The 57671-nt window shown below is 40.9% G+C and carries 58 protein-coding genes, 1 other RNA gene and 1 pseudogene (2 of these 60 only partly in view); 22 read left to right on the forward strand and 38 right to left on the reverse strand.

The genetic code is table 11. The features are described from left to right. A protein-coding gene (gene rlmN, locus AFM12_RS02270) for a dual-specificity RNA methyltransferase RlmN (protein WP_055143652.1) crosses the window boundary here: on the reverse strand, window positions 1-800 show its 5' portion. Its footprint begins 241 nt before the window's first position; the window shows 800 of its 1041 coding nt (coding positions 1-800); it begins with the start codon at window positions 798-800; its stop codon lies off the left edge, out of view. A 107-nt stretch (window positions 801-907) separates the two neighbouring features. On the opposite strand from rlmN, the gene AFM12_RS02275 reads away from it, so the two are divergent. Then, entirely contained in the window at window positions 908-2194 is a 1287-nt protein-coding gene (locus AFM12_RS02275; protein WP_055143653.1) for an aspartyl protease family protein, read from the forward strand. Here AFM12_RS02275 and AFM12_RS02280 read toward each other — a convergent pair. Continuing rightward, window positions 2191-2919 carry a hypothetical protein gene (locus AFM12_RS02280; protein ID WP_055143654.1) on the reverse strand — a complete coding sequence of 243 codons (729 nt, stop codon included), beginning with the start codon at window positions 2917-2919 and terminating at the stop codon, window positions 2191-2193. The genes AFM12_RS02275 and AFM12_RS02280 overlap by 4 nt on opposite strands. Before the next feature lie 116 nt (window positions 2920-3035). Between AFM12_RS02280 and AFM12_RS02285 the strand changes: the two genes are divergently transcribed. Genes AFM12_RS02285 through AFM12_RS02295 form a run of 3 tightly spaced genes read left to right on the forward strand, consistent with a single transcriptional unit; the run spans window position 3036 to window position 5822 of the window. Beyond that, a complete protein-coding gene (locus tag AFM12_RS02285) occupies window positions 3036-3905 on the forward strand; it encodes a DNA/RNA non-specific endonuclease (RefSeq protein WP_055143655.1) in 870 nt (289 codons plus the stop codon). Then, entirely contained in the window at window positions 3874-4554 is a 681-nt protein-coding gene (locus tag AFM12_RS02290; protein ID WP_157687263.1) for a class I SAM-dependent methyltransferase, read from the forward strand. Before AFM12_RS02285 ends, AFM12_RS02290 begins: the two co-directional genes overlap by 32 nt. Before the next feature lie 53 nt (window positions 4555-4607). Continuing rightward, on the forward strand, window positions 4608-5822 hold the full coding sequence (locus tag AFM12_RS02295) for a cation:proton antiporter domain-containing protein (RefSeq protein WP_082391159.1): 1215 nt from the start codon (window positions 4608-4610) through the stop codon (window positions 5820-5822). Here AFM12_RS02295 and AFM12_RS02300 read toward each other — a convergent pair. Both AFM12_RS02300 and AFM12_RS02305 read right to left on the reverse strand, forming a co-directional pair. Further along, the gene (locus AFM12_RS02300) at window positions 5819-7126 is read right to left on the reverse strand and encodes a Gfo/Idh/MocA family protein (RefSeq protein WP_055143658.1); all 1308 of its coding nucleotides are present in this window, start codon (window positions 7124-7126) and stop codon (window positions 5819-5821) included. The genes AFM12_RS02295 and AFM12_RS02300 overlap by 4 nt on opposite strands. Window positions 7127-7137: 11 nt before the next feature. Continuing rightward, complete coding sequence (locus AFM12_RS02305; RefSeq protein WP_055145068.1) at window positions 7138-7956, reverse strand: SGNH/GDSL hydrolase family protein; 819 nt, start codon at window positions 7954-7956, stop codon at window positions 7138-7140. 384 nt (window positions 7957-8340) lie between these two features. On the opposite strand from AFM12_RS02305, the gene ispF reads away from it, so the two are divergent. The 5 genes from ispF to AFM12_RS02330 all read left to right on the forward strand — a co-directional run bounded on the left by ispF (window position 8341) and on the right by AFM12_RS02330 (window position 13392). Further along, window positions 8341-8823 (forward strand): 2-C-methyl-D-erythritol 2,4-cyclodiphosphate synthase, encoded by a 483-nt coding sequence (ispF, locus tag AFM12_RS02310; RefSeq protein WP_055143659.1) that lies wholly within the window; start codon window positions 8341-8343, stop codon window positions 8821-8823. A 120-nt stretch (window positions 8824-8943) separates the two neighbouring features. Continuing rightward, window positions 8944-10092 carry an amidohydrolase family protein gene (locus tag AFM12_RS02315; RefSeq protein WP_055143660.1) on the forward strand — a complete coding sequence of 383 codons (1149 nt, stop codon included), beginning with the start codon at window positions 8944-8946 and terminating at the stop codon, window positions 10090-10092. 181 nt (window positions 10093-10273) lie between these two features. Beyond that, the gene (locus AFM12_RS02320) at window positions 10274-11758 is read left to right on the forward strand and encodes a xylulokinase (protein ID WP_055143661.1); all 1485 of its coding nucleotides are present in this window, start codon (window positions 10274-10276) and stop codon (window positions 11756-11758) included. Between the two features lie 9 nt (window positions 11759-11767). Further along, window positions 11768-13024: a DEAD/DEAH box helicase gene (locus AFM12_RS02325; protein ID WP_055143662.1), complete on the forward strand. Its 1257-nt coding sequence runs from the start codon at window positions 11768-11770 to the stop codon at window positions 13022-13024. Window positions 13025-13053: 29 nt separating this feature from the next. Further along, window positions 13054-13392 (forward strand): HopJ type III effector protein, encoded by a 339-nt coding sequence (locus AFM12_RS02330; RefSeq protein WP_055143663.1) that lies wholly within the window; start codon window positions 13054-13056, stop codon window positions 13390-13392. On the opposite strand, the gene AFM12_RS02335 is transcribed toward AFM12_RS02330, so the two are convergent. The 3 genes from AFM12_RS02335 to ung are packed head-to-tail and all read right to left on the reverse strand — an operon-like array spanning window position 13389 to window position 17140. Then, window positions 13389-15560 carry an FdhF/YdeP family oxidoreductase gene (locus tag AFM12_RS02335; RefSeq protein ID WP_055143664.1) on the reverse strand — a complete coding sequence of 724 codons (2172 nt, stop codon included), beginning with the start codon at window positions 15558-15560 and terminating at the stop codon, window positions 13389-13391. The genes AFM12_RS02330 and AFM12_RS02335 overlap by 4 nt on opposite strands. Before the next feature lie 49 nt (window positions 15561-15609). Continuing rightward, window positions 15610-16473 (reverse strand): DMT family transporter, encoded by an 864-nt coding sequence (locus AFM12_RS02340; RefSeq protein ID WP_055143665.1) that lies wholly within the window; start codon window positions 16471-16473, stop codon window positions 15610-15612. Window position 16474: 1 nt separating this feature from the next. Beyond that, window positions 16475-17140, reverse strand: a complete 666-nt coding sequence (ung, locus tag AFM12_RS02345; protein WP_055143666.1) for a uracil-DNA glycosylase — start codon at window positions 17138-17140, stop codon at window positions 16475-16477. 71 nt (window positions 17141-17211) lie between these two features. On the opposite strand from ung, the gene apaG reads away from it, so the two are divergent. Together apaG and AFM12_RS02355 are read left to right on the forward strand one after the other, a co-directional pair. Then, window positions 17212-17598, forward strand: a complete 387-nt coding sequence (gene apaG, locus AFM12_RS02350; RefSeq protein WP_055143667.1) for a Co2+/Mg2+ efflux facilitator ApaG/CorD — start codon at window positions 17212-17214, stop codon at window positions 17596-17598. Next, window positions 17598-18368: an O-methyltransferase gene (locus tag AFM12_RS02355; RefSeq protein ID WP_055143668.1), complete on the forward strand. Its 771-nt coding sequence runs from the start codon at window positions 17598-17600 to the stop codon at window positions 18366-18368. Before apaG ends, AFM12_RS02355 begins: the two co-directional genes overlap by 1 nt. A gap of 9 nt (window positions 18369-18377) precedes the next feature. On the opposite strand, the gene AFM12_RS02360 is transcribed toward AFM12_RS02355, so the two are convergent. The 4 genes from AFM12_RS02360 to AFM12_RS02375 form a co-directional block, all read right to left on the reverse strand. After that, window positions 18378-19682, reverse strand: coding sequence for a hypothetical protein (locus tag AFM12_RS02360; RefSeq protein ID WP_055145070.1), 1305 nt, complete (start codon window positions 19680-19682; stop codon window positions 18378-18380). Between the two features lie 90 nt (window positions 19683-19772). Continuing rightward, on the reverse strand, window positions 19773-20582 hold the full coding sequence (locus AFM12_RS02365; protein WP_055143669.1) for a carbonic anhydrase: 810 nt from the start codon (window positions 20580-20582) through the stop codon (window positions 19773-19775). A gap of 86 nt (window positions 20583-20668) precedes the next feature. Next, window positions 20669-21016, reverse strand: coding sequence for a hypothetical protein (locus tag AFM12_RS02370; protein ID WP_055143670.1), 348 nt, complete (start codon window positions 21014-21016; stop codon window positions 20669-20671). A gap of 6 nt (window positions 21017-21022) precedes the next feature. Beyond that, window positions 21023-21433, reverse strand: coding sequence for a DUF2141 domain-containing protein (locus AFM12_RS02375; RefSeq protein WP_055143671.1), 411 nt, complete (start codon window positions 21431-21433; stop codon window positions 21023-21025). A gap of 152 nt (window positions 21434-21585) precedes the next feature. On the opposite strand from AFM12_RS02375, the gene AFM12_RS02380 reads away from it, so the two are divergent. Further along, the gene (locus tag AFM12_RS02380; protein WP_055143672.1) at window positions 21586-21780 is read left to right on the forward strand and encodes a CsbD family protein; all 195 of its coding nucleotides are present in this window, start codon (window positions 21586-21588) and stop codon (window positions 21778-21780) included. A 108-nt stretch (window positions 21781-21888) separates the two neighbouring features. On the opposite strand, the gene AFM12_RS02385 is transcribed toward AFM12_RS02380, so the two are convergent. From AFM12_RS02385 to AFM12_RS02445, 13 genes are all read right to left on the reverse strand, one after another. Next, the gene (locus AFM12_RS02385; RefSeq protein ID WP_055143673.1) at window positions 21889-23301 is read right to left on the reverse strand and encodes an MBL fold metallo-hydrolase; all 1413 of its coding nucleotides are present in this window, start codon (window positions 23299-23301) and stop codon (window positions 21889-21891) included. Window positions 23302-23417: 116 nt separating this feature from the next. Further along, entirely contained in the window at window positions 23418-24215 is a 798-nt protein-coding gene (locus AFM12_RS02390) for a sulfite exporter TauE/SafE family protein (protein WP_055143674.1), read from the reverse strand. A 90-nt stretch (window positions 24216-24305) separates the two neighbouring features. Further along, window positions 24306-24788: a DUF6691 family protein gene (locus AFM12_RS02395; RefSeq protein ID WP_055143675.1), complete on the reverse strand. Its 483-nt coding sequence runs from the start codon at window positions 24786-24788 to the stop codon at window positions 24306-24308. A gap of 2 nt (window positions 24789-24790) precedes the next feature. Beyond that, on the reverse strand, window positions 24791-25357 hold the full coding sequence (locus AFM12_RS02400) for a YeeE/YedE family protein (protein ID WP_055143676.1): 567 nt from the start codon (window positions 25355-25357) through the stop codon (window positions 24791-24793). Window positions 25358-25368: 11 nt separating this feature from the next. Next, window positions 25369-26715 (reverse strand): hypothetical protein, encoded by a 1347-nt coding sequence (locus AFM12_RS02405; protein ID WP_055143677.1) that lies wholly within the window; start codon window positions 26713-26715, stop codon window positions 25369-25371. Window positions 26716-26796: 81 nt separating this feature from the next. After that, entirely contained in the window at window positions 26797-27798 is a 1002-nt protein-coding gene (locus AFM12_RS02410; protein WP_229308446.1) for a glycoside hydrolase family 43 protein, read from the reverse strand. Window positions 27799-27913: 115 nt separating this feature from the next. After that, window positions 27914-29584: a bifunctional metallophosphatase/5'-nucleotidase gene (locus AFM12_RS02415; RefSeq protein WP_055143678.1), complete on the reverse strand. Its 1671-nt coding sequence runs from the start codon at window positions 29582-29584 to the stop codon at window positions 27914-27916. Between the two features lie 30 nt (window positions 29585-29614). Further along, complete coding sequence (locus AFM12_RS02420; RefSeq protein ID WP_055143679.1) at window positions 29615-30028, reverse strand: DsrE family protein; 414 nt, start codon at window positions 30026-30028, stop codon at window positions 29615-29617. Between the two features lie 138 nt (window positions 30029-30166). After that, window positions 30167-31201: a c-type cytochrome gene (locus AFM12_RS02425; RefSeq protein ID WP_055145076.1), complete on the reverse strand. Its 1035-nt coding sequence runs from the start codon at window positions 31199-31201 to the stop codon at window positions 30167-30169. 110 nt (window positions 31202-31311) lie between these two features. Continuing rightward, entirely contained in the window at window positions 31312-32397 is a 1086-nt protein-coding gene (locus AFM12_RS02430; RefSeq protein ID WP_055143680.1) for a hypothetical protein, read from the reverse strand. A 3-nt stretch (window positions 32398-32400) separates the two neighbouring features. Continuing rightward, complete coding sequence (locus AFM12_RS02435) at window positions 32401-33831, reverse strand: MBOAT family O-acyltransferase (protein ID WP_055143681.1); 1431 nt, start codon at window positions 33829-33831, stop codon at window positions 32401-32403. Between the two features lie 6 nt (window positions 33832-33837). Next, window positions 33838-35082 (reverse strand): dihydrolipoamide acetyltransferase family protein, encoded by a 1245-nt coding sequence (locus AFM12_RS02440; RefSeq protein WP_055143682.1) that lies wholly within the window; start codon window positions 35080-35082, stop codon window positions 33838-33840. A gap of 19 nt (window positions 35083-35101) precedes the next feature. Next, the gene (locus AFM12_RS02445) at window positions 35102-36355 is read right to left on the reverse strand and encodes a competence/damage-inducible protein A (RefSeq protein ID WP_055143683.1); all 1254 of its coding nucleotides are present in this window, start codon (window positions 36353-36355) and stop codon (window positions 35102-35104) included. Between the two features lie 122 nt (window positions 36356-36477). Here AFM12_RS02445 and AFM12_RS02450 point away from each other — a divergent pair, with 122 nt between their 5' ends. The 5 genes from AFM12_RS02450 to gldC all read left to right on the forward strand — a co-directional run bounded on the left by AFM12_RS02450 (window position 36478) and on the right by gldC (window position 42215). After that, complete coding sequence (locus AFM12_RS02450) at window positions 36478-37194, forward strand: DUF4197 domain-containing protein (RefSeq protein WP_055145079.1); 717 nt, start codon at window positions 36478-36480, stop codon at window positions 37192-37194. A gap of 93 nt (window positions 37195-37287) precedes the next feature. Continuing rightward, a complete protein-coding gene (locus AFM12_RS02455) occupies window positions 37288-40179 on the forward strand; it encodes a ligand-binding sensor domain-containing protein (RefSeq protein ID WP_055143684.1) in 2892 nt (963 codons plus the stop codon). Continuing rightward, window positions 40179-40823 carry a response regulator transcription factor gene (locus AFM12_RS02460; RefSeq protein ID WP_055143685.1) on the forward strand — a complete coding sequence of 215 codons (645 nt, stop codon included), beginning with the start codon at window positions 40179-40181 and terminating at the stop codon, window positions 40821-40823. Before AFM12_RS02455 ends, AFM12_RS02460 begins: the two co-directional genes overlap by 1 nt. A gap of 63 nt (window positions 40824-40886) precedes the next feature. Next, window positions 40887-41789, forward strand: coding sequence for a tetratricopeptide repeat protein (locus AFM12_RS02465; protein ID WP_055143686.1), 903 nt, complete (start codon window positions 40887-40889; stop codon window positions 41787-41789). Between the two features lie 69 nt (window positions 41790-41858). After that, a complete protein-coding gene (gldC, locus tag AFM12_RS02470) occupies window positions 41859-42215 on the forward strand; it encodes a gliding motility protein GldC (RefSeq protein WP_055143687.1) in 357 nt (118 codons plus the stop codon). An 8-nt stretch (window positions 42216-42223) separates the two neighbouring features. On the opposite strand, the gene AFM12_RS02475 is transcribed toward gldC, so the two are convergent. Genes AFM12_RS02475 through ispG form a run of 5 tightly spaced genes read right to left on the reverse strand, consistent with a single transcriptional unit; the run spans window position 42224 to window position 45719 of the window. Next, entirely contained in the window at window positions 42224-42616 is a 393-nt protein-coding gene (locus tag AFM12_RS02475) for a gamma-glutamylcyclotransferase family protein (RefSeq protein ID WP_055143688.1), read from the reverse strand. Window positions 42617-42621: 5 nt separating this feature from the next. Continuing rightward, window positions 42622-43197: a hypothetical protein gene (locus AFM12_RS02480; RefSeq protein WP_055143689.1), complete on the reverse strand. Its 576-nt coding sequence runs from the start codon at window positions 43195-43197 to the stop codon at window positions 42622-42624. 10 nt (window positions 43198-43207) lie between these two features. After that, window positions 43208-43564: an MmcQ/YjbR family DNA-binding protein gene (locus AFM12_RS02485; RefSeq protein ID WP_055143690.1), complete on the reverse strand. Its 357-nt coding sequence runs from the start codon at window positions 43562-43564 to the stop codon at window positions 43208-43210. Then, entirely contained in the window at window positions 43564-43758 is a 195-nt protein-coding gene (locus tag AFM12_RS02490; RefSeq protein ID WP_055143691.1) for a DUF6728 family protein, read from the reverse strand. Before AFM12_RS02490 ends, AFM12_RS02485 begins: the two co-directional genes overlap by 1 nt. After that, on the reverse strand, window positions 43755-45719 hold the full coding sequence (gene ispG, locus AFM12_RS02495) for a (E)-4-hydroxy-3-methylbut-2-enyl-diphosphate synthase (RefSeq protein WP_229308447.1): 1965 nt from the start codon (window positions 45717-45719) through the stop codon (window positions 43755-43757). Before ispG ends, AFM12_RS02490 begins: the two co-directional genes overlap by 4 nt. Window positions 45720-45811: 92 nt before the next feature. On the opposite strand from ispG, the gene AFM12_RS02500 reads away from it, so the two are divergent. Continuing rightward, entirely contained in the window at window positions 45812-46432 is a 621-nt protein-coding gene (locus AFM12_RS02500) for a 7-carboxy-7-deazaguanine synthase QueE (RefSeq protein WP_055143693.1), read from the forward strand. A 105-nt stretch (window positions 46433-46537) separates the two neighbouring features. Further along, the gene (locus tag AFM12_RS02505; RefSeq protein WP_055143694.1) at window positions 46538-47407 is read left to right on the forward strand and encodes a hypothetical protein; all 870 of its coding nucleotides are present in this window, start codon (window positions 46538-46540) and stop codon (window positions 47405-47407) included. A 109-nt stretch (window positions 47408-47516) separates the two neighbouring features. Here AFM12_RS02505 and ssrA read toward each other — a convergent pair. From ssrA to AFM12_RS02520, 5 genes and pseudogenes are all read right to left on the reverse strand, one after another. Then, window positions 47517-47890: a transfer-messenger RNA gene (ssrA, locus tag AFM12_RS19435) on the reverse strand. Window positions 47891-47934: 44 nt separating this feature from the next. After that, the gene (locus tag AFM12_RS19890; RefSeq protein ID WP_229308448.1) at window positions 47935-48255 is read right to left on the reverse strand and encodes a hypothetical protein; all 321 of its coding nucleotides are present in this window, start codon (window positions 48253-48255) and stop codon (window positions 47935-47937) included. Between the two features lie 36 nt (window positions 48256-48291). Further along, window positions 48292-48516 (reverse strand): annotated as a pseudogene (locus tag AFM12_RS20030) (DUF3307 domain-containing protein); the annotation flags it as partial. A 110-nt stretch (window positions 48517-48626) separates the two neighbouring features. Beyond that, window positions 48627-49544 carry a citrulline utilization hydrolase CtlX gene (ctlX, locus tag AFM12_RS02515; RefSeq protein ID WP_229308449.1) on the reverse strand — a complete coding sequence of 306 codons (918 nt, stop codon included), beginning with the start codon at window positions 49542-49544 and terminating at the stop codon, window positions 48627-48629. Then, entirely contained in the window at window positions 49541-50971 is a 1431-nt protein-coding gene (locus tag AFM12_RS02520) for an arginine deiminase family protein (protein WP_055143696.1), read from the reverse strand. The genes ctlX and AFM12_RS02520 overlap by 4 nt, the downstream gene beginning before the upstream one ends. 268 nt (window positions 50972-51239) lie before the next feature. On the opposite strand from AFM12_RS02520, the gene sufC reads away from it, so the two are divergent. Together sufC and sufD are read left to right on the forward strand one after the other, a co-directional pair. Continuing rightward, entirely contained in the window at window positions 51240-52007 is a 768-nt protein-coding gene (gene sufC, locus AFM12_RS02525; RefSeq protein WP_055143697.1) for a Fe-S cluster assembly ATPase SufC, read from the forward strand. A gap of 18 nt (window positions 52008-52025) precedes the next feature. Further along, window positions 52026-53333 carry a Fe-S cluster assembly protein SufD gene (gene sufD, locus AFM12_RS02530; RefSeq protein WP_055143698.1) on the forward strand — a complete coding sequence of 436 codons (1308 nt, stop codon included), beginning with the start codon at window positions 52026-52028 and terminating at the stop codon, window positions 53331-53333. A 53-nt stretch (window positions 53334-53386) separates the two neighbouring features. Here sufD and AFM12_RS02535 read toward each other — a convergent pair whose 3' ends face one another. From AFM12_RS02535 to AFM12_RS02550, 4 genes are all read right to left on the reverse strand, one after another. After that, window positions 53387-53875 carry a GNAT family N-acetyltransferase gene (locus tag AFM12_RS02535; RefSeq protein WP_055143699.1) on the reverse strand — a complete coding sequence of 163 codons (489 nt, stop codon included), beginning with the start codon at window positions 53873-53875 and terminating at the stop codon, window positions 53387-53389. Next, window positions 53847-55187 carry a high affinity choline transporter 1 gene (locus AFM12_RS02540; protein WP_157687265.1) on the reverse strand — a complete coding sequence of 447 codons (1341 nt, stop codon included), beginning with the start codon at window positions 55185-55187 and terminating at the stop codon, window positions 53847-53849. The genes AFM12_RS02535 and AFM12_RS02540 overlap by 29 nt, the downstream gene beginning before the upstream one ends. Window positions 55188-55277: 90 nt before the next feature. After that, a complete protein-coding gene (locus tag AFM12_RS02545) occupies window positions 55278-55940 on the reverse strand; it encodes a DUF8737 domain-containing protein (protein WP_055143701.1) in 663 nt (220 codons plus the stop codon). Next, on the reverse strand, window positions 55937-56446 hold the full coding sequence (locus tag AFM12_RS02550; RefSeq protein ID WP_055143702.1) for a DinB family protein: 510 nt from the start codon (window positions 56444-56446) through the stop codon (window positions 55937-55939). Before AFM12_RS02550 ends, AFM12_RS02545 begins: the two co-directional genes overlap by 4 nt. 141 nt (window positions 56447-56587) lie before the next feature. Between AFM12_RS02550 and AFM12_RS02555 the strand changes: the two genes are divergently transcribed. Continuing rightward, window positions 56588-57671, forward strand: the 5' portion of a protein-coding gene (locus tag AFM12_RS02555) for a SufS family cysteine desulfurase (protein WP_082391162.1). It continues 140 nt past the right edge of the window; the window shows 1084 of its 1224 coding nt (coding positions 1-1084); the start codon lies at window positions 56588-56590; its stop codon lies beyond the right edge, outside the window.

The raw sequence follows: 57671 nt of genomic DNA on the forward strand, positions 1-57671 counted from the left end.
CCATAAAAAACGATATACTCAAAGGTAATTTTATTTCCTGTTTTGCGATAAAAATAGTTTAATGCCTCCTCCAGATTTTTAAGAGTGTTACTCTCATTTATCGGCATTATTTGGTTTCTCTTCTCATCATTCGCTGCATGAAGAGAAAGAGCGAGATTGAACTTGACTTCATCATCACCAAGTTTTTTGATCATTTTGGCGATTCCTGCGGTGGATACGGTAATTCTTTTCGGCGACCAGTTGAGTCCTTCTTCGCTGGTGATTTTTTCAACCGACTCCAATACCGCGGCATAATTGAGCAATGGCTCGCCCATTCCCATGTAAACGATATTCGTAAGCGGCTGATTGTAATTGTCTTCTGCCTGGTTTTTTATCAAAACCACCTGATCGTAAATCTCTGCCGCCGTTAGGTTTCGCTCCCGGTTCATATAGCCTGTGGCACAAAATTTACAACTCAAAGAACACCCGACCTGTGAAGAAACACAGGCGGTCATTCGGTCGGTTGTCGGAATCAATACGCCTTCAACCAGGTGACCGTCATGAAGTTTGAAGCCAGATTTGATGGTTCTGTCTGAACTTACCTGAGAACTGGATACTTGAACAGGAAGTATTGAAAAAGCACTTTTGAGTTTTTCTCTCAAAGGCTTTGAGAGGTTAGACATTTCATCAAAACTGGTGGCTGATTTTTGCCAAAGCCACTCCCAGACCTGCTTGGCCCTGAACTTCTTCTCTCCATTTTCAAGAAACCAATTGAGTAATTTCTCGAAGCTGAGTGTCCGTATGTCCTGTTTCTTCTCCATTTATCACGCAAAATTCAGTATTTACTTCATCATAACCTAAATTGAGCAACGATGAATGCGGAATTGGGACATTTAAGTACTAATTTTCGTTATGTCAATAGATTGACATGAGTCTGATAAAATCACATATCAACACATTATTATCCCTGTGCTTTTTGTTCTTATCCACGAATGCCAACGGCCAATTCAGGAAAAAGAAGGAGGTGCCTGAGCAGGCTTTTGGCTTTTTAATGAACACCAGAAGTGCTTCGGTATCGATTCCGTTTAAAGTCTATTCAAACCTTGTGGTGGTTCAGGCAAAACTTGACGATAGAGATTCACTAAATTTTATTATTGATACGGGAGTAAGTTCCATTTTTATAACAGACCCCGAATTAGCTGAAGAACTTGATTTTGATTACGTGAGAGAGGTTTCTATTGCAGGAGCGGGTGAAGAAACCGAGTTATTGGCTAAGGTTTCAGTAAATCACAAGTTTGTTCTGGATGAAATCACAGGCTATCAACAAAATGTTGTGGTTCTAAGTCGCGATATTCTTCAGCTCTCTGAGTTTATGGGGATTCCGATTCACGGTATTTTCGGACATTCACTTTTTGAGAGTTATGTGGTAAGCATAGATTTTAATACTATGTATCTAACTGTAACCAAACCTGACCGCTTTAAACTTCGAAGAAGACACGGAACGGCTTATCCCATCGTGGTTACACAAAATAAACCCTATACAGATGCCTTTGCTCTGGTTGATCAGGAAAACGGTACTCAAAAGCCGCTACGTCTGGTAATTGATACCGGAGCTGGTCATGCCTTGCTTTTGAACTCTGAGAACAGCCACATTGATCTGCCTGAAAAAACGATTCGAGCTAATTTGGGCAGAGGCCTCAATGGTGAAATCTATGGCGAGATAGGGCGGGTTTCAAAGATATCTGTTGGTGATGTAGAAGTCAATGACATTCTGGCTTCTTTTCCTGACTCGCTCTCCTTTAGTATGAAATTCCCTCCCACTGACGCTAACAGGCAGGGAAGTATTGGTGGCGAATTCCTCAGAAGATTTAAAGTAACCTTGAATTATCAGGAAGGTTATATGGCCCTAAAGGCCAATAAGCGAAAGATAAATCAGCCTTTTGAGCATGATATGAGCGGGCTTGATATCAGAGCTTATCGTGATAATCTTAACCGGTATTATATCAAAAACATCACCCCTGATTCTCCGGCCGATAAAGCCGGATTACAAGTGGATGATGAAATTGTCTTTTTTAACTCAAAGAATTCCAGCGAAATCTCATTGACTGAAATCTATAATTTACTCTCAAAAAAAGAGGGTAAAATGATCGATATCATTTACCGAAGAAACGGCAAGCTGGGCGTAACCGCATTTGAGCTGAAGAGAATTATTTAGAGGCGTAGCCCAAAGGTTATTCCTCCCGTAGGCTGAACTCCTTCCTTCAAAACAAAATTGGTAATGGCATTATCATAATTATAGTAGGAGTAGGTTGACTCCGTTTTTTGCTGTTCCAGGATGTTTTTTGACTGAAAGCGAATACCGCCACCTACATGAAGATCAAGGTATGCATATTGAAAGATGGTAAACTGTACGCCAAAATTTAACGCCGGCATTATGGATGCGTAATTCACTTTGCCGGTATCTGTAATAAGCGTGTAGTCGGCTTCGGTGGCTTCTGGTTTATACTGATATTCATAACGTGACTGATCATACTTGTTTTGGTTGAAGTCAAAACGAACTGATGGAGCGAAATAGACACCACTTTGACTGAATTCCTGATTAAAAATATTCGGGCCTCGATCTTTAAATTGAGGAACGTAAAAACGTCTTTCAACGCTGACCATAGCTCCTTTCCAATCGGCAAATGGTTCTAATTCTTCAGTCCCCAGAGGGCGTTCGTAATAAAAATCATCATCTGTTTTATACCGAAGGCCTAAGTGAAATTCCCAGCTTCGGCTGCGGTCAGTATTGAAAGTTTCATAGCCGAATGAAAGAGCTGATGTAGCCAGAGGAAGCGGGTCAAACTTAAATATTTTGAGGTTTTTGTTCTCCTTCTGCTGGGCAAATACAGCTAAAGAGCTTATCAATAGTAATGCGATAATTAGACCTATCTTTTTCATTTCTGTCTCAATTGTAGTTTTGAATTGTCTTAGTTGAATGATTTTTTACTCAATTCGGTTGCATATTGTAGTTTTAGGCCTCAGTCACCAAAACGAAGATTACAACTCCTTAGTTTATGGCCATCAGGAAATACTTCTGGCGTAATTACCTCTCAAATACTCTTATTTTTTTTCTTTTGATAGTGGGTGTCGTTTATGTTACCAGACCTGATATCATTCAAAATTTCCTATCTAAAGTAGGTTTGGCAGATCCGGTTTCCTATGACGTGGCTCATAGTCTGGCGAGCTCTGAATACCCTCAAAATATAGTCCCCCAGCCATCTACACGGGGTACATGGGTAGAGAAACCTAACTATATGCTGTATTATGATCAGGATATTATGCAGGCTCGCTTTACGCTTCATAAATTGACAGGGGCTAGCACGAGAGGTGAAGAGTGCAGATTTGGTTTAAGGTTTAATGAAGATGAGCTTATCGGTGTGGCTACAGCGGCTTATAGCGATTACTCCGGTTCGGGTTTTGATAGAGGACATTTAGTGCCGGCAGGTGATTTCAGGTGTTGTCAAACGCTGATGGAAGAAACCTTTGGAATGAGTAACATCGCTCCGTTTGATTCCCTGCTGAATCGTTATGCCTGGACAGAACTTGAGCTTAAAACTCGTAGCTGGGCGAGACGTTTCGGAGAAGTTTATGTCATCACCGGGCCCGTTTTTGAACACAGGACGCAGTATTTCGGTCGATATAATGATGTCAGCGTACCGACACATTTTTTTAAACTGATCTTTAGGTTGACCAAGAATTCCACAATTCCGGAGAGTACAGTGGCTTTTGTGCTTCCCAATGAGCCCGTTTCCCATTTTGTAATGGATCGGCATAAGGTGAGCATTGATCAGTTAGAAGAAATGACGGAACTGGATTTTTTCAAATTACTTCCGGATGACTTTGAAGCAGAACTTGAAAAAGCTTCACAAAACGGGAGCTGGTGATTTAAAAACGCTAAGTAATTTGAAATTCTACCCGGCCCTTAAATATCATTTTCTCACTCCATTTTATGACGTAATTATCAAATTACTGGTGCCGGAGAAAAGGATTAAAACAAGGGCAATTTCTTTTTTGAAGCCTCTCCACGAAGAAAGAGTACTTGATTTTGGTTGTGGCACAGGTTCATTATTAGAACTTTTGAGTCAAAAGGACTTAAAACTCCAACTCGTCGGACTGGACCCGGACCCTGCCATTCTAAAAATAGCCAGGACTAAAATAGGAGATAGAGCTAAATTTAATCAACTGTATACCAGAGTTTTACCTTTTCAAAATGCTGCTTTTGAGAAAGTCATCTCCTCCTGGGTTTTTCATCATCTGAGGGATGACGATAAACTGCATTATTTACGGGAGCTAAGAAGAGTTTTAACTGATGGTGGAACGATGATTATTGCTGATTGGGGGCAACCTTCAAGCCGTATGCAACACCTATTTTGTTTTGTAACCCGTCTTTTTGACAACTTTGAAACTTTTGAAAATCAAGTGAACGGGCGTTTTCCGTCTCTGATGGAGATGGCCGGTTTTCAGGTCACAGTGCTTGGAGAGGAGAAAACTATTTTGGGTACGCTCAAATATTGGCAATTATGCCCAAGATGAACTAAAAAACGCCATATTTGATTCTAGGATTTGATACTTCAACACCCAAGGGAATGAACACTAATTACCTTATACTGGCCCTTTGCATTATAGTAATGCTGTCTTATCTCTATAATATTATTAGCAGAAAGACTCGCATTCCTTCAGTTTTGTGGCTCTTGGGTACCGGTATTCTAGTAAACTATTTTGATGGAGAAGGTCTTGCTTCTCCCGGGGTTATTGATAAAGCCGTTCAGGTTTTGGGTACGGTTGGACTCATCGTTATTATACTGGAAGCGGCCCTTGACTTACATGTGGAGAAAGGTAAAATAATTCTAATTACGAGAGCCTTTGTGTCGGCATTGGTCATTCTTGTGTTATCCTCTTTTGCTATAGCCTATATAATTTCAGGCTGGCTTGGTGACGACTTTATGAACTGTTTGGTTTATGCCACACCGCTCTCCATTGTCAGTAGTGCCATCGTGATTCCAAGTGTTGGTATGCTTACAGAATCTACCAAAGAATTTATCATTTACGAAGCGGCATTTTCTGATATTCTTGGTATACTTTATTTTAACTATTTAATTGGTGCTGAAGAGTTTACAATTGGAAATGGTGCAATATACCTGGGCCAGATGCTAATCTCAATTTTAGTGTCGATCGGAGTTGCAATTCTTCTGATTTTCTTATTGAGCAAGATCAGTCAACAAATCAAATTCTTTTTGATTTTTGCTGTTTTGGTGGCTCTTTACGCCTTTGGGAAAATAATACACCTTCCTTCACTTCTTATCATTTTATTCTTCGGATTAATTATAAACAACCGTCACTTGTTAAATGTCTTACCTTATACCAACAAGGTTATTCCAAATGGTCGACGGTTTAAACATCTGGAAGAGCAAACCAAGGTGATTACACTTGAAACTTCGTTCATTGTACGTACTTTCTTCTTTATCCTCTTTGGATATTCTATCGATCTTCAGAAGATGGTTCAGACTGAGGTGTTGGCTGTTGGTACCTTTATCGTACTCACATTACTGGTCGTTCGTCTGATCTTCCTGAAATACATCAATCCAAAGGAAAGTCCGCTGCCTGAGTTGTTTTTAATGCCACGTGGATTGATTACCATTCTTCTGTTTTACAATATTCCGGACGAATACAGGCTGGCCGACTTCAACAATGGTATTTTGTTTTTCGTCATTATGGTTACCAGTTTTATGATGATGATCGGGCTTTTCTCGGCTAGCAAAGATGTTGTGGCCGACGTTGAAAGCTCCAAGTCAATTCATTAACCGGGTAGAACCCACGGTGCACGGTATTGTGGTTTTATAAACTCATTCACTTCACTATCGGTACTTTCTTGAGTTTGGGCATTCCAATCGATTTTTTTGCCTGTCCTGTAAGCCATATTACCCAGATGTGCCACTAATGCCGCATTTCTTCCCATTTCTATAGTACAGTTTGGTTGTTTTCGGGTCTTAATGCATTCAAGAAAGTTTTTGGTGTGCTCATCAAGACCGCTGCCATTGCTCTTTCTTTCTGGAAAAGTCAGCGTCATGAATTCACCATTTTCCGTTTGAGGAATCACTTTCCATGTACTTCTGTTGATGGCTAATATTCCGTTTTCACCTATAAAGGCTACTCCTGGCAGGCCCTGTTCTTCAAAATAAGGAGAGGTTCCCATGGCCATAAACTGTTCCCAAATCAGACTGAATTCACCAAAATCATAAACGGTAGTCAAGGTGTCAGGTGTTTCGGCGGCATTATCGGGGAAGGCCAGCTTACCCCCAATAGCGGCTACAGAAATCGGGTCTGTTACATTCATCCCGGCTAAAACCATATCAAGCATATGTACGCCCCAGTCAGTCATAAGGCCTCCTGCATAGTCCCAGAAATAGCGGAAAGTACCATGAAATCGGTTTTCATTGAATGGTCGTTTTGGTGCAGGCCCCAACCATCGGTCATAATGAACCCCTGAGGGAGTATCAGTATCAGGTTTGACATCAAAACCTCTACCATAGTTTACATCTGCCCAAGCCTTAACTTGCCTTATTCTACCCAGGTTTCCGGTTTTCAGATATTCCAGTGCAGCTATCCAGTGTGGGTCACTCCGCTGCCATTGGCCTACCTGAACCACCCGATTGTACCGAGCAGCAGCTTGAACCATTAGATTGGCTTCATAAATACTATTGGCAATAGGTTTCTCAACATAAACGTCCTTTCCGGCTTTGCAGGCATCTACCATATGAATACAATGCCAATGATCAGGAGTACCGACAAAAACGGCCTTTAGTTCATTGAGAGCTAGTAATTCTTCGTGTTTGACAAAAGTTTTGGGTCTCTTTCCGAATTTGGATTGAATTTCATCAGCTCTTTTGCGGAGAACATTTTCGTCCACATCACAAAGGGCAATACACTCTGTTCCTTCATTTTTTAAAAATGAATTGAGGTCTGCCCAACCCATGCTGTTACATCCAATTAGGCCTACTTTGATGGTTTCATTGGTCTGAGAAGAACCTATGGTGTTTACTGAACTGAGACCGGTAGCCAAAGTCGCCCCGCCTATAGTTTTGATAAATTTTCTTCTGGTATTCATAAGGTTGAGTTTTAATCTTTCAGGGCTTTGGCTAATAGATTGGCAATAAGCTCATTGCCTTCGTCTGATGGATGAAGACCGTCGTAGGTCATACCTACTGCATCCAATGGATAAGGATATTGATCTTTTTCCGGGTCAAAAGGAATTTTGGTGTATTCGGGATAACCATATTCCTGGTATTTTCCGGTTTCCGGATTCTTTAAATACTTGTAATTAACCAGCTTTTCAATACCGAGTTTCGGATGGTGGTAAAGGTCAATGACCGGGATATTCTCAGCTTCTCCAATTGCTTTGATCATATTTACGATCTCTTCAAGAGTTTGTCCATTTTTCGGTTGATATGAGCCAAAAGCATTGTTTTTGAAATTGTCAACATACACAAAATCAGAGCGTTGCATAGGAGTAATTATGACGAAATCCGCTTCAGCATTTAACCCTTTCAGATGATCAACGATTACCCGGAAAGCACCGGCAATGGTTTCCGTTCCGGAATTGTTTTGGTAATTTGATAAGCTGCCTTTTGGTAAACCTGCCCACCAGTCGTTGGTTCCCAGAAAAATGCTGTAAATATCAGCTTTTTGAATGCCGAGTTCTTCAATCTTTTGAGCGACCCGAACGGCTGTCCAACCGTTATAGCCATGATTGATGTAGTTAAGATTGGGAAGCTTTTCTACTGTCCTCGTCATATATCCCTTTTTTACCCGATGATAAGTTTCATCAGGATGTTCATTAAGATAGGTAATACTATCGCCCAAAGCCACCCAGATTTTTTGAGGGTTTTGCCACGCAAAAAGAACAAATAGAAGAGGAAGAATCAGCAGTTTTTTCAATTTCAATCAGGTTTGTAGAGCAATCTATTCATTTTTTAACACCTAAAAAAGGATATAAAATTTGAAACCTGGATGAGACGTTGGTATGATTGAAAATAAAAACCTGAGAATTGTTTTTTACTAAAAGACCAAAGAGTAAGTGAGGTTTAAATTGTAGTAAATGCCGATTTTTGGCCCGGCAGAATAAGGTCGATTCTTTTACTTTTTAATAATTCCTTAACACTCTGGAGAAGTTGAGTTTATATTGGATTTAAATCTTTGTTACGCATTCAGATGCAAACAAGTATTGGGCAAGAAAAAGCGGGGATTCGTCCTCGTTTTTTGATTTAGGTCTGGCTGGTGAAATTTCATTGCCTAAATTGCGGCACAAACCTAAAAAACGCAATGCATGGTATAAAAATAGGACATGGATACGATGTTCACCAGTTGGCTGAAGGCTACAAATTAACACTTGGCGGAATTGAAATCCCTCACCATGTAGGCTCTATGGGACATTCTGATGCCGATGTGCTGCTTCATGCTATTTGTGATGCCATGTTGGGTGCCCTTTCACTTGGTGATATTGGTCTCCATTTCAAAAATACCGATCCACGATGGAAAGGGGCCGATAGCAAAATCTTTTTGAGGGAGGTGAATAAAATGATCAATGAAAAAGGTTGGGAACTTGGTAATATTGATTCAACACTTATTCTTCAGGAGCCTAAAATTGGGAAATATGTACCTCAAATGAAAGAGGCCATTGCTGAGAGTCTTTCTATTCCAACAGACTGCATCAGTATCAAGGCCACAACGGCCGAAACTATGGGTTTTGTGGGAAGAAAAGAAGGTTTAGAGGCTCATGCGGTATGCCTTCTCTTCAAAAGATAAATTGAGATTCCTCGATTAAATCTGAAACTTGGTCTAAAAGAATTGGGAAATCTTAGAAGCACGTGCAATATTCTTCCACCTTACTGTACTTTTAGCTGTATCATTCAATAAACCTATTTTATGAAGAACAGTTTGAAGTTTTTGGCATTTGTTTTACTCACGGCCTCAACTACTTATGCACAGCAGATTGCCATTGGCGATAATAATGGAGAAGTAACTTTTGAGGAATACAATCCCACCTCAACGCTGGTTGTACCAAATACCGGTGAAATCCATAGAGCAAAATATCCGTTCATTGATGTTCACAATCACCAGTTTGGCATGAATACCAAAGAGAAGGTGGATGAAATTGTAACATATATGGACTCCCTGAATATGGGGGTCATGGTCAATCTAAGCGGCCGTGGCTGGACTCGCGACATTGACGAATCCACAAGAACGTTGGAGAGTTATATTAGTGCGGTTGCCGAAAACCAGCCAGGACGTATCGTCATTTTTACTAATATTGATTTCAATAATATCTCGGAACCCGGTTGGACAGAGCAAGCTGTGAAAATGCTGGAAGACGACGTGAAATTACGTGGTGCTAAAGGACTCAAAATTTACAAGAGTTTGGGCTTCAGTGTTCAGAATGCTGATGGAAGCTTAGTAGCCGTAGATGACGAACGCATTGATCCTGTTTGGGAAAAAGCGGGTGAATTGGGTATTCCTGTTTTGATTCATACGGCGGATCCGGCTCCTTTCTGGGACCCGATGACCAAGTTTAATGAGCGTTGGCTGGAGCTTAAAACGCATCCAAGAAGAAAAAGGGATGTTGAAAACGGAGATTATAGCTGGGAAGAGTTGATTGATCAGCAGCATAATGTATTCAGAAAACATCCAAAAACCACTTTTATCGCCGCTCACATGGGCTGGTACCCGAATAACTTGCCGAAACTGGATAGTTTGATGACCGCTATGCCGAACGTTTATGCTGAGATTGGTGCCGTGATAGCGGAACTAGGTCGTCAACCAAGAACGGCCAATAAATTCTTTACCAAATGGCAGGACCGAGTTCTCTTCGGGAAAGACAGCTGGAAGCCTGAAGAATATGTTACTTATTTCAGAGTTTTGGAAACGGAGGACGAGTATTTTCAATACCACAAAAAGTACCACGCATTTTGGCCAATGTACGGTCTGGGCTTATCAGATGAGGTGCTGAAGAAAATGTATTATAAAAATGCCCTCAAAATCATTCCAGGCATCGACCGTGGTTTCTTTCCTGAGTAATGAACCAAATTAAATAGTTTTAAAAGGTCCTCTCAAATGAGGGCCTTTTTGTTTATGTTCTCTTTATTTTATTCGATAGGTGCTTATTTTTAAAGATATCGAAAATAAGTGTCTAATTGACAATTATAATATTCGACAAATCCATTAGCTTTGGGCTCAGAACTGAAAACAGCAAAACCCTATGTATCTTTTAGGCCTCGATATTGGCACCTCCTCCATCAAAGCGACTGTTGTAGATGCCGCAACTAAAAAAGTGGTTATCTCTGCTCAATACCCTGACAAAGAAGCCTCAATTTCTTCTCCTCAGCCGGGTTGGGCTGAACAAGACCCTGAAACATGGTGGGAGTACTCAAAAAAGGCCATTACCCGCCTGACAAGCTCAGGTAAATTCAATGTCAAAGAAATCAAGTCTATCGGTATCTCCTATCAGATGCACGGCTTGGTAATGGTAGATAAGGACCAGAAAGTTCTTCGTCCGTCTATCATTTGGTGCGATAGCCGGGCGGTGGAAACCGGTGAAAAGGCATTTCAACAAATAGGAGAGGAGCGGGCTTTGAGTCACCTTTTGAACTCTCCTGGCAATTTCACAGCCTCAAAACTGGCTTGGGTAAAGGCCAATGAGCCTGAGCTTTACGAACAGTGTTATAAAATTATGCTACCTGGGGATTTCATTGCAATGAAACTAACGGGTGAGATCACAACGTCTAATTCGGGCCTTTCTGAAGGGGTTTTCTGGGATTTTTGTGATAATACTGTTTCAGAAGATGTCATGAAAACTTATGGTTTTGATATAGATTTGATTCCTGAGATTCGACCAGTTTTCTCTAATCACGGCGAAGTAAGTCAGGAAACGATGAATGCCTTAGGACTACAAATCGGTACACCTGTCAGCTATAAGGCCGGTGATCAGCCCAATAATGCTCTTTCCCTAAATGTCTTAAATCCAGGAGAAATTGCGGCTACGGCTGGTACCTCGGGCGTTGTGTATGCCGTGAGTGATCGGGTTTCGTATGATCCTAAATCCAGAATCAATTCATTTGCTCACGTCAATCACCAGATGGACGAGAAAACAAGAATTGGAATTTTACTTTGCATCAATGGTACTGGTATTTTAAATAGTTGGGTAAAGCATAATGTCGCTAAAGGCATAGATTATCCTGAAATGAATAAGAAAGCCGAAGAAATTGCTGTGGGTAGTAATGGTCTTTCGGTTTTGCCTTTTGGTAATGGAGCCGAGCGAATGCTTGAAAATAAGCTGGTAGGGGCACAATTTATGAATCTTGATTTTAATAAGCACTCTGATGCCCATATTTATCGGGCTGCTCAGGAAGGTATTGCCTTCTCATTGAAATACGGTTTTGATATGATGCAGGCTAACGGGGTTGATCCCAAAGTCATTCGTGCGGGCAAAGCCAATATGTTCCTCTCCGATGTTTTCTCAAAAACCTTGGTGAATATCACTCAAACACCAGTTGAATTATATGATACCGATGGAGCCAAAGGAGCCGCTCTTGGCGGTGGTTTTGGGGCTGGCTTGTTCAATTCGCTTCCTGAAGCCATGGATGGATTGACTTTGGTGAAGACAATTGAGCCGGAAAATCAAAACCTTCAGGAATATCAGGATGCATATCAAAGCTGGACAAAAGCCTTAGCTTTGTTCGTTTAAAAGCATTCAATGAAATTCGACGATTACCGTATTTCGCCTGAAATAAAGAAAAGTCTGGAACGGCTGAACTTCAAACGGCCAACCGACATTCAGTTTAAGGCTATTCCGGCTGTTTTGAAAGGGGAAGATGTGCTGGGTATTGCCCAAACCGGTACCGGGAAAACGGCGGCTTTTGCTATTCCTATTCTTCACTTGATCAATGAACGTAAAAAAGGAACCCGTAAAAAAGGGGTTAAGTGTGTGGTAATGGCTCCTACACATGAACTGGCCATTCAGATAGCAGAGGTTTTCAACCAAATAGGAAAGCAGACCCGGGTTAAAACAATGGCTCTTTATGGCGGAACTGATCAGGCACCTCAAAAAGAGAAACTTTCTGATGGAATTGACATTTTGGTGGCAACACCGGGAAGGCTCTTTGATCTCCGCAGTCAAGGTTTTATAAAGTTAGACGAGGCCACTTTACTGGTTCTTGACGAGGCTGATCATATGCTTGATCTCGGTTTCTATGACGATATCAAAGATTTGCTGAAACATCTGCCTAAAAAGCGGCAAACTTTGTTTTTCTCGGCCACGATCAATGATAAAATTAAGAAACTGGCCTATTCTATTGTGAAGAATCCGATACGAATTGAGATTTCACCCAAAGACCCGATTTCCAAAAATATTACCCATGCCGTGACATTTATGTCAATGGATGATAAACGCTATTTTCTGGAGCGGGCGATCAATGAAAATACCGATCGTAAAATGCTGGTTTTTGTACGTACCAAAGTAAGAGCTGAGCGAGTTAAAGCTGCGATGGAACGAGTTGGAATAGAGGCTTTAAGTATTCACAGTGATAAGGACCAAAAAGAGCGTTCAGGTGTAATGCAGGCCTTTAAAAGTGGTGTTTGCAAAGTGTTGATTGCCACCGATATTTCTGCCCGTGGAATTGACATTCCCGAGGTGGAAGTGGTCATCAATTACGATTTGCCTGATGTACCGGAAAACTACGTTCACCGGATTGGCCGTACTGGCCGTGGTAAAGAGAAAGGCCTGGCCTTTTCTTTCTGTAGTCCTGATGAAAAAGTGTATTTGGAAGATATTGAGGCTTATATCGGACACCCGATTGATGAAATTGTGATTGACCGAAGTCTCTATGAACAGACCAAAGACCTTTCGTCTGACAAGGAATCTATCACGATGAAACAGATCAGACAAGAAATTTCAGCCGCTGATCAGTTTAAAAAGAAGAAAAAGAAGGGCAATAAAAAGAAGAAAAAGTAGACCTTTGTGGCCCTGAAAATATAGAAGAGATGAATCTGGAAGAGTTTTTAAGCAAAATCAATGAAGAGCCGGCAAGAGTATCTTTTGCAGATACTTTGGACGCCATTGAGGCTAATTACACATTTAAGCCAACGGCCTTTAAAAATGCGGATACCTATAATGAAGCCGGCCAGAATAACGGCTCTTGCAAAATCTTCGCTTTTGCTCAAAAGCACCAGCTGACCGCAGAACAGACATTGTATTGTTTTGGTACTTATTACCGCAATGATGTGTTGAACAACCCGGATGGTGATGATCATCAAAACATTCGCAATTTCATAAAATATGGTTGGGAGGGTATTGAATTTGAGGGTGAAGCTTTGGTTTAAGCCTTCTCAATCCAAACCTCGGTATTTTTGAAAGCTGGTGTTTTACTTTGTGGATCCAGATCTGATGACACGAGAAAGTTGGTTTCCGGATAATATCCTAACACGCAACCTTCTTTTATGTCAAAAGCCTGTACTTTCATTTGCAATTTTCCTGCTTTACTTCTGATACTGATCTCATCCTGGTCATTTACCTTCAATTTCTGCATGTCATTTGGGTTCATCAGAATGGTGTTCCGGTCTTCCACGCCACGCCAGGCATCTTTTTCCTCGTAAACGATGGAGTTAAACTGACCTTCTGATCGAACACTCATTAAACTGAAGCTATTTGTTTCGTTTTTGCCCTTTGGTAAGGGATGAAAGCGAAATTTAGCTTTGCCATTGGCCGTGCCGAAAACGGGTTGATGAAAAGTTCTTCCACCGACTTGAAACTCTTCATTGATTTCGTCAATATTTTCCAGTTTATCAAAACCGGGAATCACCTTCGCAATGACTTTACGGATGTCTCTAAATTCACCAAAAGACTGGAAATCAAAGACTTCTTTGGAGATTATAGACTTGGCGAGTTCAAGAATGATATCGTACTCAGAACGAGTTCCGTTATGTCTGTCAATTCCTCCGTCACTCAGACGAACATAATTGAACATAGACTCCTGAGTGGTTTTTTGCTCTTCCTCATCACGGGCTTTCACCGGAAGAATAAGTACTTCCTCATCTATTCCCCGTAAATGACCCTCATTGAGGGTGGTATTTAGAAAAACTTTGAATGGGATATTGCTCAAAGCCTTTTCAGCAAAATGAAGGTTGGGATTAGAAGCATAAAGATTTCCACCAAGAATGAAGGCCAAATCTACATTCCCCTCAGCAGCTTGATTCATACATTCCATAGTATCCCAGCCGGGCGTATCCGGTAACGTTATATTCAATTGTTTCTCCATGTTTTGAAAGATTTTTTCTTTCAAAACCGGTGTAACTCCGACAGAGCCAACGCCTTGTACATTAGAGTGCCCACGAAGAGGAAGTAAACCGGCATGTTCACGACCTAGCATACCCCTAAGCATAGCTAAATTCACGATGGCTTCTACGTTTTCAACGCCGTGACTGTGATGCGTAATGCCCATGGCCCAGGTGAAAATCACGTTTTGAGCTATTCCGTAGAGATCAGCGATTTCTTCCAGTTCCACTTTTGAAAGGCCACAGCTTTGAGTGATCTGCTCCCAGGTGAGGTTCTCCAGTTGACTTTTGTACTCATTCGCTCCTTCGCAATATTTATTGACGAATGTTTCATCAACTTTTCCCTTTTCAAACAGGGCTTTGCCTACCCCGTACAAAACGGCCATATCACCACCGATTTTTGGCTGATAGTAATGTGATGCGATTTCTGAACCTGAACTCAAAAATGACTTAACGTTAGACGGAATGGAGAATTTGACCAAGCCGGGTTCTTTGGCTGGGTTGACGATAATGACTTTTCCACCTCTTCGGCGGCAATGCATTAATTCAGTAAGAAAACGGGGATGATTTGAAGCAGGGTTTGCTCCGATGACGAAAATGAGATCGGCTTTTTTCACATCTTTTAGTTGAACCGTTGCGGTCCCCGTTCCCAGAGTATTTCCCATTCCCACACCACTGGCCTGATGACAGTAATAAGAGCAATTATTGACATTATTGGTCCCGAATAGTCGGGCAAATAGATGCAACAAAAAAGCAGCTTCATTGCTGCTTCGGCCGCTGCTGTAGAAGAAAGTTCTGGCTGCGTCTACTTTCTTGAATTTCTCCTTCAGAAGAGCGGTTGCTTCTTGCCAGTCAATGGGTTTATAATGCGTATCACCCTTCTTTTTGAGGAGTGGATCATTCAGTCGGCCAAGCCTTTCCAGCTCTCGTGGTCTTAAATTTAAAAGATCTTCTATGCTGTTTTTGTGCCAAAAGTTTGTACTGATGGCTGGCTGAATATCAGTGAGTTGAGCTTGTAAACTCTTCTTACAAACCTCAATTTGATCCCCTTCTTCATTCACCATCCCGCCTTTCTGACCACCCATTCCGTAAGCACATGTTTTACAGGTGTTTTTTGATAATAAAGACTTTGTGAAGGCCACTGGGCCCACTTCTTTGACCACGTGAAGTGAGTAATAGACTGATTTCCAGCCGCCGGTGTAGCTTGGTGTTTTCAAGATGAACTAAAGGGTTGCTTTGCAAACAAAGCTACGTAAGTTTTCGCTTTTAGTTCAACAGGATGATCAGGGAACCAAGGATCATGATAACCGAACCGAGAATTTTTCTTTTTAGGTTCTTTTCATGGAAAAAGAAAACACCTAGAAGAATACTCACAAGCACCGAAAGCTGAAAAAGTGCCAGAGCATAAGCCACCTGCATGGTCTCAAAAACGTAGATGGTGGTGAACTGCATGGCCAATACGGCAAGGGCGATCATTCCAATTTTTGACAAATAATTCAATTCAAATTTTGATTCAATAGCCTTTTCTTTTGAGTATGTGATTTGATAAACAAAAGCAAAAAATGCCCCGGCAATAGCCCAGGCAGAAAAGGTAATGTAAACATCAGAAAGTTGAATCAACTTTTTCAAAAATACGGCTTCAGTCGCCGTAAATATCATGGATAAGAAACGGTATTGAATATCTTTTCGAGCAAAGAGTCGCCAGTGAAAATCCCCTTTATCAATGATGTAATAACTACCAAAAACGGTGAGGAATACTCCTGGGACTTTGTCCAAAGTAGGTACTTCAGAAAGCAGAAATATAGCCACCACCATAGCCACAATCGGTTTATACGAGTTGATAGGGCCCATTACGGATAGCTCACCATGCTCCAGCGATTTCACAAGTAGGCCATTGCCAATGGCACCAAAAATTCCTGTGAGTAGTGTAAAAAAAAAGAGATCAGAACTCATGATCGGCAGACCACGCCACATTAGAAAACCAAAGCTCAGTATGGCAAGAATGAGATAGGTGTGAAAATTGATTTTCAATGATGCCTTGCCCTGAACACTCAGTTTCTTCTGAATGAGATTGGCCAGCGGATTGGCAATAATTCGACTAGCCAGAGCAAGAGCGGTCAAAATCCCCATATCACCATTTTATGGGTGTTTTACCCTTTGATTGAAGGTATTGATTGCATTTGCTGAACAGTTTTTTTCCGAACCAACCACCTCTGTTTGCTGCCAAAGGGGATGGGTGAACGGCCTTCAAAATCAGGTGCTTTGAGCTATCAATATATTGTCCCTTTTTTTGAGCGTAGCTTCCCCAAAGCATAAAAACAACGCCTTCTTTTTCTTTGTTGATCTTATCAATTACGGCATCGGTAAATTGTTCCCAGCCTTTTCCCTGATGAGAACCGGCCTGGGTGGCTGTTACTGTAAGAGTGGCATTGAGAAGGAGTACACCTTGATCAGCCCAGTGCTGTAAGTTTCCTGATTTAGGCAAAGGTTTACCGATATCATCTTGCAGTTCTTTAAAAATATTTAGCAATGAGGGCGGAAAAGGGATTCCGTCATTTACAGAAAAACATAGACCATGAGCCTGACCGGGTCCGTGATAAGGGTCTTGGCCAATAATTACAACCTTTAATTGGTCAAGAGGACAGCTGTCAAATGCATTAAAAATTAGTTTGGCTGGTGGGTAGCAGGTAGCTGAATGGTATTCTTTTTTAACAAACGCAGTCAGTTTTGGCCAGTATTCTTTTTCAAATTCTTCCTTGAGAACGGCTTTCCAACTTTCTTCAATTTGTACGGGCATAAGACTTCAGAAGATTTTCGTTTTTATTGCTAAGGCGAAATTACTTATTTTTGTTTCAGTTAATTCTCAATATGTTCACAGCCACTACAGAAGGAGTTAAAGTTTCAGTTCAAACTGAGTTTCAGCCGTTTTATTCCAATGCGAAACAGCAAAACTATGTTTTCTCCTACAAAATCCATATCGAGAACGAAAGTGATCAAACCGTTCAACTCCTAAGCAGGCACTGGCATATCATTGATGGTCTTGGCTTTCATCGTGAGGTCATTGGTGATGGGGTAATCGGCGTTCAGCCTGTGATAGAGCCGGGTGAGACACATTCTTATGTTTCCGGCTGTAATCTTTCTACGTTTATTGGTAAAATGTACGGTATCTATGTCATGGAAAGGGTAGTGGATGGGAAACGTTTCGAAGTGAAAATTCCTGAATTTATGATGAGTCCGCCTTACCTTTCTAACTAATGGTAAGAGACTACTTGAAATACCAATGGAAGGCCAAAAACGAGCATTCCATACACTCTCCCTTTGTTTTTGAGTTCTATCTTGACATTATAAAAAATGGTCAGGATATTCCGGAAGAAGCCGAAATTAAAGCACTCTTTGAGCAGCTCAAAAAGGATGAACGAATTATAAAGATTAAAGATCTGGGTGCTGGAAGCAAATTCGGGAATAACGATCAGAAAAAGGTAGCCAGAATAGCTTCAACAGCGGTTAAAAGTCTCAAATGGTCTAAAATCATAGCCGGTATTGTCAAAAAGTACGAGTATAAAAGGTGCCTTGAACTGGGAACTTCTCTTGGTTTTACTACAGCCATGATGTCAAAGGCATCCCCTTACGGAAAAGTGTATTCATTTGAAGGATGTTCCAATACTTTAGGAATTGCCAAAGAAGTTTTCTCAAGACTCAACTGTCAAAATGTTACCCCGATTCTTGGCGACTTGGATCAAACACTTTCTCATACGTTGGGACAGCTTGATCGTGTCGATTTTGTTTTTTTTGACGCCAACCACCAATGTGCTCCTACTTTGAAATATTTCAGAGCCTGCCTGAACAAGGCTCACGAAAACAGTTGCTTTGTCTTTGATGATATCAATTGGTCTGACGGCATGAAAGAAGCCTGGGAAGAAATCAAAAACCACCCGAAAGTGACCATCAGTATTGACTTTTTTCAAATGGGGGTGGTCTTTTTCAGGGCTAAACAGCCTAAACAGCATTTCATTTTAAAGGCTTAACAAAGCCTTTCAATTGAAATAGACCTGATATTGAAGGATTACACCGTTTTTTCTCTGGGAAATATCACCATCGCTTGTGAAAACAGGACGATTTTGAAAACCAAGAGTAAGCTTTGATGAATGTTCAGAAAGAAACCAAGCCAGGCCTGCATCAATGAAGTTTACAGGGTCATTTAGTCGCTCGTAAACAGAATGCTGAAGACTTACATAGGGCATCACACTGGTGTTACCAATAAAATTGTCATCAGATTTTATTCCTGCCTGAAAATACAAAGTATTGCCGGTGCCATATGCAGGGTAGGCATTTCCGCCTCCATTTAGTATATCGGTAGCCGCACTCCCTGTCGTCGGGTTCATAGCACCCAATTGTCTGATATAATTTGGTCCAAAATCAAAATGAGTAAAATTACCATAAAAGCTTATTGAAGCTCCATTTTCATTGATGGGGGCATCATAATAAATATCTGTTGCTAACTGAACCATATTCGTAAGTAGGGTGTCAGCATTTGATAGTCCGGAGTGCCACATGGCCTCAGGTTGAAATATAAAACCTGCTCCTATGTTGAAGACTTTTTTCTTGCCAAGATAAGTGCCGGTCATATAGGGCGTTTGATTGCCCTCCTGATCTAAGAACTGATACATAAAATAGCCATTCCACTGCTTTTTGGCTGGTTTTGGAGAGAAGTTCGATTGCGAGGAAAGATTCGGATCGTAAGAATTTGACCGCTGAATGGCCATGGGGTCAGCCATTGTAAGTCTGTAATCCAATTTGCCAAGTTTTCCTTTGGCATAAAGAGAGAGTTTTCTTAAAAACTGATCGGTGACATCGTTGGTGCTTTGCAAAAACAATGGAGCGTCTACCCCAAGAATTGATCCTACAGACGGAGCCGAAAACCTAGATAAACCACCCCAGGCTGTCAAACCTGCACCCAAGCTCAACTTTTCTCTATCAATGGCATATTCACCGACAGCATCATGCACAAAGAAACCTAGTTTTCTGTTCGATATATCATTGAAATTATTTTCACCAAACTGACTATAGAAAAATACTCTGTCGGTTAATTGACCTAAAAATTGAATCCGGTATCGGCGAATACCGATGTCGGTGCCCTTCGGGTAATCATATCCAAATTTTGTTGTACCAGGGTTATATTCCATTGACCTTACCCACACCTGATTGAGTAAAGTCAGTTTAACCCATCTGCTACCGTCTTCATTCAGGGTAAGTTTACCATTTTTAAAGCTTTGAGCTGTACCTGAAAAAGTAGAATAAAGAATTAAAAATAGGGTCAGGAGCCATTGGTAATTTTTCATTTTGACGTATGGTTCGGTGTTTATTTTCAATTTGAGAATAAAAACAAATATGGCAAAATGAGACCTACTAATATCAGCTAATTAATTGGATCACTTTGAGGCAAAATAGGCATTTGAACTACTGTATGCACGCACAATACGTCCATTCAGAGCCTGCTCATCCCGATAATTATTGATTGGCATAAGATCTTGTAGTTGTTTCACCTGATCAAGTGAAACGGTGATCGGTGTTTTGAAAATATACCAGCTCACATTTTCGGTACAAGGTGGAGTAGTCAAAGAGCCGCTATAAGTGAAGTAATCACGGTTATCAGGCAAATTCAGGTTTAGGTCGAAATCCTCATCAATAGTCTTTTTCTCGTTGATAAAAACCGGAAGGTGCCTCTCCAGAAAAGCAAAAGGCTCGCTACTCTGACCCTCTAAAGCCATAATAGCAAGCACTGCAATTTGATTCTTTTCATTAGCATGCACCATGTGCATTTCTAAAGGATATCGAATGCCATTGATTGTATGCTCGGCAGCCTCATGGAAATGAATTTGTTTAAGGTCAAACTGCTCGCCGTGAATGATGATATAATCTCCTTTTTCAAAATTATATTGGATGCTATGCCCATTATTGGTTATCTCGTGAATTCTAACATGGCTGTCATAATGTATGTCAATGGGCTCCAGTGTGTCTGATTCAACGGCATCAATAGTAATGATATTTATCGGGGATTGCCGAATACCATTACAGTCTGATTGTTTCTCAATTTCTGTCCAGTGCTGAGGGCCAGTTTCGCCTGAATAGGTCCAGTGGTCACTATGTTTTTCAGCCTGATTTGATTCAAAATTAACCGATGTATTTTGTGAGCAAGCCAATAGAGTTGCAAACAGTATGGAGAATAGAAAATGCTTCATTTCAATGTTTCAAAAAGTAAATAGTAATTGATCGGCTCCCTATGATTAAGTCCTTCAGGGGAGTAAGAAAGACTGTTTGAAGCCTTTTAAATCAACATTTCACCATGAAACAGATAAAGTTTTTCTCGATAAAAGAAGACTATTGAGCAGGTATTTACCGTGCTCCTTTCAGCCAAATCAACTTTGGGAGAGTTTTGAAGAAGACCTCTGTGAATTTGAACTTTCTTGAAATCGTTTTCGCTATCCTCTTCCTCCTGTTCTTCAGCATCAATTAGTTCCCAGATGATATAAGAGAAAGGGTTTGCTTCCTCTTTTTTTTCAATCCAGAAATCTTCTGAAAACTGTTGACTCGTCAGACTTTGAAAAAGAGGTTTTGCAATTGGAAGACCTATTGAAAGCAGCAGAAGGAGCGATATGATTCTTTTGAAAATCAATTGCGTTTAGTCGAGTAACCGGATGGAGACTTTGGTGTCTTGTTTCACTTCAATGCTGCAATCCCTGAATTTAGGAGCTGAAAATACCGGTTTATAATTCTTCGAAAAACCATAGGGTTCTTTGGGTATGCCCAGAATATTGGTGTCCAGTTCCCCGTTGCCGTTAATATCCTGAAAAATGGCCAGAGCATATTCTCCTTCAGGAAGCTCTACTTTCAGTACCGCACTTTTGTTTCCATTTGGCTCGGCCTTGGCACCGGTAAACATTTTCTTAGTATTGAGAAAATCCTCGTTATCCTTGTAAATGGCCATGTATATGGGAGCTTCGGTGTTTTTAAGATCAGGCACGGTAACGCTGAGCTCACCATTTGAGTAAAATAAGCCGAAATAAAGGATCACAAGAAATGTTGAAAGCATGTTTTTGTCTTTTGAGTTAATTTACGGCCTAAAGCTAATAACTGATCACTGGATTATTGATTCTCCACACCACTGTAGAACAGTCTCTACAGATAAATAACCTTTTTAACGTCGAATGATTTTTTAATTCTTAAAGTCAAACAACAACAATTATGGAAAACGCTATTACAGACAAAATCAAAGGAAATTGGAATCAGATTAAAGGTCAGTTGCAACAGAAATGGGGCAACCTTACCGACGACGATCTCCAATACGAAGAAGGTCAGGAGAATGAACTTCTGGGTATTCTTCAGGAGAAAACCGGTGAAACCAAACAAAATCTGAAGAATTTCATTGATAAAATCTAAGCATCAACAGCTTGAAACGATCCTCGGAAGGTTTCTTCCGGGGATTTTTTATGATTTATAGGAAAGACCCAAGACAGAATGCCTTGGGTCTTTCCTGTTTTTTAGGCCTTATTTTAAGGTAGACGGACAAACGTAGTCAGTTGTTTTAAACAACTCCGACTTTTTGATAGCCCCGTATCCGCCATCTACGTCGATTACATTATAACCTCTGGCGTTCAAAATACTCGCGGCAATCATACTGCGGTATCCACCGGCACAGTGAAGCGTGTATGTTTTCTCACGATCAAGCTCAGCCAAATTCTCGTTGATATAATCCAAAGGGAAGTTTGGTACATCTTCCACATGCTCAGAAATATATTCGCTTGGTCTTCTCACATCAAGAACATTGATTTCCTGATCAGATTTCATACGATTTGAAAGTTCTTCTACAGAGATGGACTCAATGCTATCTACCTCAGCACCAGACGCCTTCCAGGCCTCAAAACCACCTTTTAGGTAACCAAGCGTATGGTCGTAACCAACTCTTGCTAAACGAATTACAGTCTCTTCTTCTTTGCCCGGCTCGGTGATCAAAAGAATCTCCTGCTTCAAATCAGGAATTAATGCTCCAACCCATGGAGCAAATTGTCCGTTAAGGCCGATATTGATAGAGTTCGGGATGAATCCTTTGGTGAAATCTTGAGGATTACGGGTATCTAAAATCACGGCTCCTGTTTCATTGGCTGCTGCCTCGAAAGCAATAGGGCTAAGAGCCTGAGCACCACGCTCCATCACGGTATCGATAGAATCGTAACCATCTTTGTTCATTTTTACGTTTTGAGGGAAGTATTGTGGTGGCGGTGTTAGGCCATCAGTTACTTCTTTGATGAACTCTTCTTTGCTCATATCGGCTCTCAAGGCATAGTTAAACTGCTTTTGGTTGCCCAAAAGGTCAGTCGTTTCTTTACTCATGTTTTTACCACAGGCTGAACCCGCACCGTGAGCAGGGTAAACAACCACGTCATCCGGCAAAGTCATGATTTTGTTGCGTAGCGAATCAAAAAGATAACCTGCAAGGTCTTCCATAGTGATGTCGCTTTTTTGAGCAAGGTCAGGGCGACCAACATCACCGATAAACAAGGTATCACCGCTGAAAAGTGCAGTTTCTTTTCCGTTCTCATCAATCAGAAGGAAACAGGTAGACTCCATAGTATGACCTGGTGTATGCAACACTTTGATGGTTACATTCCCCAATTTGAACTCCTGATTATCCTCAGCTACGATAGCATCAAAGCCAGTTTTGGCATTTGGGCCGTATACGATAGGAGCTCCGGTTTTTTGTGACAAGTCAACGTGACCCGAAACGAAATCGGCGTGGAAGTGCGTCTCAAAAACGTATTTGATTTCAGCTCCTTCTTTTTCAGCTTTTTCAATGTATGGCTGTACTTCGCGAAGCGGATCAATAATCGCCACTTCTCCATTGCTCTCCACATAGTATGCTCCCTGAGCAAGACAACCGGTATAAATTTGTTCTATTTTCATATCTGTATTGTTAACTGTTTTCTTGATTAAAAAGTGCGGCTTCGGCATGCTCAACCTAAGCTCGCTGTTTGTTTGGTGGTTGAGCTTGTCCGCAGGACAACCAACCACATCGAATTTTATTTTAGTACTGTCTCTTTCATGATGATGTAAACCGCCATGATAAGGACGAACCAACCGAATGATTTTTTCAATTTTTGGCCTGGAATAAACTTTGAGAGCCAGGTGCCCACAAAAATTCCGACAATTGAAAGACCTGTAAAAATCAGTAGGAACTTCCAGTCAATAACCTGATTACCAAGGTCTCCCAAAAAACCAATCAATGACTTTGCTGCGATAATCAGCAGTGAAGTTCCCACTGCCATTTTCATTGGTAAGCGTACCAATAGCACCAAGGCTGGTATGATCAGGAATCCACCGCCAGCACCCACCACACCGGTAAGCGTGCCCACCACAAAACCTTCAGCGGCTATCAGCGGATAATTGAATTTTAATTCTGCACCTTCTTCAGATTCAGGTTTATTATCGGTGATCATTGAATAGGAAGCCATTAGCATCACCACCGCAAACAAGATCATAATAGCGAAGTCTTTGCCCACTGTAAATCCACCCAGGGTGAAAAGCTCATCAGGTATGGCGGGCATCAGAAATTTTCTGGTCAAAAAGACCGCCAGAAATGAAGGAATAGCGAAAATGAGTGCTGTTTTATAACTCACCAGACCTTTCTTCATGAAATTGAAAGAGCCTACTAAAGATGTGCTACCGACCACAAAAAGTGAATATGCCGTACTCAATACCGGATTAATGCCCAGCAGGTAAACCAGAATCGGGAGGGTAAGAATACTTCCGCCGCCTCCTATCAGCCCGAGGCTGATTCCGATCACGCTGGCTAGTGCATATCCTATTATTTCTGTCATTTTTTCTCTTTCTTTTAATGATTTTGTATTACAAATTTAACGCTTTGAGTTCTCAGAATTTGTGAGAGTTATCACATTGGTAACTTGTTGTTAACTAGGTAGTTTGTCTCTGAATTTGCCATACAGCCACACACCTGCAATGGCCGAAAGAACGGTAATGAAAATGGCCCAATAGCCTGCACCGATTTGCGAGTATAATGGACCCGGGCAGGCTCCTGTAATGGCCCAGCCTAAACCGAAGATTAAACCTCCGTAAATCTGGCCGTTATTATAGACTTTGTCTTTTAAGACAACTTTTTCTCCGTATACAGTTTTAATATTAAATTTCTTGATGATAAAAACGGAGATCATTCCGGTAATGACAGCAGAGCCGATGATACCGTACATGTGAAAGCTATCCAGTAGAAACATTTCCTGAATTCGGTACCAGGACACGATCTCGGCTTTGATAAAAATGACACCGAAAATGGCTCCCAGCAGAAGGTATTTCAGCTGGCCGAATATATTTTCTGATTCTTTCTGCGAGTTTGGTGCTTCGCAGGCTTCAGGTGCTTTTGTCTGTAGATTATTCATAATTAAAACAATTTAAAGATTTGAGGAAGAAGCAGGTGAGTCATCACCAGACCACCAATCATAAAAGAAATAGTAGCCACCAGTGAAGGCCACTGCAGATTAGAAAGACCCATGATGGTATGGCCACTTGTACAGCCTCCGGCATATCGGGTTCCAAAACCCACCAGGAAACCACCGACGACCATAAAGATCAATCCTTTGAGGCTCAATACCTGGTCTAGTCCGAATAGCTCCATCGGCTGAAGGCTTGTAGGGGCTGAAAGACCGAACTCAGTGAGGCGAGCAAGGGTTTTGTCGCCCAGTTGGATGGGCTCAGGATTGGCCAGATAAGTGGCCGCCAGATAGGCTCCCAGGCCGATTCCTACTACGTAAAAGAGGTTCCAGGCTTCTTTTTTCCAATCGTAATTGAAAAACTTGATGTTGCCCGGCACGCACATTGCACATACATGTCTTAGTGAAGACGAGATACCCAGAGATTTGTTTCCGAGTAATAAAAGGGCCGGTACCATTAGTCCGATCAGCGGACCTGCGACATACCATGGCCATGGTTTTGTTAAGAACTCAAACATATTTTAGCGATTTAGAAAGTGTAATTAAAAATCAGATTCACAAGGTGGACGTTGACTTTATTGAAGACCTGTTTGAGGTTTTCGTAATCATCTTTTTGTCCTTTTTTGTAGACATACAGGAGTTTTAAACTTCCTCCTTCAAACCAGCCGTCCCAGTTGTACTCAGCGTCAAGGTTTAGCTGGGCATAAGAGGGCATGGCATATTTATTTCTTTGGGCATCATCTGCATCGGGTAACCAGTAATTACCGGCCCCGGCATGTAAAATGGTATTGTTGTTTGGTTTGTAGATATAGTTGGCTGAGATGGCATTGACATCAGCCAATCCTTCGTTTCTCTCTCGAGGAAGAAAAGTAAATAAGGGCTCACGTCCCCACTCACGGGGCATCAGGAACCTGCCCTGGTCGGCAATGCGTGTATAGTTAAGGTTGACTTTACTTTTCTTTAGTTTTTTTTCTAGTCGTCCACTAAAAATGAGCGATTGATGATCAGGATCAATGTAAGTGCTGTTCAATCCTTCGGCATTGGCTTTTTGATAAATGGCCAAACCGGATAAACCCCAATTGTCTTTCTTCACATCCAGTTGAGCATAACTAGTGGTGTACACCTTATTGACGTTCATCAAACCTAGTTTTGCGTAGCTATTTTGACCGATTTTTTGATTGGCTTCAGCAATTAGAATCCCACTACTTTCAATATTCCCGAGATATGAAGAGGCTGAACCGTCAGTAGCTCTGCCGGTAGGGTAGATGCCAAAAGTTTCTTCTACACTGTACCATTTTACCGTTGACCTCGGAGCAATATGATTTAGCCAGGCTAGCTGAAATGAGGTCTTTTTGTGGTCAAAAACACCATTAAAACCACGAACCATCGTTGGGCTCATGCGGCCATCCTGCGGATTGACAAACAAGTAATCGGGCTTGAATTGACCGTAGGTGAGATTGAACTCTTTCTTTTGATAATTGACCCAGAGCTCCTCCAGGCGATACATATTTTCTTTGTTTGAAGGATCGGTGACATCAAAAAGCCCCAGCTCGTAGCGGTTTGGGTTTTGAGTTACCGAGTCTGACTGTGTAAAGTCTGAAGAGTAGGCGTTGAAGATAAAATAACCACTTAAACCGGCTGAAAAACCTTTGTATTGAGGAGTTTTGTAACCAATGCCACCGCCGATACCTAGTCCGTGATAATCAGAAAGTGGCTCCTGATTATTAGAATGCATGAAGTAAAAACGAGCCTTTCCTGTGAAATCTCCCTGCTTCAGGAAATCTGCCAAAGAGCCTGTTTCTTTCATCTCCGTTTGCTGTGCAAAAAGAGAGAAAGTAAAGAGAAGACCCGGAATGATGGAAATCGTTTTTTTCATGAGGTAGAAATATGACCTACATCACAAAACTACCTTTCAGGGTTCTTCTTTACTGTAACCTATGTTACTTAGAGGTGTGGTTCAGGGTGTGAAAATATTCGTTTCTACGCTGTCTTTTAATGGTTCGCCGAAAATAGGTGTGCCGTTTAGCCATTCAAAAGATTGAAGTTTCACATATCGGTCCCAGCCTGCTCCTTTGCTTTTCGCAGCGTGATACAGAATACAGTCTTTGCCGTTTACGGTCACAAAAGAAGCATGGCCTGGACTTGTGGTGTTTTCATTACTCTCAAAAATTGGTTGGTCCAGTTTGATCCATGATGAAGCCAGCATCGGGTCATCACCAGTCAATTCCAGTGCTCCAAGACAGTAAAAATCTGACCAGCTGCCGCTTGCAGAGTAAGTCAGGAAAACGTGACCGTCTTTTTGGAGAATTTCCGGGCCTTCATTGATGGTCGGTAAGCCTTCTTCTGAGCCTCGTTTTTCCCAATCGTATTCAGGTTTTGAAATCAAAACTCTTTCGGAGCTGATGGAGGTAGGGGAGTCCATCATGGCGATATAAAGGTTTTGGGCTTCATTGACATCTCCTTCCCATCCTGACCAGATAAAGTAGTATTGATCTTCATGAAGAAAAACGGTGCCGTCAATCGCCCATTTATCTGTAGAATCTGTGATTTTGCCCTGCAGCTCAAATGGACTGTCCACTGACTCTGTTTGCGATTTTAAAACGTACATTCGGTGATTTTCATTTCTACCATCGTCAGCCGCTACATAAACGTACCAGCGACCATCAAGCTTATGTAATTCAGGAGCCCAGAGTTCTTTTGAATAAGCTTTTCCTTCTTCCGGCTGCCAGATCACTTTTTCTTCGGCGTCTTTGAGTTTTGTGATATCACTGGTTGATCTCAGCATTACTTTTCCACCCCTGGAATAACAGTAATGGTACATTTCGCCGTCCTGAACCACCCAAGGGTCTTGTCCATCAGGGAGTAGGGGATTTTTAAAGCTTTGAGAAGGTTGATTTTCAGCACAATTGCACAAGAGAAAGCCCAGGCAAAGCCTGGCAATAAGATTTAAATATTTCAAGAGTGTTTGGTTAAAGTTTGACCAAAACTACTTCTTTTCATGAAAGGCAAGCACTGTAAACGACAAAAGGCCCGTAAAAACAGGCCTTTTTGTCAATTATGCATATTTTGAATGATCATGAAAACTCATAATCAACTCCCCAAACCTGGGAGAGTAGTTTCTGATCTCCATCCAGAATTTTCAATGAACCTTTTGGTGTAGGAGTAACCGGAGAATGCTCTTTGAGGTACTCTCTGACAGCATCATGCAGTGTATACGACTCTGAATAGGTATTCCTTACGTTTCTCATGCGGCAAATGGCGTCATCAGGATCACCCTCACGTTCACATGCACAAACAGTGTAATCTTTTTCCGGATCAATTGGCTTACCACCAATGGTTACCTTAGCTACTTTTTCGCCCATCGGCTTGAAACCGTAAAACTCCAACTCCATTCCTCTGAACTTCACAACCCAGCCACCAAAACGACGAGAGGCCTCTTTAGCGAAAACATTTTCCAACTCCCTTTCAAGCCAAGGTAGTATCATTTCACCTTTGATGGTCCCAATTCTCACAGGTGAGTTTACCGGCAACATATCAAAAAGGTAACCCTGTGTTATCGGCACCAAACCATCTATATTCGGTGTGCGAGGTGGACAAAAACGGAATCCATTGGATAGAGCAATATCCACGTCTGTTTTCCATTTCAAAGCATCTATCACCATGGTGTCCATGGTATTTTCAATCACAAAGTTTCTGTAAAGCGGAATGGTGCTGTAACCGACTACTTCATTGATGCTCTCTAAATATGGTTTTTCATGTTTTTTTATGATTTCCGCAACTTTCTTATCCGCCGGATATTTGTCCGGTTTTACTTCAATTAATTCGTACTTCTCCCCAACGATTTTGCCATTTTTGACTTTCAAATCCAGTCGCCCAACAAAAGAGCTGAATGCACCCGGTTCTACAACTTTAGCATATTTACATTCAATTGGTTTACGGATTCGCTCATGGGTATCGCCACCAAAGATGTAGTCAACTCCCTCGCAATGAGGATTGTTGGCCAGAGCGATTTGTTGAGAAAGACCCAAATGCGATAAAATGATTACAAAATCACATTGCTCCTGCTCACGCAAAACTTCAATATAATGACGAATGTTTTCCTCAGGTTTGGTATACACAATGCCCTTACTCAAGGCCGGCGGCTGACGACGCGGAACGAGGTGATCGGTGTAGCCAAGGAAACCTATTTTTACGCCAAGTTTTGTAATGATCTGATACGGTTGAAAAATAGGTTCTCCGGGAGTTCCATCCCCTTTATCATGGAACATATTGGCACAAACTTTCGGTGCATTTAGCCCACCTAAAAGCCTTTGCATTTTCTGTTTGTAATAGATTACTTCCCAGTTGCCTGGTGTATAAATATCATAATTGATCTCGTTCAGAATCGGCACTAAAGCATCGCCTTGCGTTCTGTCAGAGAGTTCAGAACCCTGAAACATATCACCGGTATCAATGGTGATGGTGTTGGGGTTTTCTTTCCTGATCTCGTTGATCAGAGTTGCCATGTGGGCATAGCCACCAGCCTTTCTGAAAGTTAGCTCCTCGTTCTCCCAAAACAGCTCATCATGTGGGTGAATCTGGCAGTGCACATCAGTGCTTTGAAGCAAGGTTATTGTCCCACTTTCAGGCTTTTCTTTCGCCTTATTTTCATTCTTTTCACCGGCCAGAACACCAGCTACGGGTAGGGTGGTAGCCAGTCCACTCAATACACTTTTCTTTAAAAAATCTCTTCTGTTATTACTCATAATCAATAGGTAGTTTGTCAATGAATCCTTTTAATAGCCAGCCTTTATGTAGGCATAGCCATTTTCCTGTTTTTCAACGATTTCAGCAATGCCCACAGGCACAAAAACCGCTCCGTCAATAATTTCTTCTTCGCTTACGCCTTTTCTTTTCATAGTATTGCGACATACCGCAAAGGTGACATCCCTTGACATTAAAGCTTCAATATTTTCTTTATCAACACTTTTAGCCTTCATCATGTATTCGATGGCAGCACTGTGCACCACCACCTCAATTTTAGCTTCAGGCCAGTAGGCCAATACATTATTGATTTGTCTGCCTAAAGAGCCTTGTTCTTTTTCATCAGCAGTGGCCATTTGAAACACGATTTTATGTCCCTTTTCACTTTGTCCAAAAGCCCCAAAAGTAGAGAGAGCCAAAAGGGTGAGTACGATAAGTTTTTTCATTTTATTCTTTTAAAGATTTAAGACAAAAGATTAAAGACGGAAGACATAAGACCTTTTTATTCAATTTATTAGTTTCCTGAGCTTGTCGAAGGACCAATTCTCCAATCACCAATAAACCCCGCAGGGCTCTGCGAGCAATCACGGATTCCCCGCATACCACTCCTGAATCGGCTTAAACGGACCATATTTATGTTGTTCTTCTGAGAAAGGGTCAGCATAAGGGCCAAAAGGATGGTCAATTGGCTTGTCGGCTATTTTAGGCCAGTCTTTTGATTTGTCCTTTTCTGGGCGAGGCATACTGTCTACGAAGGCAGCCAGATCCCAGGCTTCTTCATCACTTAATTGGGGATTTTGATGACTTACCCCAAATGGCATGTTCATTTTAACATAGCCCGCAAATTTTGAAATTCTATATAATCCTGCCCCGTCATTATAAGAGTGTTTGCCCCATAAAGGCGGGTAAGTATAGCTTCTGCTGTTTTCGGCTAAAATGCCTTGTCCATCAGCCATGTGACAGGATACACATTTAGCTTCATAAATGGCTTTTCCTTTTACAGGGTCAGCCGCTCTATCCATAAATTCTAATGGATAGATTTTTGACCCTTCAGCGGTTTTGCCTCTGGGCACATCCTGACCGAGCCATTGAATATAGGCAGCCATGGCTTTCATCTCGTATTCTGTGCTGTCCATAGGTGTGCCATTCAAACTACGCTGCAGACATCCGTTGATACGGTCGTAAACATCAGTCATTTTACCTGACCTCTTCCGAATTTTTGGATAGGTCGAAGCAACGCTCAGATAGTTATTTCCCCAGGCTTTGGCTCCGGCCTCCAGATGGCAGTTCTGGCAGTTCAGACCATTGGTTGAGTGCTTTTTGATCCCGTTAAAACCTATGTAATAAGCCGTATTGGCTATTAATTCCTTTCCATATTCCAGCAATTCAGCATTTTCATCTTTCTCCATTCGCCAGGCTGATGGAGCCTTAGCTAATTTTGGTTCAGGAACGTAGATTTCAGATGGAGCTTCTGCTTTCTCCTCAACCTTTGGCCAGGCATTACCTACGGTAAAGTACATGAAAATAACGGGTACCAATACCAACGTAAAAACGATCAATAACTTTAGAATGCTAAGGCCGGAACTGACCTTTTGAGCAAGTATTTCTTCCTGTTTCAATACAATACCTTTTTTCAGTTTAATCAAAGGTACCCCTAATGGCTAGCCGAAAAGGTGATATTTGTCACATTTTTCAGAGGGAAATAGAAACAATCAAAGTTGAGGTAGGACTATTGGTTGCTGTCGGTGTAGATCTCGTTAAGAATTTTCCGTGCTAATACAGGCTTGTAGTGATAAATCTCGTAGTAATTAGACAGGGGCTCTGTAAGGTCATTTTTACCGGTAAAATCAAATACTTTGCTTTCATCAAACAGTTCTCTGACCAGCTGAAGATCCTGAGGATTGACCTTTTTCTGATCATAGTTTGGTCCGAAAATGATTCTGTAATCAGTTTGATGCTTTTCAAAAATGACTTTGATTCCTTCCAGATAATCGAGGTCTGTTTTTTCCTTTTCCTCAAACGAAAGAGTATTTTCGATTTTCTTTATGAAGCTATCGGCTTCTTTCTTTGGCTCCGGCTGGTCAATCAGAGGATCAGCAGTTTCCTCAATCTCTGATCGCTGATAAAACAAATCCCGGGCATAATAAGCCGATGAATCTGCTTTGATTTGATCAATATAGCCCTGAAAAATAAAGTCGTTTTTAACAGGCGTATAGAGCATATGTTTGTTCTCAAAAGAACCATACATATACGGCTTATACTTACCATTAATCAGAGTATCAAAGTATTTGAGAAAATACAGCTCCTTAAAATAGGCTTTGAAGAACTGCAAGTGATACAGAAAACGGTTTTGACCACTTAACCGCCAGTCTCTGATATGAATGATGGATTCTTTGTGATCTACATAAGGATTGAACGTCTCGCCATCAAAAATTAACAGTGCATTTTTGATCTGATTGCCCTGGGCATCTATGAACCTCAGTTTTTGATAAATTCCCTTGATATCCTCATTGGAGGCATCATAATGGAACGGTGTGGGATCGTTGATGTATTTTGACCAATCCTCTGTGTAAAAAACGCTGCTTCGGCTGCTGCCAAAAACAAAGGATTCGTAGTTCAGCGAATCATTATTGTTGAGAAATATCTGAGTGCCAATTCGGTTGCGGTTATAACTTTTCAGGTAGTTGTCCGGATAAGCCTCATAATGTCTCAGGACATGAAACGGGTCAAAAACGAAGTAGCTGATGGCCAACACCCAAACCGGACTCGTGAAGAGTATGATGTTTTTGACCAGCCTTTTGAAGTCTTTTCCCACGTTTTAGAATTGAAAATAAATGAATTGCGTATCTGAATACACCGCAAACAAGATAATGGAAATAAAAACCAGATAGTAGCTGCTCCAGCGAACCCATCGCGGCTGCATCTCAAACCATTGACTCACCGATTTACCACGTTGATACCAATGAACACTCTCCATAAAACCGACAGAGAAAAGCAGAATTAAGGCATCTTTGGTGCCGATCATTTCCCAAACCTGAGCTACCGAATGGCTGGAAGATGAGAATATTCCCTTTAGTAAATGCATTGACTCACTGAAATACTGGGCTCTAAAGAAAACCCAGCCAATGCTCACAAAAAAGAAGACCAGAAAGGCATGAATAGCCTTCTCCAAGAGAGGTTGATGAATCAACCCAATAATTTTCTTTTGCAGATCACCGGTCAATTGGCCAACAATTAAATAAACCCCGTGCAAAGAACCCCAGATTACGAAATTCCAGCTCGCACCGTGCCAGAGGCCGCTGAGCATGAAAACAATAAACAGATTGAAATACTTGCGGCCTGTAGAAACCCGATTTCCGCCCAACGGAATATAAACGTAATCTCTGAACCAGGACGAAAGGGATATATGCCAACGTCGCCAAAACTCCGAAATACTTTTTGAGAAATAAGGACGGTCAAAGTTCTTCATAAGGTCAAAACCCATCACACGAGCTGCCCCTAAACCAATATCTGTATACCCCGAAAAATCACAAAAAATCTGAAATCCGAAAAAAACGGTGGACACAATAACCGGTAAACCTGAATACTCAAAAGGATGATCGTACACCTTCTCCACAAAAATGGCCAGTCGGTCGGCAATCACCACTTTTTTGAACATACCCCACAGCATCAGTCGAAGACCACTAATGACTCTGTAATAATCAAATTTATGCTCCTCGTAATATTGATGAATTACGTTTTGCGGTCGCTCTATAGGTCCTGCTACTAACTGTGGGTAAAACATCACGTAAAGAGCGTATCTGAATAGATTTCTCTCAGCAGGTACTTTGCCGCGATATACCTCAATGGTATAACTCATGGCCTGAAAAGTGTGAAAGCTCAAACCTATGGGCAACAGAATGTCCCACAGGTCAAAAGTGTCTTTGCCTAAGCGAAACAACAAGGCATTGGCTGATCCCAAAATGAAATTGGCATATTTAAAAACGGCCAAAACGCCCACATTGGCTATGATGGAGATAATGAGTGCCCATTTTCGTTTTGTTCCTTGCGATTTCTCGATCCAGAGGGCCGCGAAATAGTCAACTACAATGGTGAAAACAAGAATAAGCAGGTATTCCACTTTAAACCAGGCATAGAACACGCAGCTGGCAACTAACAGCAACCACCATCGGTATTTGTGTGGCAAAAAGAAATAAAGCAGGGTAACCAGCGGAAAGAAAACCAGAAAAGCGAAGGAATTAAATACCATAGCTTATCAGATCGCCTGATTTACGTCGAAGTTTTCAAGATTATCAGAAACCTGTTTTACAAACAGCCCACCCAGAGAGCCATCAACCACTCTATGATCATAGGAGTGAGAAATAATCATTTTCTGACGAATGCCTATAAGGTCACCCTCAGGAGTTTCAATTACCGCAGGTTTTTTCTGGATCGTACCAAAAGCCATGATAGCTACCTGTGGCTGCATGATAATAGGTGTACCGGCGATATTGCCAAAACCTCCGATATTGCTGATAGTGTACGTTCCTTCTGTGAGTTCGTCGGGTTTGAGTTTATTATCACGGGCTCTTTGAGCCAGGTCATTGACTTTTATGGCCAGTTCGGCCAATGTATACTGATCAGCATTTTTGATGACCGGTACTATCAAATTACCATCAGGCGTGGCCACGGCCATCCCTATGTTGATGCTACCTTTTTTGATGATTCTAGGTACCTCTACCTGAATGTTGATCATCGGAAAGGCTTTGATGGCTTTTACCACGGCCTCAATCAGAATTGGAGTAAAAGTGATTTTTCCACCGTATTTGTCAAAAAAGTCATCTTTAACTTTATCTCTCCATCGAACCACGGCAGTCATATCCGTTTCTACAAAGGAGGCGACATGCGGAGCAACTCTTTTGGAACTTACCATACGATCTGAAATCATCATTCGCATGCGATCCATCTCGATAATGGTGTCCTGACCAGCTTTGAATTCTTCTTTCTGGAAATTGAAAGCACTCTTCTTCCGACCCTTTCTGAGGTAAGCCAGCATGTCATCTTTGGTGACTCTGCCTTGCATTCCGCTACCTTTTATACCTTCAAGCTCATCCATGGTAATGCCCTCCTTTTGAGCAATGCTCATAACCAGCGGTGAGTAAAAACGGCTGCTATTACTTTGCTGAATAGGTTCATGAACCTCAGAAGCGACTGACTCAATTCCATTTTCGAGCTCTTTTACGACTTCCTCCTCGGAGTCTTCAGCTCCTTCTACTGCATCTTGTGTCTCAATAATACAGATGGGACTTCCGATGGCTGCAACATCCCCGGGCTGAACCAGAAATTTTGTAACAACACCGTTAAATTCAGAACCTATCTCAGTATCAATTTTGTCAGTGGCTACCTCCAGAATCATGTCATCAGCGGATACTTTATCTCCTTCACTGACAAGCCAGCTTAAAACGGTACATTCTATGATACTTTCGCCCATGGTGGGCATTTTCATCTCTATTTGAGCCATTTGGCAGGGTTTTGTAAGGTCAAATTTCGTTTAAAATCACTTTACGTAGCAAATTCAAAGCAACTTTACTTCCGTATTTGATATTGTTTATCCGGTCTTTGGTACTTGTAATGAGTTGGGTCACTGTTTTATCAGGTCCGGCAATTGCAATCCAAATAGTGCCTACAGGCTTTTCTTCAGACCCACCGCTGGGGCCGGCTATTCCACTCGTACTGATAGCGAAGGTACTTTTTAAAGCTTTTCTTGCTCCTTCGGCCATTTCAATAACTGTTTGCTCTGAGACTGCCCCGTAGGCTTCCAAAGTCTCTTCTTTAACACTCAAAAGGTCTATTTTGGCCTGATTAGAGTAGGAAACTACTGTGCCCAAGAAATATTCAGAGCTACCTGAATTGCTGGTAATGCTATGAGCCAAAAAGCCTCCGGTACAACTTTCAGCAGTAGCCAAAGTGGCTTTTTCAGCCAATAATAGCTTAGCAATCGTTAGTTCAAGCTCTTCTTCACCTTCGCCATGAATATGTTCGGCAATAAGTGGGTAAAGTTTTTCAACCTCTTTGTCAATTTCAGCTTTTAAGGTTTGCTCATCAGAGCCTGTTCCGGTCAATCGTAGACGAACCTGACTAAGGTTTGGCAGATAAGCCAGCTTAATGTGTTCAGGCAACTGATCTTCCCATGATTCAATTTTTGTGGCCAGCCATGATTCGCCAATGCCGGCTGTTCTGATAATTCTATGCAAAATTACAGGCCTTTCAAAAGCTTTCATGAGCCTTGGAATTACCTCATTTTGCATTAAATATTTCATTTCATAAGGCACACCAGGCATAGAAACAATGATGGAACCATTATGCTCAAACCACATTCCGGGAGCAGTACCTACGGCATTAAAAAGGTAAGTACACTTGGTGGGTAAATCTGCCTGCTTTTTATTGATTTCTGTAAGCTCTTTGCCGAACTTATTGAAAATTGCTCTTAAAGCTTCCATAGCCGCTTCTCGTCTTTCCAGAGAATCTTCGGTAAAATCAGCAATGGTTTTTTTAGTGATATCATCTTTGGTAGGTCCCAAGCCACCGGTGATGAGGACTATATCTGCCCTGCCGGTGCTATCTTCCAGCATCTGGAGGATGTCTTCTCTGTTATCACCAATTGAGATTTTTCGGGAGGTTCTGATGCCTATTTTGTCAAGTTCTGCACTGATAAACTGCGTGTTAGTGTCAGTAATCTGACCGTATAGGATTTCATCGCCAATGGTGACAACTTCAGCTTTGATAAGCTTCATAAATTTTAAGTCTTTCGACGAATTATTTGATTCGTATTTCGTTCAATAGAAAAGCGGCACGAATTTCCCTAAATTCGGGCACAAATCCAATTAAAACAAAACCTGTGTCTAATTCATCAGATATGCGTAAAATACTCTTTGCGATCATTTTTTCATCCTTTTTTCTTCAGTCATGTGCTCAAAAAATAAACCTTGGAAAAGTAGCTGAGGCTGTTCTCGGTTCAGGTGGTGGGCTTACCAGTGCAGAAATCGCCTCAGGTCTTAAAGAGGCCCTTCAGGTAGGGATAAATAAAGGGGCTGATCAGGTATCAGTTGAAAATGGATACTTTGGAAATCCAAGAATCAAAATCCCTTTTCCGGAAGATGTTCAGAAGGTTGAAACAGCTTTACGGAGAGTAGGCTTGGGTAGTGAGGTTGATAAATTCGTTCTGGCCCTTAATCGTGGAGCTGAAGAGGCCGCCAAAGAAGCTAAACCTATTTTTGTCAGTGCTATTCGCCAAATGACGATTAATGATGCTCTTGGTATTTTAAAGGGTGAGCAAGATGCCGCAACGCAATATTTGAAAAGAACTACTTCGAATGAATTGATCAGTGCTTTTATGCCTGTTGTCGAAAAAGCCCTGGAAAAGACTCAGGCCACAAAGTATTATACCGATTTGGCAACCCGATATAATAGCATTCCTTTTGTTCAAAAAGTTGATCCCGATTTAAAAGGTTATGCTACTCAAAAAGCTGTGGAAGGCCTGTTTCTGATGATTGCAGATGAGGAAGCCAAAATCAGGAAAGATCCTTTGGCTCGTACCTCAGATCTTTTAAAGAAGGTTTTCGGCAGCGTATGATCACCCAAAACGGGGGATTGATAAACCGTTGACTCTAAGTACTTTTGTAATGGTAGCCAAACTTCTCAGCACAGTTTGGCTATTTTTATGTTTATGTGTCGTTTACACTTCATTTTTTTCTTACTTCTATCTGCCGCCACTATTGCTCAAAGGCCCTATTACGAGTATTTCGGGGTTCAGCAGGGTATTGGTCAGTCTCAGGTTCCCAAAATGGTACAAGACCATAACGGTTTTGTATGGATGGCCACAAAGGGAGGGGGGCTAAGCCGTTTTGATGGTAAAAACTTCAAGTCTTTCCGAAAATCAGATGGTCTTCAAAGCAATGACATCAGTGATATGGTCATTATTGAGGATCATTTGTATCTAGCTACCGGTCGTGGAATTGACGCTTTAAATCTCAATAAGTTGTCCATTCAAAATGTGCTCAGCACGGAGATGTCGGCAACAAAGATTTGTTCTGACCAGAAAGGAGGATTTTACTTTAAGCAAGGTGGTGGAAAGTACTTCCATTTTTCAGAGGGTCAATTAATAGAGTTGCCAAAACTCGAAGGAACGGAGCTTACCTTTTTTGAAACAGACGAAAACGGCGATCTCTATTTCTCAGATATGTTTGGAAACCTCTACCGCTGGACGGGTAAAAACTATTTCAAAATAGCTTTTGTGCCGAAGGAAGAGGGCTTTTTGTATTTTCTTTTTCATGATGGTTTTTTATACGCAGGTGTGAACGGGAAAATGTACAGAAGCCCTTCCAATGATTTCTCTACACCTGAAAAACTTAATGTTCCTTTCTTTTACACCTTCGATATTCTGAAAAACGAAATATGGATAAGTAATTTCAGAAATTCTTTCTGTTTTGATGCCAAAACGCTCCATCCGAAATATGAGGAATGGACTAAAGCTATTGGCAACATTATTTTGAGTGACATGCTTGAGGATCAGGAAGGTGGGCGATGGCTCAGTTCTGATGGTCGAGGTGTTTTTCACTTACCGGGAGTCCCCGTTCATAATTATAATCATCTCTCTGATATAGAGCCCGTTGTCTTTAATATTGAGGAGGACAGAGAAGGCCGGGTTTGGGCCACCTCATTCCATAAAGGCACTTATGTTTTAGACAATCAAAAATTAGTAAAAACAATAAACCCTTCATCGCTCACAAATTTTGAGGGTTACAGAAGAGTCCTTTTTGATGATCAAAACCGACCTCATTACTATTTCAGAAGACGTGGTGAATTCGTATTAAATAATCAGTCAAATTTTGTTCTTCAACGGAGTCCTGAAAACTTACCCTCCGATACCGAGGTGATAGACATGGTTTTCTCCAGAAACGGGAAAAATCAGTTGTATCTGGCTCTTAACGGTTTTCATTATCGAGGGGAAGGCCTTTCAAAATGGTATTCTACGGAGCAACCGGCTACCCGGGCTGTGCAGCTGAATGAGCCCGATCAGTTTGCGATTTTTACGGGAGATTCTTTATTATTTCTGAAGGATGGAGAAGTCTATTCCATCCCGGAGGCTCAAAAACTTCAACCCGGTTATATCATGTCGGCAGACTATGATTCGTTAAATCATCGACTTTATTGGGCTGATCTGGAGTCAGGGTTGTATATGTTCGACTTTGATGAAAAAAAGCAATACGTTTTTGACACAAAACAAGGTCTGAGTTCTTCTCTAATTTATTGCCTAACGCTTGACAGCAAACAAAATATCTGGATAGGCACTGAAAGAGGTGTGCAGAGAGTGACGCTCTCTTCCGAAAATCAAATTATCAAAACTCAGGATTACGCTAAAGAGCAAGGTTTTTTTGGAATAGAAACGAATTCCAATTCCCTAATTGCTGATTCACATGATAATATTTGGATAGGCTCCGTGGGGGGGCTTTTTGTGCTGCTTGATTCTTTAAATGAGGACAACCCTCACTTTTTCCCTCCATTTTTGGAAGCCGCCGGTTTTCTTTTTGATACAACAGCTATTGGACCTTATCAAAAAACTGACTTATGGGATTTACCCTATCAAAAACGTAGCCTGCAGTTAAAGTTTAGCTTGCCAGCCATGAAAAACCCAGGCAGAGCAAAAATTTTATACCAATGGGATGAAGAAGGAACCTCGTGGGAGCAATTACCGGAAAGTGGAGATTTGCTATTGAACAATATTGGGATTGGGAATCACACGCTAAGACTCAGGAACTCCCTAGATACTAATGAGCAAAAAGTCTTATTGGTTAATATCAGAGTGAATCCTCCATGGTGGGGTAGCTGGTGGTTTATTGCTTTCATGACCGCAGCAATTATTCTTTTTATCTATCAGCTTCAGAAGTATTTTTCAAACAAAAAGCTTCGTAAAGAAATTGAACTAAGAGAATTAAGGGAAGAAGCGGAAAACGAAATCAGAACGCAGTTGGGGCAGGATTTTCATGATGAGGTGGGCAATAGACTGGCCTCCATCACTACGCAAACCGGGGTGCTAAGTTTGAAAATGAAAGAGGCTCCTTCCGATGAAAAAGCTGTATTAAATCAAATCCAACAAAATGCCCGTAAACTCTACTCTGATACCAAAGATTTCATCTGGACGATCAATCCTGAGAGTAGTCGTTTTTCTGAAATTGTTATTTATATCAAAGATGTAGGCGAGAAACTCTTCGAGTATTCGCCGATGAATTTTTTGTGCGAATCTGAACTCACCACTGAAATGGAAAAGACTACACTACCGTCTGGCCAGAGTATGCAATTGATCATGATTTTTAAAGAGGCTATGACCAATGTGGTTAAACATTCGGAGGCCACCAAGGTGACTTTAAGCTTCGGAAAGATCGGTGAAAATTGGTATATTGAACTGAAGGACAACGGAATAGGCTTTGAGGAAACAGGAGAGGTTAGCGGTCATTACGGACTTGGAAATATGAAGGACAGGGCGGACAAGATCCAAGCTAAACTGACCATTGCATCAAAGAAAAATAAAGGGACCAGCATCCGATTATCGAATTCATAATGAATACTTATAACACATACCAGCCGCTATGCCGGGTTGTACTGATTGAGGACAATAAAGAGGTGAGAGAAGGCTTTAAAACGATCATTGAAAGTCATTCCGATTATGTGGTCGTCAATGACTACGGAACATGCCCTCCTGCCTTAAAGCAACTATCTAGTGATAAGCCAGATTTGGTTATTATTGACCTTGAAATGCCGGAAATGCATGGAATAGAAGGGATCAAACGTATAAAAAAGGCTAAACCCAAAACTATCATTCTGGTCGTTAGTGTACATGAAGATAGCAAAATGGTTTTTGATGCTTTGGTGGCAGGAGCTATGGGTTATTTAACAAAAGATACCGACCCTGAAGGTTTGCTTAAAGCCTTGGATGAGCTGAGAAGAGGTGGTGCTCCAATGTCCTCAAAAATCGCCTCTTTGGTGGTGAAATCTTTTCAAAGAAGCCATGATACACCCCTATCTGAACGTGAAACGGAGGTTTTGGTTTTGCTCTCCAAGGGAAAGACCTACCATTCCATTGCTGATGAGCTCTTCATTAGCATGGAAACCGTGAAAACGCATATTCGTAATATTTACCAAAAGCTTCACGTCAATAACAAAACCGACGCACTGCTCATTGCCGAAAAAGACAAATTGATTTAGTACAAAAAGGGGGAAGCACAACAAACGGGTTTGATTGAAATTTGTAAAAACGACAAATCTTCAATGAACAAACTAAAAACCTTCATATTCTTTTTTATAGTCTTCTCTGCCGCTTTTGCTCAGGATAAACGTCGAATAGCCGATTCTCTTTATTATAAAGATCATTTTGAGGAAGCTAAAAAGCTCTATGCCGAGCTGGTTCATGAATTCCCTGAAGACCCTTTGATAACCTATCGCTATGGTTATGTACATTACCGAACGGGTGAACTTGATAAAGGGATTGAGCTGATCAAAAAAAGCCTGGTCCTGAATGACGATAAATCACCGACATTGACCTACACGGCATGGTCAAGGTTGGCCAAAATATATTCACTTAAAAATGAGAAAGCTACGGCTCTGATGTGGCTTGAAAAAGCTGTTGATAAAGGATATAATGGTTTAGGAGAGTTTAAAGATGAACCACATTTTGCCAATATCAGACCCACAGAAAAGTTTCAGGAATTACAGATGGTACTGGAAAAAAGAAACTTTCCCTGTCGTTTCGATGAAAATTTCAGAGCTTTTGATTTCTGGATTGGCGAATGGGATGTTTATCGAACCAATACTGCAAATTTGGTTGGTCATAGTATAATCGAAGACGGGTCCGGAGGTTGTTCAATGATAGAAAATTGGCAATCTTTAGTGAGTACTCATGAAGGCAAAAGCATCAATTATTACAATTCGGATAAAGGATACTGGGAGCAGTTTTGGCAGGGATCTCAAAATGATCGACAACATTTTCTTAACGGCGAATTAAAAGATAACGCCATGCATTTCGATTATGTAGATTCAAAGGGCAAGAAAGGAACCCTGACCTTTTTTAAACTGAATGAAAACACTGTTCGTCAATACAGCGAGTTGGAAACAGAAAAAGGGTCAGGTGAATTTACTGTTGCTTATGATTTGACTTATAAAAGGAAGAAATAAGCCGGATTGTTTCTCATTTGACTTCGATTTTGGATAGGTTATCCCTACTTTTGCCCAAAATTTGAAGAAATGAATAAATCAGAAATAAACTTCACCGTAGAGCTTGATGCTAACCGCATACCCGATAAGATTTTTTGGGATGCTACTGAAAATCCAAATGAGGGAATTAACGAAACCAAGGCCATTTCAGTAGGAGTTTGGGATCAGTACCACAAAGGATTGCTGGGTATAAATCTTTGGACCAAAGACATGCCGGTTGATGAAATGAATCACTTTGTGGTTGATTTAATAGGCAATCTTGCTCAGATGGTTTCAGACTCTACACAAGATCCGGTGATTATTGAAACACTTCAAAGTGCCGGGCAAAAGATCGCCAAACATTTAGAAGAAGAAGCTAAGAAACAATCGCAACAACAGCAGCAATAGACTTTTTGCTACTCTTCAATAAAACGGCCTTTCGGGTATTTTTCAAACTGCCTGAAGGGCTTTTTGTAATAATAGACCCAGGAACTGAAACTTTTCACGCTATTGTCAGTAAGCCATACTTCACTTTTCTCTCGGGTATAAAGTGAGTTTTCAGGGTCATTTGGTCGGTAGTCTTCATATTGGTCCAAATAATGAAAAATATAACTTGAATCCTGAATCTCGAAGAGTTCTCCGTATACCCAATTCTCGCTTTTTATCAGACCCGGGTAGTAATCCACTTTGTATAAATCGCCTCTTATCTTCGCTTCTCCGAGGTATCTCGCATTTTTTAGTAAAAAAGCCGACCATTCATTTCGGGTACATTTCTGCATCAATGTTCCATAAACGAAGAGGTATTCCATGAGATCTATTTGAAAGTGAAACTATCCAGATAAGGCTCTATCAAGGGTTGATAGATTTCATATTTACGAGTTTCGGCAGAGAACGTTACGATATAAACTTTACCACTCCTAACATAATAGTATTGTCTCCAGGTTTGTCTGAGACCGTTTTTAACCCCTCTGTAAGTGACTCTGTAAGAATTGCGACCTAAATTCTTTCTTTCTAAAACCTGAAATTGCTGAACCACCTTGGGCAGGTAGCCAATAGAGTAATCTGCGTATTTAAGGGCTGTGTAACTTGTATTATTTAGTTTGTTGACCGTTAAATTGACACTTTCAATATAGGTGTCAAAATTCATTAAAGTGTCTCGCGGCGAATTGATGGTGCATTGCGTTTCTATACAACCATTTTTAACTTTCCAGGTGTCAGGGAAAGTCATTTTGTAAGAAGGGAAATCTACCATCAAAGGCTCGGGCTTTTCTTTAACAATGGTTGAATCAGATTTCAAAGAGTCGGTTAAAACACTATCTCCCTCGACGGTCACCTGAGCTATGGATGCAAAACTTAAAAATAGGAGAACTGTAACGAGTACTTTATTCATTAATTGATTTTCAAAGAGCTGCCAGCTCTGTTTTTAGTTTTTTGGTGAGACCGGAAACCACGAGGTCATAGGAGTCATCGATACATTCTTTCAATAGATTCGAAGAAATACCCTCCCTCATTAGAAACATACTCCAGTGTTTTTTATTCATGTGATAAGCTCCTTGAATACCAGGGTTTTCGGCCCTGAGCTCCAGATTTTTTTCAGGAGTGTTTTTCAGGCTAACGCGTAGATCACTTTCATCAAGAGGCACTAAGGCAAACATTTTGCCCATAACTTTAAAAACGAGCGTATCAGGGCCAAATGGAAATTCTTCGGTAACTCCCTTTTTATCAATGCAGTATGCTCTTACGGTTTCAATATCCATTAGTCCCGGAAAAAGAAGCGATAAATCAAAACCAGCACACAAATACTGAACATAATAATTGAAATCTTATTGATTCCATGCATCATTCTCAGGTTTGTGCTCGTGGGGTACTTACCATCCTTATCCTTTTTGAAAACTCTGACGAAGTATCCGAAAACTGGTGCCAGACGGAGGTATTCCATTAGTTTACTCATGATTGTAAAATTTGTTCTGTTGAGGCAGGCTCTATCCAGTTGCCATCCTCTTTGATTAATTCAATTAGTTCATCTACCGCATTGTCTGAATGCACAGAACGTTTAACCACGTTCTGTCCGCGATACAGCGATATCTTATCTTTTCCAATGCCCACGTAACCATAATCAGCATCGGCCATCTCGCCCGGGCCATTCACAATGCAACCCATAATACCGATTTTTACGCCTTTCAGGTGATCAGTTCTCTTGCGGATCATGGCTGTGGTTTCCTGTAGATCAAAAAGGGTTCGTCCACAAGAAGGGCAGCTGATGTATTCTGTTTTCGTTATACGTGTTCTGGCCGCCTGCAATATTCCAAAAGAAGTGCTGTTCACGACCTTTTGACGCTCTTCCGTACTGTTTTCATTGAAAGACAATTGAATCCCATCACCCATACCGTCAACCAATAAAGAACCACAATCTGTGGCCGAGTAAAGCTGAAAATCACTTGTTGTGAAGTTGGTATAGTCTTCAGAAAGTATGACGGGCAGTTTGATGTCTCTATTTATTAATTCCACAAAAAGCCTTCGCATCTCGGCTGCAGAGTGGGCGTTTGAGGAAGAAACCTGTAGCACCACATTATTGAGCGTTTTTAGTTTTTTAAATAGTTCTTCGGTCATTGAAGGCCATTGAACCGAAAGAATATTCAATGTAGCATGTCGTTCATCACCCTCTAAAAACTCCGGTATTTTGAAATATGGAATCTTATTGAGTTTGTCCTCATGTTCTTTCCAGGAAGAAAAATCAAGAATTTCTTTAATTCCGTTAGGCAGCATGAAAGGAGTAGGAATTGTACCCGTATACAAATAGTCTACACCCAGATCATTCATAGCCCATTTATCCGTGGCCGGAAGATAGAAATGTCCCACGGCTTTCAGGTCCTCCATTTTTTGAATGCCTTGTGTAGAAAAGTCGGCGATTACTCTTGGGACATTCTGACCACCAAAATTCGCAACTTCCATAGTTTCCCTTCGTCTGTAAGCATATGGGTCTATGGGATATTGGTCAATAGGGGTGATGTTGTCCTGCTTTTCAGCCCGATGAACATAGCGATCAATCAATGACTTCGCCACTGGAGCCTCATATTCAGGCTCTTCAGTTAGCGAAACGCGAACAGTATCACCCAAACCATCCTCTAAAAGGGTACCAATACCCATTGAAGACTTAATACGGCCGTCTTCACCTTCACCGGCCTCAGTTACGCCTAAATGTAGCGGGTAAGGCTTTAACCCATCCTCATCAAGACGCTGAACCAGTAAACGGTAGGCCTGAACCATGACCTGAGGGTTTGAAGACTTCATGGAAATGACGATGTCATGGTATTTTTCGTCTTCGCAAATTTTCAAAAACTCCAAAGCAGACTCTACCATACCCAACGGTGTATCACCATATCGACTTAAAATACGATCAGAAAGTGAACCGTGATTTGTACCAATACGCATGGCAGTGCCATATTCTTTGCAGATTTTGACCAGAGGTAAAAAACGCTCTCTGATCCGTTCTAACTCTGCCTGATAAGAAGCATCGGTATATTCAATATGCTGAAATCGCTTTTTGTCCGCATAATTTCCCGGATTTACTCTGACCTTCTCCACGATTCTTGCGGCCAATTCAGCGGCATTGGGCGTAAAATGAATGTCGGCCACCAAAGGAGTATTGTAGCCACGGGCTCTAAGTCCCTTTTTTATATTTTCAAGATTTTGGGCTTCTTTGACCGACGGAGCGGTTATCCGCACGAGCTCACAGCCACTTTCTATCATTCTGATACTTTGCTCAATTGACCCCTCGGTATCCATGGTATCAATCGTAGTCATGGATTGTACCCTTATAGGGTAATCTGAACCTAACATTAGGTCACCAATTCTGACCTGATTCGTTTGTCTTCTGGAGTAGGAGGTAAGGGAATTACAGTAAGATTTCATCAATTGTAGGTTGCTAAGCAATGGCAAATTTACCATTTGTATAACCAGAACCAACTGCTTTCTGTTTCCGTTCTTTTAACTTTGTGACAGATATGACAGTAAAAACAACAAAGAACACTGACCTTCCCATCATGGAGTCCTTTTATACCATTCAGGGAGAGGGTTTTCACTCCGGTAAAGCCGCCTATTTTATTCGCCTTGGCGGCTGTGATGTCGGCTGTGTATGGTGTGATGTCAAGGAAAGTTGGAACGCTGAAGACCATCCATTTCAAACTTTGGAAGAGATTGTCGCTGGTGCTGAAGAACAAACGGGGAAAATGGTAGTCATTACTGGCGGGGAGCCGCTAATGTACGACATGAGGCCATTGACTTCTGCTCTTAAATCAAGAGGATTTCAAACAAATATTGAAACTTCAGGAGCTTATCCAATGACTGGTGAGTGGGACTGGGTCTGTTTTTCGCCAAAGAAATTCAAGGAAGCTCATGAAAGTATTTTCCCGGTGGCAGATGAATTGAAAGTCATCATCTTCAATAAATCCGATTTCAAATTCGCTGAAAAATATGCGGCTTTAGTCAGTGAAAATTGTCAACTCATGCTACAACCCGAGTGGGACAAACAGGAACAAATGCTTCCCTTGATTATCGACTACGTCAAAGAAAACCCGCAATGGAAAATTAGTTTGCAAACGCATAAGTGGATGGGGGTGCCTTGAGCCAGCGGTTTGCATATTGAGTTATTGACGAAGTCAAACGTACCATCTACGTAAAAAGTCTGCACCGTTTTTTTGATTCGAATAGTTTTGGCTCAAAAACAACGAATGAAAAAACTAATCTACAGCCTATTTCTATTATTCATTTCCAATTCACTTTTCAGTCAGGCCGTCGAAATTGACCCTTCAAACCGACACAAAATAAAGTCTGATTCGGCCAGTTTGTCGATAGGGCCAACAACGTACAACACCCAAAATAGTGGAATGCTTCTTTTCAATGAAAATGTAAATAATCCATTTCTTTGTGGATTTGGCCTCATTAATAACGGGATTCAAAACAAACTTTTCTTTACTGGTGGGTGCCTCGCATCTTTTGGTTCTCTTGGAGCTGATACTCTCATGACACTGGATAGGGATAATGGCAGAATAGGGATTATGACTTCCGAACCTACCAGTGCTTTAACGGTAGACGGTGATGTAGAATTAACCGGTGAGGTGAAAGCGACCAAAAAGGTAACAAGGTGTATTAGTATTCCGGGCTTTGCCTTTCACGATCTGAATGAGAACTATGAGTTGATTCAAGGATTGGCCGTAAATAGTTATGTCTATTATGAAGGAGGTACTTATCCAAATTTAGGGTATTCTTATGCTACAGTTCAACTACCTCAAAATGCCGAATTACTGAATTTGACCGGGTATGTATACGACAATAGTGCAACAGATTTCGCTAGAATCGAAATGGAAAGGATTAGCAATACAACTGGTACATCGAATTCTATTTTTTTTAAAGAAACTTCCGGACCATATGCAGCAGATGCTTTTACGGCAATTTTGGATTCAACTCCCCGTCCGATAGATAACATTGTAGATAATGAAAATTACTCATACGTAATCTCTTTTACAGGAGTTCAGGACAGATCAACCATTCGTCTCAGAGCCACCAAATTATGTTATCGTCATAATGATCTCTACAATTAGTAAGGGATTTATGTTGTTTAGATAGAACAAGTTTACGGACTTACAAAACCGAAAATTTTAGAATACCCTATAATGAAAAAGGTCGTAAACATTGGTTTACGACCTTTACTGGTGGAGCTGCAGGGATTCGAACCCTGGTCCGAACATGGCTACTGTCAAGCCTTCTACATGTTTAGCTGATCTTGTTTGTCGGGATTGGGATGCCGTTCAGCGTAGCAAGCCCTCACCTTAGTTCCTCAGATACTATCATCCGGCTAGAAACCCGCCGAAAAACGCCTCTGCGTGTTGACACCCCTTGATCCGCCACGGCAGAGGTTAGCAGCGGAGGGATGTGGCATTAGCGTAATCTATCCTAGATTAGGCAGCCATGGCATACTGTGTATTGCCAGTTGTTGTTTGAAAGAATTTTTAAATGGAGATCCTCTCAACTCCATACATGCTTATACTTGCAATGGCTTCACGCCGTCAAAACCGGTCAGCCCCATTACAATGCAATAAAAGAACGATCTAGAGGAACATTAGTTCCGTCAAAGGGCTTCCATTGCGTATTTTGATGCAAAGCAAAGCAAAAAGGTTGGTATCACACTCAAAAATGTGGCTAGTGTCAGATATTTTCTTTTTGGGCTATCTAAGGCCAGAACAATTTTTACCAGAAAAAGAGGAATAACATAGATCCAAAAACCGAAGGCAAAACTTAGAATGATTAACAAACGCTCGGCTATTCCGATATACTCCATAGTTTTATTCTTACCACCCGAAACAGGATATAATACAATATGCTGAATCATGGCAAAAGGATAACTGAACAAAAGTATAAGAGCTAAAAGCGTCACAGACTGTACACTCATGATATTTAACCAAAAGATGCTGTTTGACCATTCAAAGAAATTTTGAGTGAATATTGTAACCAAAAGACTGGTTAAATGTAATGACTGATCAAGTAGGAGAGTCCTGACCTTGTTTTGGCCAAAATGCATTTTAAAATAATCTATTGCAGCATGGAGAATAGTAACCATTATGGCCACTGGTAGTGAAAAAGAAAAGAAGTAAGCACATAAGAAGGTGAAAAGAATGTGCAGCTTAAACTTACCTGACTTCTCCTTCAGAATACTTTTTTCCTTAGCTCAGCCCTCAAATTGTAAGAAGTAGTCAGAAACAATGTGAGCAAGAAAAAGCCTTACTAAAAGGTGGATAGACTCGTACTCAAACATTCTGTATTTTACTTTTTGGGTAAATGAATTTCAGCCATCATACAGCGGGCTGACCCACCTCCTAAGGTCTCTATTAAATCCAGTTCTGAATAAACTATTTTGCCATGTTTAGTTAATCTCATTTTTTGATCTTCATTTAATGAGTTAAAGGCTTTTGAAGACATAACGTTCAGTTTTTCTCCTTTCATGCTTTCTAGCTGAAGCATATTTCCGGCAAAGCTTTCCATTTGATCATAACTGATAGTAATTACCTCTTTTTGAGCTTGTTCAAAACTTTTAAAGAGTGTTTTGGTTTCTTTTAGAGAGTCAGCACAAATAACTACGTGTCTTTCTCCTACTGACATTAGTACATTCGTATGATAAATGGGTAAACCATTGCGATCAACGGCCTCAAAAGAAATTACTTCATATTCAGGGAAGAGTTTATTCCATTCTTCTATACCCAGTTCATGTGTTCTGGCAGATAGACAGGCGTATGCCTTTTTGTTAATTCGGTCTAAAACCAAGCTTCCTGTACCTTCCAAAAAGCAGCCACCTTTTTCGAGCGGACTTAAATCCAGAATTTGAGAAATATTGAAGTTTTGACTGATTTGATGGATAATCTCCGGTCGTCTTTCCAATCGCCGGTTTTCTACTTCCATAGGGTAGAGGCAAATAGTACCATCTGCATGAAATGACACCCAATTATTCGGAAAAATGCTATCCGGAGTAAAAGGTTCTGGAGTATCCTCAAAAACATGAACTTCTATACCATTGCTTCTCAATAGGTCAACAAACGTATCAAAGTTTTGCAAGGCATTCTTTTGAGGGTCTTTTGACGTCTCAATATCTTCCATGAATGCATTGGTCTCTGCAGCTTGCCGGTTAAAACTGAAGTCACTTGGTCGCACCATCATCAAAGAACCGGAACATTGTTTCTCTCTCATACCGGTTTTCTCAAGATGGGTAAACTCATGCAATGCGAACCGCCTCTGGCCCGCGAGAGCTCAGCAGAAGGCAATAAGATTATGGTATTTTCAACCTCATCAGGGTCGGTAAGTCCGTCTTCAAATTCACAAACTAAATCTGTAGCATGTTTAATTTGAAAGCCGGCCGCTTCAAATGCCTCAGAGGTTTTGTCATTTCTGTCATAGCCAATGGCCACGCCTTCTTTGATTACCAGCAGGTTACACGAGTCAGTCCATTGTTCTCTGGCTCCGTAAGGGAATTCCCCATTGCCGGAATACACAAATACAGTTTCCTGATCTGAGTGAAGATCATTTTTTGAAATATCATCCAGCAGGTCTTCCAAATTCTCGAAGCTTTTGGCTTTTTCCTTATCGTTTTCGATGTAAAACTGCTTAATAACGAGCTTTTCCGCCTTTTCTTTTTGACCAAGCTCTTCCCAGATTCTATCTTTCTTTTGCTTTTCAGCCGCTCTGCCCAATGAGCTCAGAAGCACCCAAACGTTTTTCTTGATTTGAGTAAAAATGGTATCAATGTGCATATAATCTCTTTTGGCGGGTATTTTGACCAATGAGACCTTGGTCAATACTTTTTTATCAAAAAGCTTTCGCATCGCCTGCCGGGCTGCTTCAAGACTGGTTCGTTCACTTATTCCTATTAAAAGGTGATTAGGAGCCACCATCATTACGTCACCGCCCTCAAGGGTGTCTAATCTTGAGTTTTGCTCTTCTTCCGGCAAAAGAAAGTGTTCCTCATTTTCTTCAACCTCAATAATTTTGCCCTTCAAATCCTCAAAGTAGGGATGATTGAAGAAAACATACTTGGCAAGTAAGGACTCACGGCTTCTTGCCATTTTAGCAGGTCTGTTGAGTAAAATGTGATCGTTGATCACAATACCGATATCTCGCGTGAAAATAAGATTGGGCACAGGAGGGAAGAACATTTCCTCTTTTGCATTAATACCCGTGATCAATACTTTTGTCAGCTCCTTCAGGTCCATTTTCTCAAAATCGAGCATTTCCTGATAAGAACATTCTTCAATAGCCGAGACAGCTGCAATAAGCTGACGTCTAAGCCTGCTCTCCTTGAGTATATCTGCCAGTAACCTCTCAAATTCAAGAACTTTGTCTGACATGAAATACTCTTCCTTTTCAGGGTTAAAAAACTTCCTGTTCTCGTAGCCAACTTTCGCCTGACGCACATTTTTTATTTTATCAGGATCCAAAAAGTAAAGTAGAATACGCACATAATAATCGTACTCATTCTGTCGCATTGTTTTTAAATGAACGATGTCCTCAAAAAGCCAGTCCTGAGCTTTGGAGGGGACCACCTTTCCTAAACCGCTGTCGGGGCTGTGTATAATTAATCGCTCCAGTTGATTGATTTCACTGTCTACGTAGATATTCATTTGATATTAGTTTTGATTGATAAAAAACCTTTTGAAAAAGCTCTATCATTCAAAACCGAAGTGACCAATGAAATAAATGAGTTGCCTGAAGTACATGTTAATAGGTTGATGAAGTCTGTTGTTTACAAAAATAGAAATCTTTTGAATAAATTCTTTTTTGGCTTGGCTGGAACATAGAAGCAGATATTAAGGTTTAATAGCCAATAGAAATAAAGCTGCTATTTTTTGTACCTTTGCAGCCCAAACGAATACCATAAAATAGTTTACGATGCTGACAGTCAGTAATTTACATGCCAGAGTAGAGGAAAAAGAAATCTTAAGAGGTATAAATCTTGAGATCAAACCGGGTGAAGTACATGCCATAATGGGACCAAATGGTTCAGGAAAAAGTACCCTGGCCTCTGTTTTAGCCGGAAGAGAAGATTTTGAAGTCACTGATGGTTCTGTTGAATTTCAGGGAAAAGATTTACTTGATCTTGCACCAGAAGAAAGAGCAGCGGAAGGTATTTTTCTCGCTTTCCAATATCCTGTAGAAATTCCGGGTGTAACAACCATAAATTTCTTAAAAACTGCCTTGAATCAAATCAGAAAGTATAGAGGTGAGGAATCTTTAGATGCAGCTCAGTTTCTGAAGCTGATGAAGGAAAAATCTAAACTTGTAAAAATTGACGATCAGTTGTTAAGACGTTCTCTAAACGAGGGTTTTTCTGGTGGTGAAAAGAAGAGAAACGAGATTTTCCAAATGGCGATGCTTGAGCCTACTCTCGGTATTCTGGATGAAACTGATTCTGGTTTGGATATCGACGCCCTGAGAATTGTGGCTGACGGAGTTAATCAATTGAAAGATCAAAACAGATCATTTATAGTGGTAACACACTATCAGAGACTTCTTGACTACATCGTTCCTGATTTCGTGCATGTTCTTTACAAAGGAAGAATAGTGAAGTCTGGTACAAAAGAACTTGCTTTGGAGCTTGAAGAAAAGGGTTATGATTGGATAAAGGCAGAAGCGGACGCTGCTGAGTCTGTTGCTTAATTAAAAATTGAATTTTAGATGTCTGAAAAGAATATACAAACTCAATTATTGGCTGAATTTCAGGAGGTTGAATCCGGAATAAACGGTCATGCTGCAGAGCCATTCAATCAAAGAAGACTTAAGGCCATTGAGAGTTTTAAGAAACTGGGTTTCCCTACCACAAAACACGAAGAGTGGAAATATTCAAATGTTCGAAAGCTGACACAGAAAGAATATAACTTCCACCCTAAAAGTGATATCACTGCTGAAGATTTAAACAGTTTTCATCTTCCTGAGCTTAATGGAATCGTTCTTTACTTCGTGAACGGAATCTACCATCCGGAATTATCTGACCTGGAATCTGCCAAAGGGAAGGTTGAAATTTTGACATTTCAGGAGGCTCAAAAACAGAATCCTGAACTGCTCAATACTCATTATGGTATTTATACCGACGAAGAAAATGAAGCTTTCTCGGCTATGAATACCGCAATGGCTAACGATGGTATCATTGTTCATGTACCGGCTAATGTAACTGTGGAGCAACCCATCATTCTGAGAATGGTTTCAGATACCCGTGAGGAAAACGTGGGCTCGGTTCTTCGCAATTTGATTGTGGTTGGCGAAAATGCTGAGGTAAAACTTGCAGAATCTTTCAGAACCTATGGAGAACACAGTGGCTTTGTAAATACATTGACAGAAATTTCTGTCGCTGAAAGTGCGAGAGTAGACTATTATAAAGTTCAGGATGAAAGCAACGAGGCCTATCATATTGGAACCACAAATGTGCTGCAGAAAGACAAAAGTTATTTTTACGCTGCCACAGTTACGTTAAATGGAGGGTTTATCCGCAACAATCTAAATCTGAAATTGGACGGAGAGTACATTGATAGCTATATGTACGGCCTTTATGTGCCGAATGGCAATCAACATATTGACAATCATACGGTTGCTGATCATACTAAGCCAAACTCTGTTTCAAATGAGCTTTACAAGGGCATTTTAATGGATGAGGCGACTGGTGTTTTCAATGGGAAAATCTTTGTTAGGGAAGATGCCCAAAAAACCAATGCCTACCAGAACTGTCGAAACGTAGTAACCTCAGACAAGGCTGTTATGAACACGAAACCCCAACTGGAAATTTGGGCTGACGATGTGAAGTGTTCACATGGTACCACCACGGGTAAGCTGAACGATGAAGCTATATTTTATATGCAGTCAAGGGGTATCCCTAAGCAGGAGGCTATAAGACTTCAACTGCTTGCTTTTGCTGAAGATGTGGTTTCTCAAATTAAAATTGAGCAAATCAGAGAGTTTTTGGCTGAAAAAATCAAAGAAAAATTGGGTTAAACCTCAAGATCATATTGGAGAAACGGCAACCTCATAAGGGTTGCCGTTTTGCTTTACAGAAACTTTTGAAGAAAAACGCAATCAAGCCATTTCCCGTTTTTAAAGCCGATTTCTCTGAAGGTACCCACCATCTCAAAGCCCATACGTTTATGAAAAATTATGCTGCCCGGGTTTGAGCTGTCAATTCCGGCTACCATGGTATGAAACCCTCTTTCTTTTGCATCTTTCATTAAGTGCTCCAGTAGTACTCGACCAAAACCATTGCCCTGAAATTTTTCGTCGAAATATAAACCGTGCTCCGCTGAATGGAGATAACCGTCTCGTCCTCTGAATTGCCCATAGTACCCGTATCCGGCGAGTTCACCTTCTACGTCCACAACAAAGACCGGAAGGTTTAAATCCTCACGGTCTTTTAGCCATTTCTCAAAAAAATCTGCCGTCTTAGGTTCGTAATCGTAATTATAGGTGGAATTCAGAATATAATGATTCCACAATTTGGCTATTGCCGGCAAATCAGCCTTTATGGCTTCTCGAATGACCATTGTTTGTTTCTTTTAAAAATTTTAAATGGCTGTTGTCAGGTAATAAAAGACTGCCAGAGACCATACATATTAAACTTGCAACTACCCCCCATAAAGTTGGCTCAATCGCTGTTCCCCAAAGTAAGGCTCCAAACCAAACCGTCGCTCCACCAATGATTCCAAACCATGCACCGCTGACTGAAGACTTAGACCAATAAATTCCTAAGATAAACGGGAAAGTCATTGAGACGGTAATTAAGGTGACACTGTTTACAACCAGCGAGTGAATACTGTCATTGAAATAAGTATATCCACCGGAGATAAGGGCCATCAAAATAACCGAAATACGGGTAGTCAAAAGCAATTGCTGATCAGTGAGATTCGTCCGATTACTTTTGATCAGATTCTCAGCAAAGACTGTTGCAGGAGCTAGTACTGCACCACTAGATGTACTCAAAATGGCCGAGATAAGGGCTCCCAGGAAAATAATTTGAACAGGTATACTAAAATATTCCGTTACCATTGCCGGAAGAAGGTTCTGGCCATCATTGCTTTCAATGAGTTCGGGATGAATAGTGTAAATCAACAATCCAATAAGAGAAGGTACTATGCCCACGAAAAACATGAAAAACGCCCCGATGAAAACTCCATTGCGAGCTTTTTTTTCTGATTTTGCCGCAAGTACTCTTTGATAGATTTCCTGAGAAACAATGGAGCCGAAACCAAAAATCATCCATAAATACAAATGGTTAGTCCAGTTGATAAATCCACTTTCAGGAAAAAGATTGAAAAAACCTTCTTTTTGATCGGATATCACCTTCAACAAACCTTCAGTTTGTTGGTTCAGCACAAAGAGAATGTAGCCCAGACCCAATACCATGACCACTGCCTGAATTAAATCGGTAAGAGAAACAGCCCACATTCCACCAACATAAGTGTATAGCACCACAATACCTGCTGCTACAACCACACCCATATTTACGGGCCAGTTATACAAGGATTCAAAAATGTAGGCCAGTGCCAATAGTTGAGAAGCCACCCAGCTAAAATATGATAAGATTAAAATGAGGGATGTGATAGTTTCCACCCTCTTACCGTATCTCATCTTGAAAAAATCATTGACGGTAAGAATATTTAAGCGATAGATTGGTCTTACGAAAAAGAAAGCAACAATTAGCAAACATAGAGTACCACCACCAGCGTCTATAATAAGAGCCTGAGCTCCTTCCTGAACAAAATAACCTGGTACTCCCATGATCATTTCAGAGCCAAACCAGGTGGAAAAAATTGTAACCCCTACGATGAAAGCCGGAAGATTTTTTCCGGCAATCATATAGTCTTCAGAATTTTTTACTCTTTTGGCAGCCCAAAAACCAATCAGGATTGTCAGTAGTAGATATAAACTTATAAACAGGGATACCATCTATTTTTTCATTAACTGTTTAATGCTCATTAAGTGTGAAAACAGCACCAAAGGAACTATGAATGATGGAAGCCAGATGAAAGGGAAAGTCAAAACCGCAACATTTGGTGTTTCAAATGCCAGTTTCTGAAATGGAGACGGAGCGGATAAGATAGCGGTTATTACAATATTGGCTAAAAGAAACAGACCAATGAAATTCCAAAGCAATACTCTTTGTGAATCGATAATTGTCTTCCTTAGTCCGTATAGAATGATCAAAGGGGCAGTAAAGCCTGCAATAATGTCAAAGTTTCTACCTTCAAAAGTCATCAGTTTGGGAATAGTCTCATAACTGGCCAACAACCACAGCACAATTTCAACGGGTATTCTGACCGTGTGAATCCAATGAAGGTTTTCCAGTGAGTGATTACCATCTTTCTTTATATAGACCAGATACAGAACAAATAAAAATGGAGGCAAAATCGCCAGTGCAAATTTTGGAGGCAGGGTGGTCGTATCCTGATAGAAACCGCTGTAAGCCAGAGAAGCCTGAATTGCCAGCCAGGCAAATAAGGCTAGCCAGGTAGATTGATTAGGTCTGAAGGCTTTCTTAAACAGCCAAACGGCGTAAAGCGTCGTTAAGGTAAACAAGAAGGCAATAAAAGGAGGTAGTTCTTCAATCATTCGTTTTTGATATTCAGGTTGACAGCATCATAAAAGCCCATTTGTTGATTCGTCAGAGCCTTAGTGTAAAAAATGATTTGACCGGTATGATAGGAGAGGTGTTCTACCACATGTATTAAAACTCCAATGCCAGAAAATCGATACCCCTGAACCATTCGAACCCTCTCCAGTTCTATAGCGGAGATTGATTGACAGATTTCAATGGTTTTTCCAATGCTTTCCTTCAATTTTTGCAGGAGATTATCTTTTTCAAAGCCTCCTTTTGTATCAAATTCAAGATCCCTCTCTCTATGATCAGGTTGATTACCAAGAGAAGAAACACCATATTGTTCAATATTGCCACGAAGATGAAGGAGTTGGTTGCCGATACTCAAACTATTTTCATTCGGCCTTTGCCAAAGCAAATTTTCGTCAATCAAGTTTACCGTTTTCTGGATTTTGCTCAGGTTTTCCTGAAGACGGTAAATGCAATTGTCAATAAATTCTTTTTGAAAGTTTTCAGTCATAATGTATTTCAAAAATAAGGTTCACACTTTAGCTCCCAAACAAATAATGGTAACTTTGTGACCATTTTCGAGTCTTATTTAGAATTTCTCTAAACTTAAAGGTTCGTAAATCTGTTTTGCCCATATACGATATCGAGAATTTTGAGTCAGATAAACATTAATAAAGTTAGGGAGCAGTTTCCTATTCTTCATCAGGAAGTTAACGGAAAACCACTGGTATATTTTGATAATGCGGCCACTACACAAAAGCCGCAGGTTGTCATTGATGCTCTTTCGGGTTATTATTCCGGTTATAATGCCAACATCCACCGGGGAATTCACTATTTGGCGGAAAAAGCAACTTCTGCTTTTGAAGCTTCCAGGAAGTCAATTCAGGAGTTTCTTAATGCACCCTCATCTGATGAGATTATATTCACTTACGGTACCACGGACGGCATAAACCTTATTTCCAATACCTACGGTAGAGCTTTTTTAAGCGAAGGAGATGAGATCATCATCAGTACGATGGAGCATCATAGCAATATTGTACCCTGGCAAATGCTTTGTGAAGAGAAAGGTTGTGTTTTAAAGGTTATTCCTATTTCAGATGATGGTGAACTTTTGATGGATGAATACCATCAGATGCTTTCAGAAAAAACCAAAATAGTCTCGGTCGTCTATGCCTCCAATGCTCTTGGAACAATAAATCCGGTAAAAGAAATTATAGATGCAGCCCATAGCGTAGGAGCCGTTGCTATCATTGATGCTGCACAGGCTACTTCTCATATAAAAATTGACGTTCAAAGTCTTGATGTTGATTTTATATGCTTCTCTGCACATAAACTGTATGGACCTACCGGAATGGGAGCACTTTTCGGTAAAAGAGAATTATTGGAAAAAATGCCACCCTGGAGAGGTGGTGGAGAAATGATCAAGGAAGTTAGCTTTGACAAGACTACCTACAATGAGATTCCTTATAAGTTTGAAGCAGGCACGCCTAATATAGCGGATGTAGTGGCTTTAAAAACAGCCCTTGAATATGTAAATGAACTTGGTCTTGAAAATATTTCAGCTTATGAACAAGAGCTTTTGGCTTACGCCACGGATAGACTCGAGGCTATTGAGGGACTTAAAATTGTTGGTAAAGCAAGAGAAAAAGTTAGTGTTATCTCTTTTGTAATGGATGGGATTCACCCTCAGGATATTGGTGTCTTGTTAGATCAGCAGGGAATAGCGATTCGTACGG

The organism is Jiulongibacter sediminis (assembly GCF_001306455.1).
Classification (GTDB): domain Bacteria; phylum Bacteroidota; class Bacteroidia; order Cytophagales; family Spirosomataceae; genus Jiulongibacter; species Jiulongibacter sediminis.

Excerpts from the sequence above, each read along its gene's own strand:
- AFM12_RS02275 (WP_055143653.1), top strand. The coding sequence starts at position 908 with ATGAGTCTGATAAAATCACATATCAACACATTATTATCCCTGTGCTTT.
- AFM12_RS02280 (WP_055143654.1), bottom strand. The coding sequence starts at position 2,919 with ATGAAAAAGATAGGTCTAATTATCGCATTACTATTGATAAGCTCTTTA.
- AFM12_RS02285 (WP_055143655.1), top strand. The coding sequence starts at position 3,036 with ATGGCCATCAGGAAATACTTCTGGCGTAATTACCTCTCAAATACTCTT.
- AFM12_RS02295 (WP_082391159.1), top strand. The coding sequence starts at position 4,608 with ATGAACACTAATTACCTTATACTGGCCCTTTGCATTATAGTAATGCTG.
- AFM12_RS02300 (WP_055143658.1), bottom strand. The coding sequence starts at position 7,126 with ATGAATACCAGAAGAAAATTTATCAAAACTATAGGCGGGGCGACTTTG.
- ispF (WP_055143659.1), top strand. The coding sequence starts at position 8,341 with ATGCATGGTATAAAAATAGGACATGGATACGATGTTCACCAGTTGGCT.
- AFM12_RS02315 (WP_055143660.1), top strand. The coding sequence starts at position 8,944 with ATGAAGAACAGTTTGAAGTTTTTGGCATTTGTTTTACTCACGGCCTCA.
- AFM12_RS02320 (WP_055143661.1), top strand. The coding sequence starts at position 10,274 with ATGTATCTTTTAGGCCTCGATATTGGCACCTCCTCCATCAAAGCGACT.
- AFM12_RS02325 (WP_055143662.1), top strand. The coding sequence starts at position 11,768 with ATGAAATTCGACGATTACCGTATTTCGCCTGAAATAAAGAAAAGTCTG.
- AFM12_RS02330 (WP_055143663.1), top strand. The coding sequence starts at position 13,054 with ATGAATCTGGAAGAGTTTTTAAGCAAAATCAATGAAGAGCCGGCAAGA.
- AFM12_RS02340 (WP_055143665.1), bottom strand. The coding sequence starts at position 16,473 with ATGGGGATTTTGACCGCTCTTGCTCTGGCTAGTCGAATTATTGCCAAT.
- ung (WP_055143666.1), bottom strand. The coding sequence starts at position 17,140 with ATGCCCGTACAAATTGAAGAAAGTTGGAAAGCCGTTCTCAAGGAAGAA.
- apaG (WP_055143667.1), top strand. The coding sequence starts at position 17,212 with ATGTTCACAGCCACTACAGAAGGAGTTAAAGTTTCAGTTCAAACTGAG.
- AFM12_RS02355 (WP_055143668.1), top strand. The coding sequence starts at position 17,598 with ATGGTAAGAGACTACTTGAAATACCAATGGAAGGCCAAAAACGAGCAT.
- AFM12_RS02360 (WP_055145070.1), bottom strand. The coding sequence starts at position 19,682 with ATGAAAAATTACCAATGGCTCCTGACCCTATTTTTAATTCTTTATTCT.
- AFM12_RS02365 (WP_055143669.1), bottom strand. The coding sequence starts at position 20,582 with ATGAAGCATTTTCTATTCTCCATACTGTTTGCAACTCTATTGGCTTGC.
- AFM12_RS02375 (WP_055143671.1), bottom strand. The coding sequence starts at position 21,433 with ATGCTTTCAACATTTCTTGTGATCCTTTATTTCGGCTTATTTTACTCA.
- AFM12_RS02380 (WP_055143672.1), top strand. The coding sequence starts at position 21,586 with ATGGAAAACGCTATTACAGACAAAATCAAAGGAAATTGGAATCAGATT.
- AFM12_RS02385 (WP_055143673.1), bottom strand. The coding sequence starts at position 23,301 with ATGAAAATAGAACAAATTTATACCGGTTGTCTTGCTCAGGGAGCATAC.
- AFM12_RS02390 (WP_055143674.1), bottom strand. The coding sequence starts at position 24,215 with ATGACAGAAATAATAGGATATGCACTAGCCAGCGTGATCGGAATCAGC.
- AFM12_RS02395 (WP_055143675.1), bottom strand. The coding sequence starts at position 24,788 with ATGAATAATCTACAGACAAAAGCACCTGAAGCCTGCGAAGCACCAAAC.
- AFM12_RS02400 (WP_055143676.1), bottom strand. The coding sequence starts at position 25,357 with ATGTTTGAGTTCTTAACAAAACCATGGCCATGGTATGTCGCAGGTCCG.
- AFM12_RS02405 (WP_055143677.1), bottom strand. The coding sequence starts at position 26,715 with ATGAAAAAAACGATTTCCATCATTCCGGGTCTTCTCTTTACTTTCTCT.
- AFM12_RS02415 (WP_055143678.1), bottom strand. The coding sequence starts at position 29,584 with ATGAGTAATAACAGAAGAGATTTTTTAAAGAAAAGTGTATTGAGTGGA.
- AFM12_RS02420 (WP_055143679.1), bottom strand. The coding sequence starts at position 30,028 with ATGAAAAAACTTATCGTACTCACCCTTTTGGCTCTCTCTACTTTTGGG.
- AFM12_RS02435 (WP_055143681.1), bottom strand. The coding sequence starts at position 33,831 with ATGGTATTTAATTCCTTCGCTTTTCTGGTTTTCTTTCCGCTGGTTACC.
- AFM12_RS02440 (WP_055143682.1), bottom strand. The coding sequence starts at position 35,082 with ATGGCTCAAATAGAGATGAAAATGCCCACCATGGGCGAAAGTATCATA.
- AFM12_RS02445 (WP_055143683.1), bottom strand. The coding sequence starts at position 36,355 with ATGAAGCTTATCAAAGCTGAAGTTGTCACCATTGGCGATGAAATCCTA.
- AFM12_RS02450 (WP_055145079.1), top strand. The coding sequence starts at position 36,478 with ATGCGTAAAATACTCTTTGCGATCATTTTTTCATCCTTTTTTCTTCAG.
- AFM12_RS02455 (WP_055143684.1), top strand. The coding sequence starts at position 37,288 with ATGTGTCGTTTACACTTCATTTTTTTCTTACTTCTATCTGCCGCCACT.
- AFM12_RS02460 (WP_055143685.1), top strand. The coding sequence starts at position 40,179 with ATGAATACTTATAACACATACCAGCCGCTATGCCGGGTTGTACTGATT.
- AFM12_RS02465 (WP_055143686.1), top strand. The coding sequence starts at position 40,887 with ATGAACAAACTAAAAACCTTCATATTCTTTTTTATAGTCTTCTCTGCC.
- gldC (WP_055143687.1), top strand. The coding sequence starts at position 41,859 with ATGAATAAATCAGAAATAAACTTCACCGTAGAGCTTGATGCTAACCGC.
- AFM12_RS02475 (WP_055143688.1), bottom strand. The coding sequence starts at position 42,616 with ATGGAATACCTCTTCGTTTATGGAACATTGATGCAGAAATGTACCCGA.
- AFM12_RS02480 (WP_055143689.1), bottom strand. The coding sequence starts at position 43,197 with ATGAATAAAGTACTCGTTACAGTTCTCCTATTTTTAAGTTTTGCATCC.
- AFM12_RS02485 (WP_055143690.1), bottom strand. The coding sequence starts at position 43,564 with ATGGATATTGAAACCGTAAGAGCATACTGCATTGATAAAAAGGGAGTT.
- AFM12_RS02490 (WP_055143691.1), bottom strand. The coding sequence starts at position 43,758 with ATGAGTAAACTAATGGAATACCTCCGTCTGGCACCAGTTTTCGGATAC.
- ispG (WP_229308447.1), bottom strand. The coding sequence starts at position 45,719 with ATGAAATCTTACTGTAATTCCCTTACCTCCTACTCCAGAAGACAAACG.
- AFM12_RS02500 (WP_055143693.1), top strand. The coding sequence starts at position 45,812 with ATGACAGTAAAAACAACAAAGAACACTGACCTTCCCATCATGGAGTCC.
- AFM12_RS02505 (WP_055143694.1), top strand. The coding sequence starts at position 46,538 with ATGAAAAAACTAATCTACAGCCTATTTCTATTATTCATTTCCAATTCA.
- AFM12_RS19890 (WP_229308448.1), bottom strand. The coding sequence starts at position 48,255 with ATGAGTGTACAGTCTGTGACGCTTTTAGCTCTTATACTTTTGTTCAGT.
- ctlX (WP_229308449.1), bottom strand. The coding sequence starts at position 49,544 with ATGAGAGAGAAACAATGTTCCGGTTCTTTGATGATGGTGCGACCAAGT.
- AFM12_RS02520 (WP_055143696.1), bottom strand. The coding sequence starts at position 50,971 with ATGAATATCTACGTAGACAGTGAAATCAATCAACTGGAGCGATTAATT.
- sufC (WP_055143697.1), top strand. The coding sequence starts at position 51,240 with ATGCTGACAGTCAGTAATTTACATGCCAGAGTAGAGGAAAAAGAAATC.
- sufD (WP_055143698.1), top strand. The coding sequence starts at position 52,026 with ATGTCTGAAAAGAATATACAAACTCAATTATTGGCTGAATTTCAGGAG.
- AFM12_RS02535 (WP_055143699.1), bottom strand. The coding sequence starts at position 53,875 with ATGGTCATTCGAGAAGCCATAAAGGCTGATTTGCCGGCAATAGCCAAA.
- AFM12_RS02540 (WP_157687265.1), bottom strand. The coding sequence starts at position 55,187 with ATGATTGCCGGAAAAAATCTTCCGGCTTTCATCGTAGGGGTTACAATT.
- AFM12_RS02545 (WP_055143701.1), bottom strand. The coding sequence starts at position 55,940 with ATGATTGAAGAACTACCTCCTTTTATTGCCTTCTTGTTTACCTTAACG.
- AFM12_RS02550 (WP_055143702.1), bottom strand. The coding sequence starts at position 56,446 with ATGACTGAAAACTTTCAAAAAGAATTTATTGACAATTGCATTTACCGT.